A 56,249-nucleotide genomic window follows, 5' to 3' on the forward strand; every position below is an offset into this window, starting at 1 on the left:
TGCAGCCGGATCGTTACAGATCTCGCTTCATCGTTCCGCTTTACCAACGCCTGCAACTCAGTCTCAGCTCCGGCTTTTCGGACGCTGCGATTTATCCATCTATAGTTCAGGAGTTTGTAAATGTCAGATCGTCAGAGCGGTACCGTGAAGTGGTTCAACGATGCCAAGGGCTTCGGCTTCATCACCCCGGAAAGCGGCCCGGACCTGTTCGTGCACTTCCGTGCCATCCAGGGCACCGGCTTCAAGTCGCTGCAGGAAGGCCAGAAGGTGACCTTCGTCGCCGTGCAGGGCCAGAAGGGCATGCAGGCTGACCAGGTGCAGGCGGTCTAATCCGTCTGCAACCGTAAGGTTGCCAAAAACGCCGGTTGCGCAAGCGACCGGCGTTTTTTATTGGGCGCGGTTTGATCAGTGCAATAGAGAGTGCGGGCGGTTCGACCCGCCCAGGTGAGCGCAGCGACGACACGCCAATCGGTAGCATGTGCGTTTTCCGCGTGCAGCCTCTTCCATGATCACTGTCCATCATCTCAACAATTCCCGTTCCCAGCGCGTGCTGTGGCTGCTGGAGGAACTGGCGCTGCCGTACCAGATCGTGCGGCATGAGCGCGATCCCAAGACCATGCTGGCGCCGGCGGCATTGCGTGCCATCCACCCGCTCGGCAAGTCGCCGGTGGTTGTCGACGGCGAGCTGACCGTGGCCGAGTCCGGCGCGATCCTGGAGTTCCTGACCGAACGCTACGACACCGAATGCGCGCTGTCGCCGCCGCCGCGTCCGCTGGAGTCGCCGGAGCGCCTGAAGTTCCGGTACTGGATGCATTACGCCGAAGGCTCGGCAATGCCGCCGCTGCTGATGACATTGATCTTCGGGCGGATTCGCAGTGCGCCGATGCCGTTCTTCGCCAAGCCGATCGCACGTGCGATCGTGGACAAGGCCATGTCCGGCTTCGTCGGTCCGCAGCTCAAGCTGCATCTGGACTGGATGGAGCAGTCGCTGCAGGCAAGCGAATGGTTTGCCGGTGAGCGTTTCACTGCAGCCGACATCCAGATGAGCTTCCCGGTACAGGCCGCCGCTGCACGTGGCGGCGGGCTGGAGAGCTATCCGCGCCTGCGCGCGTTTCTCGCGCGTATCGAAGCGCGCCCGGCGTACCAGGCCGCGCTGAAGAAGGGCGGCCCGTTCGAGCTGATGGGGCGCAAGCCCGCCGAGTGACGTTGCGGTATACGCCCAGGGAAGCTACAGGTCACCGTGCTTCGACGGTGTCCTGCCAGGGTTTGGCGAATCCCCAATCCCGACTCCCCAATCCCGTACCGCCCAATCAAGGCGCCCGACATTGACGCAGGAACTGCAGCGTGTCACGCAGCACGGGCGAGCGCTCAGGCGGTTTGCGCAGCGCTAGCACAATGCCGAGATGGCCCATGCCCGGGTAGACCTTCAACTCAGCCGTGCCGCCCTTGCGTTGCAGGGCGTGCTGCAACGAGGTGCTGTTCTGCAGCTCGACCACGCGATCGGCATCGCCGTGCAGCAGCAGCATCGGCGGTTCGTCGCCGCCGACGTAGCGCACCGGCTGCGATTGCTGTTGCGCGGCCGGTGCCTCGCCGAAGATCTCGATCAGCTCCGGGTCGGTCAGCGGCAGGAAGTCGTAGGGCCCGGCCAGACCCACCACCCCGCACAGTTGCCGGGGTTGCAGGCCTTGCACCTGCAGCCAGCGTGCGTCGGTACCCAGCAGCGCGGCCATATGCGCGCCTGCAGAGTGGCCCATCACCGCCAGGCGCGTCGGGTCGCCACCGTAGTCGTGCGCATGCCGATAGCTCCAGGCGGTGGCGCCGGCAGCGTCGGACATGAAGCCCTGCAGGCCGACCTGCGGATACTTGCGGTAGTCGGCCACCATTGCCACCACGCCCTGGCGCGCGAGCGCGCGTCCGACCCAGCGATAGTTGGCGCGCGTTCCGCGCTTCCAGGTGCCGCCATAGAAGAACACCACCACCGGTGCATCCACCGCGCCGCGCGGCTGGTAGACGTCCAGGGCCAGACCATGCGCCGGATCGAACACCTGGTCGCGGTGCTCGACAATGCCGTCGCGGCTGGAGGCGGCATTGATGCCGCCAAAGAACACGCTGCTGCAGGCGGTCAGTGTCAGCGAGCCGAGCAGCAGCAGGGCGGGGCGAAACCAGCGGGAAGTGCGCGAGGGCATGGGCGATGTCGTTTGAGGGGCGGGGAGGAATAACGCGGCGGCTGTTGCCTGCGTGTGCAGGACGAGCCCGTTTGCCGGCGGCCAGCTGCTCGAAGATACGGTACGTGCGCAACACCGGATGCGTGGTTGCCCATGCGAAGTTCACTGTCGTTGGCCTACGCTGGCACGCATGACGACTCTGCAGTTTGACAACCGCCTGCGCCAGCAGCTGCCCGGTGATTCCGAACAAGGTCCACGCCGCCGCGAGGTACGCGCTGCATGGTCGACGGTGATGCCGACGCCGGTGGCCGCGCCGCGTCTGCTGGCGTATTCGGCCGATGTCGCCCAACGGCTGGGGCTGGATGAGGCCGAGATCAACAGCGCGCACTTTGCCGAGGTATTCGCCGGCAATGCGCTGTACCCGGGCATGCAGCCGTGGGCGGTCAATTATGGCGGGCACCAGTTCGGACATTGGGCCGGCCAGTTGGGTGATGGCCGGGCGATCTCGCTGGGCGAGGCAATCGGGGTCGATGGCGGTCGCTACGAGTTGCAGCTCAAGGGCGCCGGCCCGACACCTTATTCGCGCGGTGCCGATGGCCGGGCGGTACTGCGCTCGTCGATCCGCGAATTCCTGTGCAGCGAAGCGATGCATCATCTGGGCGTGCCGACCACGCGTGCGCTGAGTCTGGTCACCACCGGCGATGCGGTGGTGCGCGACATGTTCTACGACGGCCGGCCGCAGCGCGAGCCGGGCGCGATCGTATGCCGGGTGGCGCCGTCGTTCATCCGCTTCGGCAACTTCGAGCTGCCCGGTGCGCGCGGCGATCTGGCGCTGCTGCGGCAATGGGTGGACTTCACCATCGCGCGCGACTTCCCGCAGCTGGAAGGTGCTGGCGAGGCGCTGTACGCAGCCTGGTTCGCACAGGTCTGCGAGCGCACCGCGGTGATGGTCGCGCACTGGATGCGGGTGGGCTTCGTGCATGGGGTGATGAACACCGACAACATGTCGATCCTGGGCCTGACCATCGACTACGGCCCCTACGGCTGGGTCGACGACTACGACCCGGATTGGACGCCGAACACCACCGATGCGCAGGGCCGTCGCTACCGCTTCGGCACCCAGCCCCAGGTCGCGTATTGGAACCTCGGGCGCCTGGCACAGGCGCTGGCGCCGCTGTTCGCCGACCAGGCGCAGCTGCAGCAGGGACTGGACCGCTTCCGCGATACCTACCTGGCCTGCGACCGCCACGACACCGCCGCCAAGTTGGGTCTGGCTGACTGCCGCGACGAGGATCTGCAACTGATCGATGCGCTGCGCGCGCTGATGCACAACGCGGAAATGGACATGACGCTGACCTTCCGCAGCCTGATCGCATTTGCGCCGGAGCATCCGGATCCTGAACTGTTGCGTGAGGCGTTCTACGACCAGGACAAGCGCCTCGCGCATGCCGCGCAGCTGCAGGAATGGCTGCAGCGCTACGCTGAGCGGCTGCAGCAGGACACGCTGTCGCCGGATGCGCGGCGCGAACGCATGCGCCTGGCCAACCCGCGTTACGTGCTGCGCAATTATCTGGCGCAGCAGGCGATCGACCTGGCCGAGCAGGGCGATCCATCCGGCGTGCAGGAGTTGCTGGAGGTCATGCGTCACCCATACGACGAGCAGCCGGGCCGCGAGGCGTTTGCCGCACGGCGACCGGACTGGGCGCGCGACCGCGCCGGCTGCTCGATGCTGTCCTGCAGTTCCTGACGCGCTCAGATGCAGGTATGTCGTAAACGCGGCGCCGCAAGTCCGCGCAGCCTAGAATAGGGTGGTCCCCACCGGCCTAGACGCCACCACCACCATGACTGACTGCACCCGCTGCGCCGGCACCAATTCTTCCGGACCCAACCAATGGTCCGAGCGAATCCGCGATATCGCCGATTTTCCCAAGCCGGGCATCGTCTTCAAGGACATCACACCGCTGCTGTCCGATGGCCCGGACTTCGCCTCGGCGTTGGACGAGATGGCGCAGCCCTGGCGCACCACACCGCTGGATGCGGTGCTGGGCATCGAGGCGCGCGGTTTCATCCTGGGGTCGGCGCTGGCGCGCGAGCTGCGCACCGGCTTTGTGCCGGTGCGCAAGCCCGGCAAACTGCCCGGGCGTACGCTGGTCCAGGAATATGCGCTGGAATACGGTACCGACCGCATCGAAATGCACGAGGACGCGTTGCCACGTGGCGCGCGCGTGTTGATCGTCGACGACGTGCTTGCCACCGGCGGCACGCTGCGCGCGGCCCTGAGTCTGGCCGCACAGCTGGAGCTGGAAGTGGTCGGCGCGGCGGTGCTGGTCGAGTTGCTGGCGCTGCAGGGCCGTGAGAAGTGGGCCAATGACGTGCCGCTGCTGGCTACCTTGAGCTATTGATCCAGGCGTCTTGCCGATCGAGCAGCTCGCCGATGAGGCTTTCTGAAAACGGGAATGCGCAAGCATGCGCATCCCGTTGGATCGTGCGGCAGGCGCTATCGCCGCCGCCCGAGCGGTTGGTCGGCAGGGTCGCTGCCGCGCGGTGATTACAGCTTGCTGACCCGGAACCGGCGTCCCTTGATCTTGCCCGCATGCAGATGCGCCAGCGCCTTGGCGACCTGCGCGCGGGCGATGGCGACGTAGGAGCGGGTTGGGTAGATCGCGATCTTGCCGATCGCCGCGCCCGACAGTCCGGCTTCGCCGGTCAGCGCGCCGAGGATGTCGCCGGCACGCAGCTTGTCGGTCTTGCCGCCGTCGATGCGCAGCGTGGTCATGGCCGCCTGCGGCAGCTGCGCCGGGCGGGCGGTGGCCAGGGGCGCGCGCGACCACTTCAGCGGCTGGCCCTGTTCGGCTTCCAGCGCCTGCGCGCGGCCGGTCTCGCGCGGGGCCACCAGGCTGAGCGCCAATCCGCGTTTGCCGGCGCGCGCGGTGCGGCCGATGCGGTGGCGGTAGGTTTCGGTATCGGTGGGCAGCTCGTAATTGACCACTGCCGACAGGTCTTCCACGTCCAGCCCGCGTGCAGCCACATCGCTGGCCACCAGCACGTTGCAGCTGCGGTTGACGAAGCGCACCAGCACTTCGTCGCGGTCGCGCTGTTCCATGTCGCCGTGCAGCGCGAGCGCGGAGAAGCCGAACTCCTGCAGCGAGCCGGCCACCTCGTCCACTTCCTTGCGGGTATTGCAGAACACCACGCTGGATTCGGGATTGAAGCGCAGCAGCAGGCCGGCGACGGCCTTCTGCCGGTAGGTCGGGTCGACCTCGAAGAACTGCTGGTCGATTTCCGGCGCGTTGTCGGCGCCTTCGACGGTGATTTCGACCGGGTCCTTGAGGATCTCGCGCGCCAGCGTGCGGATGATGTCCGGGAAGGTGGCCGAGAACAGCAGGCTCTGGCGGTGCTTGTCGCAGCGGCTGGCGATCTCGCGGATGGGTTCTTCGAAGCCCATGTCGAGCATGCGGTCGGCCTCGTCCAGCACCAGCGTGCGCACGCCGCCAAGATGCAGGGCGCGCTTGCGGGCCAGTTCCTGGATGCGGCCGGGCGTGCCGACCACCACTTGCGGGTCGTGCGCTTCCAGCGAGGCCAGCTGCGGGCCGAGCGGCATGCCGCCGGTCAGCACCACCAGCTTCATGTTGGGGATGCCGGTGGCCAGCTTGCGCAACTGCTTGCCGACCTGATCGGCCAGTTCGCGGGTGGGGCACAGCACCAGCGCCTGCGCGCGGGTCAGCGCCGGGTCGAGCTTCTGCAGCAGGCCCAGCCCGAAGGCGGCGGTCTTGCCGCTGCCGGTCGGCGCCTGGGCGATGACGTCCAGCCCCTGCAGGATCGGCGGCAGGCTCTGTGCCTGGATGGGAGTGAGGACGGTGTAGCCAAGGGCGTCGATGCCGGGGGCCAGGGCCGGCGACAGCGGCAGCGCGGAGAATTCGTTCATGGCGCATTTTAGCCGGGATTGGGGAGTAGGGATTCGGGATTCGTCACCGCGACAGCGTGCGCTTGTGCCAATCCCGAATCCCCAATCACCAATCCCGTACAATCACGCCATGCCTTTAATCACTCTGCAAAGCGTCGACTACAGCGTCGGCGGCCCCTTGTTGCTGGAAAAAACCGACCTCACGATCGAGCCGGGCGAGCGTATCGCCCTGATCGGCCGCAACGGCGCCGGCAAATCGACCTTGATGAAACTGATTGCCGGCGAGCTCAAGCCCGACGATGGCGAAGTGCGCGTGCAACAGGGCGTGCGCATCGCGCGGCTGGAGCAGGAAGTGCCGCAGGGCACCGGCGGCAGCGTCTTCGATGTGGTGGCCGACGGCCTGGGCGAGCTGGGTCATTGGCTGGCCGAGTTCCATCAACTCAGCCATGCCGAGGTATTCGATGGCGACGCGTTCGGCAAGGTGCAGGCCAAGATCGACGCGGCCGACGGCTGGGCGCTGGATCAGCGCGTCAGCGAGACGCTGACCAAGCTGGAACTGGACGGCGATGCGGAGTTTGCGCGGTTGTCCGGCGGCATGAAGCGACGCGTGCTGCTGGCGCGCTCGCTGGTGTCCTCGCCGGATGTGCTGCTGCTGGACGAGCCGACCAACCACCTGGACATCGAAGCCATCGACTGGCTGGAGTCGTTCCTGAAGAACTGGAACGGCAGCGTGTTGTTCGTCACCCATGACCGGCGCTTCCTGCGTGCGTTGGCCACCCGCATCGTCGAGATCGATCGCGGGCAGGTCACCAGCTGGCCGGGCGACTGGGCCAATTACGAGCGGCGCCGCGAAGAGCGGCTCAATGCGCAGGCCCAGGAAAACGCGCGTTTCGACAAGATGCTGGCGCAGGAAGAAATCTGGATCCGTCAGGGCATCAAGGCGCGGCGTACCCGCGACGAAGGCCGCGTACGGCGTCTGGAATCGATGCGCAACGAACGCGTACAGCGCCGCGACCTGACCGGCAACGTGCGCATGGAAGTCTCGCAGGGCGAGTCCTCCGGCAAGAAGGTGATCGAGGCCAAGGAAGTCGGTTTCGCATTCGGCGCGCGCACGATGGTCAAGGATTTTTCGACCATCATCCAGCGCGGCGACCGCATCGGGCTGATCGGCCCCAACGGCAGCGGCAAGACCACCTTGCTGAAGTTGCTGCTGGGCGATCTGCAGGCGCAGCAGGGCGAGATCCGCATCGGCACCAATCTGCAGATCGCCTACTTCGATCAGTACCGTTCCACGCTGCGCGAGGACTGGAGCGCGATCGAGAACGTGGCCGAAGGCCGCGACTTCATCGAGATCAACGGCAAGCGCAAGCATGTGCATGCGTATCTGCAGGACTTTTTGTTCACCCCCGAGCGCGCACGTGCGCCGATCACCCGGCTGTCCGGCGGCGAGCGCAATCGGCTGCTGCTGGCCCGCCTGTTCGCGCAGCCGTCCAACCTGCTGGTGATGGACGAACCGACCAACGATCTGGACGTGGAAACGCTGGAGCTGCTGGAAGAGCTGCTGGGCGAGTACACCGGCACCTTGTTGCTGGTCAGCCATGACCGCGACTTCCTCGACAACGTGGTGACCTCCACCCTGGTGATGGAGGGCGAGGGCCTGATCGGCGATTACGTCGGCGGGTACAGCGATTCGCTGCGTCAGCGTCGCACCCCGGCGCCCAATGCGATGGCGGTTGCCAAGGCATCGGCGACGGCGGCGGCAACCACGCCGGTGGCGGCTGCGTTGCCGGCCGATGCTGCGCCCAAGCGCAAGCTCAGCTACAAGGACGCGCGTGAGCTGGAGCAATTGCCGGCCTTGATCGAAACCCTGGAGCAGCAGGTCGCGGCATTGACCGAGGCGATGAACGACCCGGCCTTCTACCAGCGCGACAGTGCGGCGATGGCCGCGCATACGGCCGCATTGGGCGATGCGCAGGCTCGGCTGGATGCGGCGTTCGCGCGCTGGAGCGAACTGGATAGTTGATGGTCGGGCCGGTGCCCGACTGCGTGCCGGCCTTGTGGATGTGTGGAGCGATAACTGGCACCACGCCTCCCACTACAGGGGTGGCAGCCGTGGGGCAGCGCGTTGCGTGAAACACGCGCTGGACACGCACCGGTGATCACCGACCACCACCACGCCGTGTTGATCGTGCTGTGTCCGGCGAGTGCGGGATGCGTCTTGCAGGCAGCGCCTAGTCGCAGGCGCTCGCAGGCGCCACGAATGCCGCAAACGTGAGCCCGCGCGCGGCCCAGGCGGTAGCCGCTTCGTCGAGGATGTCCAGCAAGGTGTCGCGGTCGTTCGGCGCAGTGCGGGCCAGCGCATCGGCGCCGTCGATCAGCAGCGCATAGCCATGAGACGCTGGCAGCCATGCCAGATCGCGCAAGGCATCGGAGAGCGCGTCCCAGTTGCGGCCGAAGCCGGCAGGGAAGTCCAGTTGGGTGGCCAGACGCATCAGCAGCCTGTGCTTGTCGCTGCAGCTGGCCAGGTCCACGCGCAGGATGTGCAGGCCGGCATCGCGGGCAAGCGCTGCCATGGTGTCCAGATCTTCGGTCTCGGCTTGGTAGACGCCCGATTGCTGCGGGTCGGACAGGTCCAGTGCGAAGTCGCCTGCGCTCATGGCGCCTGCTCCGGAGCCGGGCCCTGGAACGATCTGAAACTCTGGTAATGATCGTCGCTGTAGTACCACGCCTGCGGCGGGGTACCGCCGGTGACGATGCGGCGCGCACCGCGATCGGGACTGCCTGGGGTTTCCACGGTGTATTCGTGGTAGTAGCCGCGCGGACGCTCGGGCAGGCGCTGCTCACGATTGCCGAACACGCTGCCGTCCTGCGGATGCGGGAATGGTCCGCCGCGCTGGATCAGCACGATCGTGGCCATGGCCTCGGTCGGCAGAAATCCCGGCAACGCTTGCTGCTGCGGTGAGCGTTCGACCGGTGCTGCTGCGGCGATCGGCGCGCTGAGCTGCGGCGCGAAGTGCGGCTTGGGTGTCTGCATCGCGCGCATGCCCCACAACCCGGCGACGAGCAGCACGATGGCGACGATCAGCAAAGCGGGCTTGCGCATGACGGTTCCGGAAACAGGGTGTTGGGACGGCAGAGCAAGTATGCCGTTGCGCGACTGTGTCGACTTTGAACGCGCCGGGCTGCAGGACGGTTCACGCCCGAGTAACCGGGGCATGGTGCAAGGTATGCAGCGAACACGACGCGGCATGCGATGGGATGAAGTTTCCCTGCCAATACCCTTGGTAAGCGCCGCCGCCGTCCTTACCATCTACCCCGCAACGCCCGGTCTTCGCCGGGCGGCAAGTCCAGGAGACACGCATGGCTTACACCCTCCCGCAGTTGCCCTACGCCTACGACGCGCTGGAACCCAACATCGATGCGCAGACGATGGAAATCCATCACACCAAGCATCACCAGACCTATATCAACAACGTCAACGCGGCGCTGGAAGGGACCGAGTACGCCGACCTGCCGGTGGAAGAGCTGGTGTCCAAGCTGAAGAGCCTGCCGGAAAACCTGCAGGGCCCGGTGCGCAACAACGGTGGTGGCCACGCCAACCATTCGCTGTTCTGGACCGTGCTGTCGCCCAATGGCGGTGGTGAGCCTAAGGGCGAGGTCGCCAAGGCGATCGACAAGGACATCGGTGGTTTCGAGAAGTTCAAGGAAGCCTTCACCAAGGCCGCCGTCAGCCGTTTCGGCTCGGGCTGGGCCTGGCTGAGCGTGACCCCGGACAAGAAGCTGGTGGTGGAAAGCACCGCCAACCAGGACAGCCCGCTGTTCGAAGGCAACACCCCGATCCTGGGTCTGGACGTGTGGGAACACGCGTACTACCTGAAGTACCAGAACCGTCGTCCGGAATACATCGGCGCGTTCTACAACGCGGTGAACTGGGAAGAAGTCGAGCGCCGCTACCACGCTGCGATCGCCTGAAGTCGTGCATCAGCGCTAGGTTCCACGTAGCGCTGCGACAGCGGCACCCAACGCACAAGGCCGGGAGCGATCCCGGCCTTGTGTGTTTTGCTGCGCGCTGTTGTAGGAGCGACCCTGGTCGCGATGGGCTTTGCCGGGAAAGCCCCGTCGCGCTCGGGCGCGCTCCTACGTTGTGCGGGGCTGATGGGCTTTGCATCGCGCTGGAACACACAAGGCCGGGAGCGATCCCGGCCTTGTGCGTTTTGTTGCGCGCTGTCGTAGGAGCGACCCTGGTCGCGAGGGCTTTGCCGGGAAAGCCCCGTCGCGCTCGGGCGCGCTCCTACGTTGTGCGGCGCCGAATGGCTTGGCGTCGCGCTGAAACGCACAAGGCCGGGAGCGATCCCGGCCTTGTGTGTTTTGCTGAGCGCTGTTGTAGGAGCGACCCTGGTCGCGAGGGCTTTGCTGGGAAAGCCCCGTCGCGCTCGGGCGCGCTCCTACGGTGTGCGGGCGTCGGTCAGAACTTGCGCTCGGGCAGCGATCAGAACTTGGCGTCGAACTCGCGGGCGTAGCCGGTGTTGACGATGACCTTCTGCAGCGCGTCGCTGATCTTGATGTTGCCGGCCACGATCTGCTGCGTTTCCGGGCCCATGTTGTCCATGCGCGGCGGGGTGGCGCCCTTGTAGTCGCAGACGCGGCCACCGGCTTCGCGCACCAGCAGCACGCCGGCCGCGATGTCCCACGCTTTGACGCCGGCCTCGAAATACGCATCGGCGCGGCCGCAGGCCACGTAGGCCAGGTCCAGCGCGGCAGAACCGGTACGACGCACATCCTCTGCCTGCACCAGCAACGCATCGACGCACTTCAGCTGCGCACTGGTGCGTGCGCGCTCGCGCGGCGGGAAGCCGGTGTGGACCATCGCGCCTTCCAGGTCCTTGCGTTCGGCGATGCGGATGCGGCGGTCGTTGAGCACCGCGCCGGCGCCGCGGCTGGCGGTGAACAGCTCGTTGCGCAGCGGGTCGAAGATCACCGCGTCGGTGGGCTCGCCGTTTTCCACCAGCGCGATCGACACGCAGTAATGCGGGAAGCCGCGCAGATAGTTGCTGGTGCCGTCCAGCGGGTCGATGACCCAGGTGTAGCGGCCACTCTTGCCACCTTGCACGCCGCCTTCTTCGCCGAACACGGCGTACTCGGGGTAGCCGCGCTTGAGTTCCTTGATGATGACCTTCTCGGCATCGGCATCGACTTCGCTGGCGTAGTCCATGCGGCCTTTCTGCACCACGTTGAGCGCATCGAGCTTGTTGATACCGCGCAACAGCACATTGCCGGCGAGGCGGGCGGCTTTGACCATGACGGTGACGGCGGGTTTCTGCATGGTTAAAGCTCCCGTGAAGGCAGAATCGAAAATGGCGAAGGTAAAAGAGCGGTCCGGCACCAAAGCCGGCCGCGCAGTTTACCATCTACGACCGAATCGCTCCCCAATCTCCGTTCATGTCCGTCAGCCAGCGCATCCGTTTCGTTCTTGTCGGCACCCAGCATCCAGGCAACATCGGCGCCGCCGCGCGCGCGATGAAGACGATGGGCGTGTCGCGCCTGGTGCTGGTGGCGCCGGAGCGTGCGCTCGACGAAGACGCCTATCGGCGTTCGGCCGGTGCCGAGGACGTGCTCGGCGAGGCGCCGATCTTCGCCACCCTGGCCGAGGCGGTGGCCGATTGCACCCTGGTGATCGGCTGCACCGCGCGTGCGCGCCGGGTCGCGCTGGAAGAGCTGCCGCCGGACGAGGGCGCGCGCCGTGCCTGGGCCAAGGCAGGCGAACCGGCCGAGGTGGCGATCGTGTTCGGTCGCGAGCGCACCGGCCTGACCAACGACGAACTGCAGCTCTGCCATGCGGCGCTGCATATCCCCTCCGATCCGGCGTTCAGCTCGCTCAACCTGGCGGCGGCGGTACAGGTCGTGGCGTACGAGGTGCGGCTGGCGCAGCTGGCGGCTGGCGAAGCGGAGGTTGCGCCCGCCGCGGCGGCCGGCGCGCTGCGCGAGGGCCCGGCCAGCCATGCCCAGCTGGAAGGCATGTTCGGCCAGTTGGGCCAGACCCTGGACGAGATCGACTTCCACAAGGGGCGGGCGCCGGAGTCGGCGATGCGCAAGCTGCGGCGGCTGCTGTTGCGCGCGGACATGAGCGAGCAGGAAGTGCGTTTGCTGCGCGGCATTCTGTCCGATGCGCAGCGCATGGCCATGCTGGCAAAGCGCAACGGAAACTGACGTCTGTCACATCTCGAAAGATTCGGCTAGGCTGTCGGCGGCTCTAGGGGAGTGTCCGTTTTGCGCGGTCTACGATGGTGTCTGATTGCCTGCGGGCTGTTGGCCGGGGCAGGCTTTGCCGCGACGGCGACAGCGGCGCCTTCCCCGGTATTGGTGCTTGGACGGATCAGCGACGATCCCGCCACCCATTACGCGCAACTCAAGCCCCTGCTGGATTACGTGGTGCCGCGCATGCGCGAGGTCGGGATCCGCCGTGGCGAAATCCTGATGGCGCCGGATGCGCGGCAGATGTCCAGTTACCTGCGGCGTGGCCGCGTCGACTGGGTCAGCGAAACCACCGGTGCGGCAATGCTGCTGGAACAGCGCGGCAGTGCGCACCCGCTGGTGATGACCGAGCGCGCCGGCCTGCGCGAGTTCCACACGGTGTTCTTCGTCCGCCGCGACAGCCCGATCCAGTCGCTCAAGCAGTTGCGCGGGCACACCCTGGCGTTGCAGAACGCCTCCTCCACCAGCGGCTACCTGCTGCCGATGCTGGAGCTGGTGCGCAACGGCATCGCCTGCGATGTGCTGCTGTCGCCGGACGACAGCCAGGTACCGGGCTCGGTGGGTTACCTGATGGTCGGGTCGAAACTGAATATCTCCGCCTTCGTACATCAGCACCTGATCGATGCGGGCGCCTTCAGCAACGCCGACTGGGATGACGAACGCCACCTGCCGCAGGTGTTCAAGCGTGATTTTCGTATCGTCCATCGCAGTGCGCCGGTGCCGCGCGCGGTGGAGATGGTGCGCACCGGCATGGATCCGGCGGTGGAACGGCGGCTGCGCGTGGTGCTGCTGCAGGCGGCCTCCGACCCCAAGGCCGGGCCGGCCCTGAAGCGCTTCTTCGGCACCACCGCCTTCCACCCGCTGGATGCTGCCAGCCGCCGGCGCCTGGATGCGCTAAGCGCCGGCTTGCACCGTGTCAGGGATCAAGTGGAATGACTCAGGTGCGCTTCGGGTTGCAGGCACGCTTCCTGTTGGTGATGGCGCTGACGCTGCTGCTGGTCGGTGCGATCCTGGCGTCGCTGCTGCAGCGCCAGAGCGCGATGCAACGCGAGGTGCGCGGGCTCAGCGCGCAGATCCTGCACGAGCTGTTCGATCGCAGCCTGCGCACGCGTGGCGAGACCCTGGCCACCGAACTGGCGAACGGCCTGGCCAATCCGCTGTACTACTCCGACCTGGGCACGGTGGGTGCGCTGGTGCGCAACGCCTCGCGGCAGCAGGTGGTGAGCTACGTGCTGGTGTTCGATCGACGCGGCCGGCTGGTGCACGATGGCTCGCCCGATCTGCAGCATTACGGCCAGCCCATGACCGACCCGCTCGCGGCCAGGGCGGTGACCGCGCGCGCCATGCTGTTGCAGTCCTCGCCGGAAGTGCTGGACGTGACGATGCCGATCAAGATCGGCGACCAGCGCATCGGCGGGGTGCGGGTGGGCATGTCGCGCGAGCGGGTGCGCAGGGTCGAATCCGGCGCCAACCTGACCCTGGTGCAGAACCTCAACGCGATCGGCAAGCGCGATCTGGGCTGGCTGCTGGTGCTGCTGGCCGCGCTGGTGGCGCTGGGGGTGCTGTTGGCCATCTACGTGCAGCGCACCCTGGTGGCGCCGGTGCGGCTGCTGGCGGCGGCCGCGCGCCAGATCGAGCGTGGCGACTATGCGGTGCAGCTGCCGCCGCATCCGCGCAACGACGAGATCGGCGAGTTGATTTCCGCCTTCGGCCGCATGAGCGAGAGCATCGCCCGGCACGATCGCGAGGTGCGCCACATGGCCTACACCGACGCGCTGACCGGGCTGACCAACCGGCTGGGGTTCCGCGAGGGCCTGGACCATCTGCTCAACACCGCCCGCAGCACCGACAGCAAGCTGGCGCTGCTGTTCGCCGATATCGACGACTTCAAGCGCGTCAACGACACGCTGGGCCACGAAGCCGGCGACGAAGCGCTGCTGCAGTTCGCCAGCCGCATCAGCCGCGCGGTCGGTGCGTTGGGCGGCGACGACGCGATTCTGGCGCGCTTTGGCGGCGACGAGTTCGTGATCCTGCTGCAGAACGGCGATGTCAGCCTGCTTGCCGCCCAGCTGGCGGACCGGCTGGTGCACGAATTGAGCCGCCCCTTGAACGTGCAGGGCCGGGAGGTGTTCCTGGGCACCTCGATCGGCATCACGCTGTTCCCGGACGATGCCAGCAATGCCACCGCGTTGCTGAAGAACGGCGACATCGCGATGTACCAGGCCAAGGTCGCCGGCAAGAACTGCCATCGCTTCTACAGCCGTGCCGCCGATCATGCGGTGGAGCGGCGCGTGCACATGGAGCACGAGCTGCGCGGGGCCTGGGAGCGCGACGAGCTGCGGCTGGTCTATCAGCCGATCTACCGCACCAGCGACCGGGTGCTGGTGGGGGTGGAAGTGCTGTTGCGCTGGCAGCACCCGGCGCTGGGCACGATTGCGCCGTCCACCTTTATCGACATCGCCGAGCAGAGCGGCCTGATCGAGGTGATCGGCCCCAAGGTGCTGCGCGCGGCCTGCCTGGAAGCGGCGCAATGGCCGGTGGTGGGCGAGGGCTTGTTCATCTCGGTCAACGTTTCCCCGCGTCAGCTGCGCAGTGGCGACCTGATCGACACCGTGGCCGAGTGCCTGGCCGAGTCCGGCCTGCCGGCCGCGCGCTTGCACCTGGAGCTGACCGAAACGGCGGTGATCGGGGATGAAATGATGGCCGCCAGCCTGCTCGATCAATTGCACCGCACCGGCGTGAAGGTGTGGCTGGACGACTTCGGCACCGGTTTCTCCGGCTTGAGCCATCTGCGCCAGGTGCCGGTGGACGGGGTCAAGATCGACAAGAGTTTCATCGCCGACCTGCAGCGCGACCCGGACGATCTGGCGCTGACCACAGCCATCATCGGCATGGCGCATTCGCTGGGCATCACGGTGGTGGCCGAGGGGATCGAGCAGGAAGCGCAGTTCAACCTGCTGCGCGAGCGTGGCTGCGACCTGGGCCAGGGCTATTGGTTCAGCCGCCCGCTGAGCCCGGCCGACATGGTCAAGCTGATCGCCGCGGGCTGATCAGCGTAGGAGCGCACGCGGGCGCGACGGGTGTTACCGGTCATGCTTCGTCGCGCCCGGGTGCGCTCCTACGATCCGGTGTGTTCGAGCTGGTGGTTACAGCGGCCGTTTGCCGGTGTCGCCGGGGATTTCGCGCACCAGGCGCGGCACCAGGTAGCCGGACAGGCGCGTGGCCAGTTCGGTGTGCAGGGCGCGCGCGCGCGCATCGTCCACTTCGAAATGCGCCACGCCGGCCACCCGGTCGAGCTGGTGCAGGTAATACGGCAGCACGCCGGCGGCGAAGCTGCGTTCGCTCAGGGCCGCCAGCGCATCCACGCTGTCGTTGACGCCGCGCAGCAGCACGGCCTGGTTGAGCAACTGCGCGCCGGCCTCGCGCAGGGCGCGCATGGCATCGTCCACGGCGGTATCGAATTCGTTGGCATGGTTGGCATGCACCACGAAGGCCACCGGCCACGGCAGGCCGCGCAGCCAAGCCAGCAGCGGCGCGTCGACACGCGCGGGCAGCACGATCGGCAGCCGGCTGTGGATGCGCAGGCGCTTGACGTGGCCGATGGCAGCCAGCGCATCAGTGAGTTCGGCCAGCTTGCCGGTGGCCAGCGACAGTGGGTCGCCGCCGGACAGCAGCACTTCGTCGATGCCGGGGTCGGCCGCGATCGCGGCGACCGCGTCGCGCCATCCGTCGCGCGCGGCGGTTTCCTCGGCATACGGGAAGTGGCGGCGGAAGCAGTAGCGGCAGTGCACCGCGCAGCTGCCGGTGGCGATCAGCAGCGCGCGGCCGCGGTACTTCTGGATCACCCCGTCGGCGGTCTTGGCGGCGCCATCGCCGACCGCATCCAGGCCGAAGCCGGGCACCGGCCGCATTTCATCGTCCAGCGGCAGCACCTGGCGCAGCAGCGGGTCGTGCAGGTCGCCACGACGCATGCGCGCCACGAATGCCTGCGGCACCCGCAGCGGGAACTGCGCGGCGGCCGCGTCGCTGATCCCGGCCGCCTGCGCCTCCAGGCCCAGCAGCGCCAGCAGCGCGCGCGGGTCGCGCACGGCGTCGCGCCACTGCTGCTGCCAGCGCGGCGGTTGCAGGGTGGGCGGCGGAGATGGCTGCAAGGCGAGGGGGGCTGCGGGTATCATGTGCGGTCACAAAACCAATGCCCGCCGGTTGCGGCGGGCGCCCCATTCTAATCCGACCTGCCACGGCCTGTGGCAGGTCGTGGTCTTATCGAGGAGCTGCACCATGGCCACTGTTGGCATGAACGACGTCAAGAACGGCATGAAGATCCTGGTCAACAACGAGCCGGCGGTCATCACCGAGACCGAATACGTCAAGCCGGGCAAGGGCCAGGCCTTCACCCGCATGAAGTACCGCTTCATCAAGTCCGGCCGCGTGGTCGAAATGACCATGAAGGCGACCGACGACGTGGAAGTGGCCGACGTGGTCGATACCGACATGCGCTACCTGTACAGCGATGGCGAGTACTGGCACTTCATGGACCCGGAAACCTTCGAGCAGGTGCAGACCGACAAAGCCGGCATGGGCGGCGCCGACAAGTGGCTCAAGGGCGAGGAAGACTGCATCGTGACGCTGTGGAACGGCACGCCGATCTGGGTGCAGCCGCCGAACTTCGTCGAGCTGAAGATCACCGAGACCGATCCGGGCGTGCGCGGCGATACCTCCGGCGGCGGCGGCAAGCCGGCGACGCTGGAAACCGGCGCGGTGGTGCGCGTGCCGCTGTTCGTCAACCAGGACGAAATCATCAAGGTCGACACCCGCTCGGGCGAATACTCGGCGCGCGTCAAGTAAGACGATGCGTCCGGGACACTGGCCTGATCGAGCGGGACGCGGTGCCAGTGTCGTGTTGGGGCTGTGGGGCGCGCTGCTCGCGTGCCCGGCGTTTGCGCAATCGGCTGCCGCAACCTGCGATGCCGATGACGTGGCCGCCGTTGCGGCCATTGCAACCTCCGGCGTCGTGGGCGGCGCTGCCGCCGCGGTGCCGGCCGACCGTCTGGTGGCCGACCGTCTGGTGGCCCAGAGCTGCAAGCCGTGGCCGAACGATGCGGCGATCCGGCTGGCGGCAATCGCATTTGCCGGCGATGCGGAAACCGTGCCTGGCGAGCGCGACCTCGAGTTGCGCGTGGCCATGCTCGATGCCGCCAGCGGCAAAGTGCTGGCGTTCTACGCGCAGGCAATGGGCGAGGACGCCGCCTTCGAACTGGCTGCCGACAGCCTGCGCCTGGACACCGCGCGCTACGACCTGGCCAAGGGCGTGCGTGCGATCGGCGTGGTGGTGCGCAGTGCCGCGCGCGGGCCCAGCTGCCCGGATTTTTACAGCAATCAGGCATTGACACTGCTGGTGCGCGAGGGGCGCAGCCTGCGCCCGGTGCTGCAACGCGATCTCTATGCGTGGCAACGTGTGAAAGGCGAGCCGTGCAGTCTCGGCAAGGACGATGTGATCACCGAGGTCGCCAATCTGAGCGTGAGCATGGCGCCGCAGGTACACGCCGGCTACGCGGACATCGTGCTGACAGCCAACGTGGCTACCGTGGAGAGCGCCGCTGGCAGCGACACCGATACCGAACGCACCCATCGCGTGCGCCAGGTGCTGCGCTACAACGGCCAGCGCTATGTGCCTGTGGCCGGTGGCGATCCCAGCTGGCCGTTCGACAATTAACCTTTTATGGATCCGCTCATGACCAATGCCCCTCCCCAAGTCTGCGACCTGTTGATCGAAGCCGGTTACGTCGTGCCGATCGAGCCGCATGCGGTGGTGCTCGACGATCACGCGGTGGCGGTGCACAACGGCGTCATCGTGGCGATCCTGCCGACCGCCGAGGCGCGCCTGCGGTTTGCGCCGACGCAGACCGTCTCGCGCCCGGAGGCGGCCTTGATCCCGGGCCTGGTCAATGCGCATACGCACAACCCGATGACGCTGCTGCGTGGCGTTGCCGACGATCTGCCGCTGATGGTATGGCTGCAGCAGCACATCTGGCCGGTGGAAGCGGCGGTGATCGGGCCGGAATTCGTCGCCGACGGCACCACGCTGGCGATCGCCGAAATGCTGCGTGGCGGTACCACCTGCGTCAACGAGAACTACTTCTTCGCCGATGTGCAGGCGGCCGTGTACAAGCAGCACGGGTTCCGTGCGCTGGTCGGCGCGGTGATCATCGATTTCCCCACCGCCTGGGCATCGTCGGACGACGAATACTTCGCACGGGCCGGCGAACTGCACGACCAGTGGCGCGACGATCCGCTGATTAGCACCGCCTTCGCGCCGCATGCGCCGTACACGGTCAACGACGCCAACTTCGAACGCGTGCGCATGCTGGCCGACCAGCTGGATCTGCCGGTGCATCTGCACACGCACGAAACCGCGCAGGAAGTGGCCGATTCGGTTGCCCAGTACGGGCAGCGCCCGCTGGCGCGGCTGGACCGCCTAGGGCTGGTCAACGACCGCCTGATCGCCGTGCACATGACCCAGCTCACCGAGGCGGAAATCCACCTGTGCGCCGAGCGCGGCGTCAGCGTGGTGCATTGCCCGGAGTCCAATCTCAAGCTCGCTTCGGGCTTTTGCCCGGCCTGCGCGCTGCAACGTGCAGGCGTCAACCTGGCGATCGGCACCGACGGCTGCGCCAGCAACAACGACCTGGACATGTTCAGCGAGAACCGCACGGCGGCGATCCTGGCCAAGGCAGTGGCCAACGATGCCACCGCACTGGACGCGGCCACCACGCTGCGCGCGGCCACGCTGGGCGGCGCGCGCGCGTTGGGCTTCGGCGACAGGATCGGCTCGATCGAAATCGGCAAGCAGGCCGATCTGGTCTGCGTGGATCTGTCCGCACTGGAGACCCAACCGCTGCATCATGTGCTGTCGCAACTGATCTACGCTGCCGGCCGTCATCAGGTCACCGATGTGTGGATCGCCGGCAAGCCCAAACTGGTGCAGCGCGAGCTCATCGACATGGACACCGCTGCCCTGGTTGCCAATGCGCGGCAGTGGCGCGAGCGCATCCGCACCGTCCGCGCCTGAGCGCGCGTCACCCCATCACGGAGCTCCGCATGAATCCGAATCCCCAATCCAATTCCAGCAACTTCCATCAGAGCGAGCTGGACAAGTTCGCGGCGCTGGCCAACCGCTGGTGGGATGCCGACGGCCCGCAGAAGCCGCTGCATGCGCTCAATCCGGTGCGTCTGGACTACGTGTCCGCACGGCTGGGCCTGGCCGGCGCGCGTGTGCTCGATGTCGGCTGCGGCGGCGGTCTGCTCAGCGAGTCGATGGCGCGTCTGGGCGCGCAGGTCACGGCGATCGATCTGGCGCCGGAGCTGGTCAAGGTGGCGCGCCTGCACAGTCTGGAATCGGGCGTGCAGGTGGATTACCGCGTGCAGTCGGTGGAAGACCTGGCCGCCGAACAGCCGGGCAGTTTCGATGCGGTGACCTGCATGGAAATGCTCGAACACGTGCCGGACCCGACCGCGATCATCCGCGCCTGCGCCAGCCTGCTCAAGCCGGGCGGCAAGCTGTTTTTGTCCACGCTCAACCGCACCCCGGCCGCGTTCGCGCTGGCGGTGGTCGGCGCCGAATACATCGCGCGGCTGCTGCCCAGGGGCACGCATCACTACAAGGATTTCATCAAGCCGGCAGAGCTTGCGGCGTGGTTGCGCAGTGCCGAACTGCAGCTGGAAGACGTCAGCGGCATGGTGTACGAGCCGTGGCGCAATCGTGCGCGCCTGTCGTCGCGGACCGAGGTCAATTACCTGGCTTATGCGGTGAAGCCGTGACGGGCGGGGATTGGGCAGTGGAGATTCGGGATTCGCAACAGCACGTGCGTGTTTGATGTCGGCCGAATCGCAATTTACCGATGACCGCGGGCCAGCGCAGAGTAGCGGGGCGGCGATGAAGTTTCCGCGTGCGGTGTTGTTCGATCTGGATGGCACCTTGCTCGATAGCGCGCCGGACATGCTGGCGACCGTCAACGCGATGCTGGATGCGCGCGGGCGTGCGCCAATCGCCTTGGCGCAGTTGCGTCCGGTGGTGTCCAAGGGCGCGCGCGCGATGCTGGCGGTGGCGTTTGCCGACCTCGATGCGCTCGAGCGCGATGCCTTGGTGCCGGAATTCCTGCGTCGCTACGAAGCCTTGATCGGCACGCACTCGCAGCTGTTCGACGGTGTCGAAGAACTGCTGCTGCGGCTGGAGCGCGCCGGTTGCATCTGGGGCGTGGTCACCAACAAGCCCGAATATCTGGCCCGGCTGATCCTGCCGCAACTGGGATGGGAGCAGCGCTGCGCGGTGCTGATCGGCGGCGATACGCTGGCCGAGCGCAAGCCGCATCCGTTGCCCCTGCTGACTGCGGCCGAGCGCATCGGGGTTGCGCCGGCGCACTGCGTCTACGTCGGCGACGACGAGCGCGACATCCTGGCCGCGCGCGCGGCGGCGATGCCGTCGGTGGCGGTGTTGTGGGGCTATCGCCTGCATGACGATGAGCCGTCGCGCTGGCAGGCCGACGTCCTCGTCGCGCAGCCGCAGACGCTGTGGGATGCCGTGGCGTGGCCGCAGACCTGATCTTCTTTCGTTTTCTTCCGGACCCGCCATGAGCCAATCCAGCGCTCTCGACAGTTTTCTCGACAAGTGGCGCACGCGCTGGCCGGAATGGTCGGTTGCCGAGCCCTTCATTCCCGAGCCGCAGCGACGCCTCACGGCGGCCTGGTTTGCGCTGCTGCAGGAATGGGAAGACATCATGAACATCGCCGGCGACCCGTTGCCGGCCGACGCCAAGCTGGCATGGTGGCAGCAGGAGCTGCGCGACTGGTCGCAGCAGCGTTCGCGCCATCCGCTGGGGCGCGTGCTGGAGCCGGTGCCTGCGCCATGGGCGCAGTTGGCCGACACCTTGCCGGCCATGCAGGACGCCCGTGCGCAGCCGCAAGCGTTGCAGCAGGCGTTGGCGAGATTGCGTGCCTTCGCCGAGGCCGTGGTCGGCGTGGAAGCCACGCTGTTTGCGCGCACCCAGCCTGGCGATGCCACCGCAGTGGCGCTGCAATGGCTGGATGCACGCCAGCGTGTGGCCGGCGACAGCGCCGCACCCGGCGACATGACGCTGGCCGCATGGCGCACGCAATTGCTGCGCGCCTGGCCGCGCAAACCGGCGTTGGCGCGCCCGCACCGGGTATGGTCGCGGCTGGCACGCCTGCGCCTGCAGCGCGAGCTTGCCGGCAAGGCCGCCTATCCACCGCCCGTGCAGCAGTTGTGGCATAGCTGGCGTGCTGCCAGCGGCGCGGACTAGGCGCGCGGATCTGGTTCCGTCAGTGCACGACCAACGACGTGGCGAAGGTGCCGCAATCGTAGGAAACGACAACGCCTGTCGGCGTACCGCATCACACGGCTTGCCGACAGGCGGGGGGGGGCAACGTTAACGCCTTGCGAAGTGGTGCTTCAGGGCAACCTGACGTAGCGAGCCATCAATCCGCGCTGCCGGCACCGCTATTGCCGTATTCGTAGAACCGGTTGGCCGAATTGGCGCAGTTGCTGCTGCAGTACGGGCGGCTGACGGTGGAGGCATTCCAGGGTGCGGTCTTGCGGATGTGGCTGCCCAGGCTGGAATTGCGCACCGTGACCTGGCCATTGGGTGAGGTGCCGTTGACATAGGCTGACAGGCTGCTGATGCCTTCGTCCCAGGCGCGCCCCAGGTAGGTCTGGTTGTCGGGTGATCCGGAGCCGGCGACGAAGCGGCTATTGATCGCCAGGAACCCATAGGCACTGCCCGGACGTGTGCTTGGCGCAAAGATGTAGCCGCCACGGCTGCTGCCCAGGCGCGCACCGGCCGAGCGGATGGTGGCGTTGTCGAACACGCCCACACCCGAGCCGAAGATGAAGTCGACATCGCCTTCGATCGTGCTGTTCTTGAAATAGGCGCGGATCACATTGGCGGCATTGGTCGCACTGATCAGCAAGGTGTCCTGATTGCCGGTCACCAGCACGTCTTCGAAGCTGGCCTGGTCGCCACGCACCGCCAGCGCGACTGCCGACTGGTTGTTGTCCTGGTAAGTGCCTTCGACATAGTTGTTGTCCACGCGCAGGTGACGCGCCTGGAAGCCGGCGGCGCGCACGGTCACTGTCGCGCTGTTGGAGGTGCCCACCGTGGTTGCCGCTGCATTGCTGGCACAGGGGTGACTTGCGGTGCCGGCCGGCTTGGGCGTGGGGTTGGCGTTGTTGAAGCGGATGACGGTGTCTGCGGTGTTGGTGCCCAGGCCGAACACGGTCAGCGGTGGCGCGTTGGTCGGCACGCAGACCAGTTCGGTATAGGTGCCGGCCTTGATGCTGATGTAGCGACGGGTGCTGCCGCCGGCAGCGACAGCGGCATCGATCGCCGACTGCACGGTGCGATAGCGCGTGGAGCCATCGGCGGCCACGGCGAAGTCTGCACTGAGCAGCGCCACCCCCGCAGTGGGATTCCAGTTGTCGGTGACCAGGGCGGTGATCGGGCCGGCCTTGGCCAGGGCCTTGGAGATGCTGTACGTGCTCGCCTCGCTACTGGTGAGTTGTGGGCGGCTGGCCGTGCCGGTCAAGGCGGTGGCATCGGCGCTGACAAGGCTCAGCAGGACGGCGGCGATACAGGTCGTGCGCAAGGGCGATGCAGACATGAGTGGCGCTCTCTCGGAAGGGACGCAGGCGATTGATGGATACGCTTCAGCCGCCGCACGTCGCGTGCATGTGCCGCAACCATGGCGCAGCATGCGATCGGCGGATGCCGGTCACCGCGTCCGGGTGTTCCTGGATGGCGGAGCAATCGGCGGGGCGATCTTACTGACGTGGTCGCTACAGCGGTCTGGCGTTCAGATGCAATGTTCAAGAGCTTTAGTGGCATCACGCTCTGCAACGTGACTGCGTCGCAAACAGGCGCCATTGGCTTGCGTGATTTATGCAGGTGCACCATTTCACCGGAGGCGATCGCGTTGCCGCCATGTGCAGGCAGGAGTGCGCATCGTCACATGCCGTGGGCGGGGAGACTTCCAGACTGAGTCACCCGCGTAGACACGCGCATGTGAGACATCGAGATGGCAGACCCCAAAGAGCTGCAGGAAAAATTCTGGAAAGCCCTGAAATCCGATCGCACCGTGATGCTGGGCCTGGATGGCGTGGAAGACGGGCATGCCCGCCCGATGACCGCGCAGATCGAAGGCGATAGCGGTGGTCCGATCTGGTTCTTCACCTCCAAGGACAATGCGTTGATTGCCATGCTGGGACAAGGCCGCCGCGTCATCGGCGCCTTCAGCAGCAAGGGGCATGACCTGTTCGCCAGCATCAGCGGCTCGTTGCGCGAAGACACTGACCCGGCTGTGGTCGAGCGCCTGTGGAACCCGCATGTGGCTGCCTGGTACGAAGGCGGCAAGGACGATCCCAAGCTGGCGCTGCTGCGTCTGGACACCGATCACGCGCAGATCTGGCTCAACGGTTCCAGCCTGTTGGCCGGTATCAAGGTGTTGTTCGGCGTTGACCCGAAAAAGGATTACCAGGACAAGGTGGCGGACGTTCCGATGAGCTGAGGCCTGCTGCACGCCTGCACGATCTTCGCGATGGTGCACGGTTCTAATTTCGGTCCTGTCGCTTGCGCAAGCGCCGATCCAGTCGTGAGGCTGGATCGGCGTTGTCAGCCTGGATTGCAGACAAGAACGTTCATGGCACTGCGCGTTCACGCGCTGCCTGCCAAAGGAGAAACAAGATGCAACAGATCGAAATCGGCCAGATGGTGTTTCTGCGCGACGGCGAAGTCGGCGTCGGTGTCGTCCGCGAGGTGCGCAAGGATGGCGCCGAGCTGGTCATCAATATCGAAAACGGGGGCGACTTCGTGCTGCCTGCGTCGGTGGTGCGTGATGTGCATTCCGGCAAGGTGATGCTGGATGTCGCGCAACTGCCCGAAGAGGTACGTAATGCCTTGCGCCATCCGCACGACAACGAGTTGCCAACCAGCACCTATGCGGCCAGCGATCCGCACGATGGCGCGCTTACCTAAGTAGGTCGCCTAGCCGCACCCAGCTTCAGCGTCTGGTGGCGCGCCATCAGGAAGCAGAAACGTCCGCGGCGCGGCATCGGACGGGCCCGCTGACGGCAGCGCCGGTTGCTCGGCCTCGTCCTTGAGCTGCACGCCGGACAGCTTGCGCCGAAACGATTCGCGCAGCAGGTACGCAAGCTTATGCGTGGCTTCGGCGTAACTCAGTCCTTCGGCGCGGATATTGGAGATGCAATTGCGCGCCGCGTCAGTCAGGCCAACACGTGGGGTATAGGTCAGATACAGGCCCAGGCTGTCGGGCGAGCTCAGCCCCGGCCGCTCGCCGATCAACACGATCACCAGACGCGCCTTGAGCAGTTCGCCGACCTCGTCGCCGATGGCGACGCGGCCTTGCGCGATCAACGCCGCCGGCGCCAACGACCAGCCTTCGTGTGCGGCCAGCGCGTCGATATGCTCCAGCATCTGCGCTGCGTGTCGATGCACCGCCAATGCAGAGAGTCCGTCGGCGACCACCACCGCGATATCGCGCCCGCCGCCGTGGACCGCAGTCAGGCCACGCAGGTGCGCGGCCGCATCCTCGCCCAGGCGCCGGCCCAGATCCGGACGTTGCAGATAGGTGTGCCGGTCCACCGCCGCGCTGTGCAGCAGAATGCTGTCCCGCCCGCGCTGTTGCAGCGCTGCCTGCAGCGGCTGTGGGTCGAATGCCAGATGCACCGCATCGCGCGCCTGCGCATGCGCAAGCTGGAAATCCAGGTGCGCCGCGGTGGGCAGGCTGGTGCCGACGCGCCCCAGCGCAATGCGCGCCGGTGTGAGTTGACGCAGCTGCGCCCAGGCATCGCGCGGAGGAGTGGTGGGGCTGCTCATTGCACGCTGCCGGCGTTCAATTGCTCCAGCGCACGCCGGAACGGTGCGGGAAGCTCGCTACCGAGTTCGAAGCGGCCATCGCGCAGGCGCAGGATGCCTTGCTGTTCCAGCCAGTGTTCGAACTCGGGCGCAGCGCGCAGCCCGAGCGCCTGGCGCGCATACAGCGCATCGTGGAACGAGGTGGTCTGGTAGTTGAGCATCACATCGTCGGAGCCGGGAATGCCCATGATGAAGTTGATGCCGGCGGTGCCGAGCAGGGTTAGCAGCACGTCCATGTCGTCCTGGTCGGCTTCGGCATGATTGGTGTAGCAGATGTCGCAGCCCATCGGCACGCCCAGCAGCTTGCCGCAGAAGTGATCCTCCAGCCCGGCACGGATGATCTGCTTGCCGTCGTAGAGATATTCCGGGCCGATAAAGCCCACCACGGTGTTGACCAGCAGCGGCTTGAACTGCCGCGCCACGGCATAGGCACGTACCTCGCAGGTCTGCTGATCGACGCCATGATGCGCATTGGCCGACAACGCGCTGCCCTGGCCGGTCTCGAAATACATCACGTTGTCGCCGACGCTGCCGCGCCGCAGCGACACCCCGGCGTCATGGCCTTCCTGCAGCAGCGCCAAATTGATGCCGAAGCTGGCATTGGCCGCTTCGGTGCCGGCGATCGACTGGAACACCAGGTCCACCGGTACACCGCGGTTGATCGCGTCGATGGTGGTGGTGATGTGTGCCAGCACGCAGGACTGCGTGGGGATCTGGTAGCCGGTGATCACCGCATCGAGCATGCGCAGCAACGCGGTGGTGGCGGCCAGGCTGTCGCTGGCAGGATTGATGCCGATCACCGCATCGCCATTGCCGTATAGCAGGCCATCGAGCACGCTGGCGGCGATGCCGGTGGCATCGTCGGTAGGGTGGTTGGGCTGCAGGCGCGTGGACAGGCGGCCACGCAAGCCTAGCGTATTGCGAAAGCGCGTGACCACGCGCGTCTTCTGCGCGACCAGGATCAGGTCCTGCACGCGCATCAACTTCGAGACTGCCGCCACCATCTCCGGTGTCAGTCCGGGCGCCAGTGCGGCCAGTGCCGCTTCGTCGGCCTGCGCACTCAACAGCCAATCACGAAAGCCGCCGACGGTAAGATGCGCCACCGCAGCAAATGCGGCCGCATCGTGCTGGTCGACGATCAGGCGGGTGACCTCGTCCGATTCGTACGGCACCACCGCTTCATCGAGGAAGTGACGCAGCGGCAGGTCCGCCAGCGCCATCTGCGCGGCCACCCGCTGCAGCCCGGAGTCGGCGGCGAGCCCGGCCAGTTGGTCGCCCGAGCGCGGCGGCGTGGCCTTGGCCAGCAAGGTCTTGAGATCGGCAAACTGGAAGCGCTCGCCGCCAGCGGTAAACGCGAACCCGCTCATCTGGCACTGGCCGCAGGCGTGGCCTGGCTGCGCAAGCTCAGCACGCAACACAGCGCACCGAACAGCAGCAGGCCCACGAAGATCAGCGCCACGATCGGGTTGAACCAGACCATCGCCACCAGACACACCAGCGCCAGCAGCAGCGCGATTGCCGGTACCACCGGATAGCCCGGCGCGCGAAAGCTGCGCTCCAGCCCGGGTTCGGCGCGGCGCAGCTTGAACAGGCTGAGCATGCTCATCACATACATCACGATCGCGCCGAACACCGACATGGTGATCATCGCCGCGGTCAGCGACATGCCCTGGATCTTGACCACGCTGTCGCTGCAGATCGCTGCGATGCCGATCGCGCCGCCGGCAAGAATCGCGCGATGCGGCGTGCGAAAGCGCGACAGCCTGGCCAGCCCGTGCGGCAGGAACCCGGCACGCGCCAACGCGAAGAACTGCCGCGAATAGCCCAGGATGATGCCGTGGAAGCTGGCCACCAGGCCGAACAGGCCGATCCACACCAGCATATGCAGCCAGGTCGAGCTGTTGCCGACCACGGCCTTCATCGCCTGTGGCAACGGGTCGTTGATGTTGGAGAGCTGACGCCAGTCGCCGACCCCGCCCGCAAACACCATCACGCCCAGCGCTAGCACCACCAGGGTGAGGATACCGGCGATGTAGGCGCGCGGAATCGTGCGCTTGGGATCCTTGGCCTCTTCGGCCGCCATCGCCGCGCCCTCGATCGCCAGAAAGAACCAGATCGCAAACGGAATCGCGGCAAAGATGCCGGAAATGGCAGCCGGGCCGAACACATCGTTACCGGCCCAGCCATTGGCGGCAAAGCGCGCAACGCTGAAGCCCGGCGCCACCACGCCCATGAACACCAGCAGCTCGATCACCGCCAGCAAGGTCACGATCAGCTCGAAGGTGGCGGCGATCGCCACGCCGACGATGTTCAAGCCCATGAAGATCGCATACGCGCCGATCGCGGCGATGCGCGGGTCCAGGGTCGGGAACTGCACGTTGAGATAGGCGCCGATTGCCATCGCGATGGCCGGCGGCGCGAACACGAATTCGATCAGCGTGGCCAGGCCCGCCAGCATGCCGCCGTAGGTCCCGAATGCGCGCAGGCTATAGGCGAACGGCCCGCCCGCATTGGGGATGGCGGTGGTCAGCTCAGTAAAGCTGAAGATGAAGCAGGTGTACATCACCGCGACCAGCAGCGTGGTCACCAGAAAACCCAGCGTGCCGGCGGTGCCCCAGCCGTAGCTCCAGCCGAAATATTCGCCGGAGATCACCAGACCCACGGCGATCCCCCACAGTTGCCAGGTGCCCAGGGTGGGTTTGAGTTGCTCGTTGCGCATGTTGCACATCTCCTGCGGTCGGGGGAGGGGAGATGACGCAGGTCCGGCGGCTAGGCACCGGACCGACGGCCAGTGACCGATCGTCCATCGTTGCCCGGTGACGATCGACGGTCGTCCCGGTTATACCCCAAAGCCCTGCGGCGAACACAAGCGCAACGGGTGGGTCGCAGACACCATGCCGCCGCGCCGGCCCTGCCGGCACACCGCGCGCGCTAGCTATTTGCTGCGCTCAAGCACCAGCAGCGGATCGATGCGTACATCGAACCAGTTCATCCCCCAATGCAGATGCGGCCCGGTCGCGCGCCCGGTGGCACCGACTGCCGCAATCACCTGGCCTTGCTCCACGCGGTCGCCCACCTTCACGTCGATGCGCGACAGGTGCAGAAAATTCGAGCTCACCCCGAAGCCATGGTCCAGCAACACGGTGCCGCCGGTCAGATACAGGTCCGGCGCGGCAAAGGTCACCACGCCGGCAGCCGGTGCCTTGACCGGCGTGCCGGTGGGCACGGCGATGTCCATGCCCGAGTGGCCGGCACCGGGCTGGCCGTTGTAGACGCGCGCATTGCCGAAGCGCCCGCTGATGCGGCCCTGCACGGGCCAGATGAAGGCCTGGGCGAAATCGGTGCGGGCATCGTCGCGGTCGCGCGCGGCGGTGACCTGCGCCTGCTCGCGCTTGATCCGCTCGGCGATCGCCGCAGGCGGATTGACCGTCTTGGGCGGCACGCCGTTGACGCGCTCCACCGGCCAGTCGCGCGGCGTCACCGCAATGCTGGCGGTCTGTTTGCTGCCATCGGGGCGGGTGATCTGCACCTGCAACGGGCCTGTGGCGTCGCGGCCGATGCCGAACACCACGCTGCCATAGCCGCTGACCCGCAAGCTGCGGCCGGCGTACTGCACCTGGCTGCCCGCCGGCACCTTGCCGATCACCAGCGCGCCCTGCGAAGCGCTTTGCGGAAATACCACCTCCGCGGCGTCGGCGGACTGCGCAGCGACGCTGCCGGCAGCGAGCGAGAGCGGCGCCAGCGCAAGCCAGGCGCCAACCATGGCTGCGCGCATCAGCGGTCGAAGGTCAGGCGCTGACCGGCGGCAGCGCCAATCAATTGTTCGCCATCCCACACCTGCTGGCCGTTGACCCAGGTCGCGGCGATACGCGAACGGAACGTGGTGCCTTCGAACGGCGACCAGCCGCACTTGGACAGCACCTGCTCGCGCTTCACGGTGAACGGGGTGTTGTCGATCATCACCAGGTCGGCGAAATAGCCTTCGCGCAGGAAGCCACGCTCTTCCACATCGAACAGCTGCGCCGGCGCATGCGCGAACTTCTGCACGATGCGGGTGATCGGCAGCTTGCCCTCGTGCACCAGCTCCAGCGCGGCGACCAGCGCGTACTGCACCAGCGGCAGGCCGGAGGGCGCCTGTGCGTAGGGCTTCTGCTTTTCTTCCCAGGTATGCGGGGCGTGGTCGGTGGCGAGCACGTCGATGACGTCCTCGGCCAGCGCCTGGATCAACGCCAGGCGGTCGTCGGCGTCCTTGATCGCGGGGTTGCACTTGATCAGGTTGCCCAGCCGCGCGTAATCGCTGCGGTCGAAGCGCAGGAAGTGGATGCAGGTCTCGGCGGTGATGCGCTTGCGCAGCTTGCCGTCGGCATCGACCAGCGGGCCGGCTTCGAACAGCGCCAGCTCGTCGGCGGTGGAGATATGCAGCACGTGCAGGCGGGTGTTGTGCTTGCGCGCCAGCGACACCGCCAGCAGCGAGGACTTCAGGCAAGCCTCGCGTGAGCGGATGTCCGGATGCATCTCCGGGGTCAACGCGTCGCCGTACTTTTCCTTGTACTGGGCCAGCGTCGCATCGATGGTGGGAGTGTCTTCGCAGTGGGTGATGATCGGCGTCGGCGCGTCGCGGAAGATCGCGTCCAGCGTCTCGGGGTTGTCGACCAGCATGTTGCCGGTGGAGGCGCCCATGAATACCTTGATGCCCGGGGCGGTCTTCGGGTCCAGCGTCCGGATCGCGGCCAGATTGTCGTTGCTGGCGCCCATGTAGAAGCCGTAGTTAGCCCAGGCGCGCCCGGCCGCCGCGTCGTACTTGGCCTGCAGTGCGGCCGCGTCCAGGGTCGGCGGATTGGTGTTGGGCATGTCCATGAAGCTGGTCAGGCCACCGGCCACTGCGGCGCCGGATTCGGTCGCGATATCGCCCTTGTGGGTCAGGCCGGGCTCGCGGAAGTGCACCTGGTCGTCGATCATGCCCGGCAGCACCCAGCGTCCGGCCGCGTCCACCACGGTGTCGCCTGCGGCTGGGGCGATCTTGCTGGCGATCTTGGCGATGCGGCCGGCTTCGATCAGCAGATCGGCGTCGAATTCCTTGCCTTCATTGACCAGGCGGGCGTTGACGATGAGGGTTCGGCTCATGGATGAGGTCCTTTGCAACTGCAGGAAGGGGAAGCGGGCGAGGACGCGGGCGCGTCGGGGACGGGATCGAACCCGCCCGGATGAAAGGGATGGCAGCGGCCAAGCCGGCGTGCGGCCAGCCAGCAACCGCGCAGCGGGCCGAAGCGGCCGATCGCGGTCATCGCATATTCCGAGCAACTGGGCGCGAAACGGCAGCGCGGCCCCAGCAGGGGGCTGATGAACCGCTTGTAGAAGCGCAGCAGCGCGATGAGCAGGCGTGAGATCACTTGCCAATGATATGCCACTTGGATTAATACGTGGTTGCCGGGGGTCCGTGGGGTAAGCTATAAAGGCCCGCTTTCCCGGGCCCCGGGGGAACCAAGGATGAGCGTTTCGTGGCTGCTAAAAAACCTGCAAAAAAGGCCGTAGAGGCCGCCAAGAAGTCCGCCAAACCCGTTGCGAAGAAGGCAGCGGCGCCTGCCGCTGCAAAACCGGCCGCCAAGCAGGTCAAGCCAGCTGCCAAGCAAGCGGTTGCCAAGAAGGCAGCTGCGAGCAAGACCGCGGCCAAGCCGGCGCCGGTCGCCAAGACCGCAGCGTCCAAACCCGCGGCCGCCAAACCTGTAAAATCTTCTGTCGCCAAGCGTGCTGCCAAGCCGGCGGCGAACAAGGCAGCTCCGGCTGCCGCCAAACCGGCCGCCAAGCCGGTGGCGCCCAAGTCCGTACCGAAGCCGGCTACCAAGTCGACTCCGGCCAAGTCAGTCCCGGTCAAGGCTGAAAAGCCCGCGCCCGCACCGGCCCCCAAGGCCGCCCCTGCGAAGCCGGCAAAGCCTGCGACCCCGTCACTCAAGAATCCCGTGCCCGTTTCGAAATCTTCAGCAAAAACGCCAACCAAAACCGAAGCCCCCGCCAAGCCCGCCGCGACCCGTCCGGTCGGCAAGGTGGCCGTGGCCGTGACCTCCAAGCCGTCCAGCCCGACCCCCAAGACCAAGTACAAGGTGGTCGAGTACAAGACCGATGAGGCCACCGGTCGTCCGATCCTGCCGCAGGGCTACAAGCCTGCAGCCGATGAGGAGTACATGAGCAAGCTGCAGCAGGAGTACTTCCGTCAGCGTCTGCAGAGCTGGCGCAACGACCTGATCGAAGAGTCCAAGCAGACCATCGAAAACCTGCGCGAAGAAGTGCGCGACATCGGCGACGAAGCCGAGCGTGCAACGCGCGAGACCGAGAACTCGCTGGAGCTGCGCACCCGCGACCGTCACCGCAAGCTGATCGGCAAGATCGACAGCACGCTGAAGCGTCTGGAAGACGGCGACTACGGTTACTGCGTGGACACCGGCGAAGAGATCGGCCTGGACCGGCTGGAAGCGCGCCTGACCGCCGAACGCACCATCGACGCCCAGGAGCGTTGGGAGCACCTGCAGAAGCAGCAGGGCGACTGATCGTTCGACAAGGTCCAGGCCTTGTCCGTCGACTGAAAGACCCCGCCATGCGCGGGGTTTTTTATGCGCATCGTGCAAGCGCAACGGACGTTGCAGTGGTCGACACGCCTGGCGCGTGTCATGCGGCCAGGCAGGCATCGATCAGGTGATATCGATCAGACCTGCGGGCACCGTCGCAGACTTCACTGCCGCAGACCTCACTGCAGGTCGCGCAGATCCAGCTTGCGCAGCTTGGGCGCCTTCCACGCGGTGGTGGCGACCACGACCAGGGTCACGCAGCCGCCGATCACCACGGCCGGCACCAGGCCGACCAGGCGTGCCATCACGCCGTCGTAGAACGCACCCAGCTCGTTGGACGAGCCGATGAAGATGCCGTTGATCGACGACACCCGGCCGCGCATCGCATCGGGCGTGGCCAACTGCAGGATGGTCTGGCGCACCACCACCGACACCCCGTCGCACATGCCGTAGACCAGCAGGATCGCCGCCGACAGCCAGAAATGCCGCGACAGGCCGAACGCGATGGTGCACAGCCCGAAGCCGGCCACCGACAGCATCAGGATGCGCCCGGCATTGCGCTGCAGCGGGTGCCGCGCCAGCCACACGCCGACCACGATCGAGCCCAGTGCCGGGGCGCCGCGCAGGATGCCCAGCCCTTCCGGGCCGTAGTGCAGGATGTCGTGGATGAAGGCCGGCAGCATCGACACCGCGCCGCCCAGCAGCACCGAGAACATGTCCAGCGCCATCGCGCCCAGCATGATCTGGTTGGACAGTACGAACTGCGCGCCTTCGGCGATGCTGCGGAAGATCGGCGCACGCGGGCCTGCATTGACCGGCTCGCTGACACGCAGCAGCGCCAGCGCCAGGATCGCTACCAGCGCCACGCCGGCGGCCACGCCATAGGCCAGGCCCTTGCCGCCCCAGCCGACCAGCACGCCGCCCAGCGCCGGGCCGATCACCATGCCGGCCTGGAAGGTGACGCTACCGATGCTGGCGCCGCGCGCGAACGCCTCGCGCGGCAGCGCACGCGCGAACAGCGCGTTGTAGACCGGCGACAGGAACGAGCGCGCCGCACCGGTCAGCGCAATGGCCGCATAGATCGGCCACACGCCCTGCACCGGCAGCCAGCCATGGGTGATGGCCAACAGCAGCAACGCGGTGGCGACCAGGCCCAGCACCGCGACCATGCCGAGGCGTCGGCGCGGCAGATGATCGACCAGATAGCCGGCAAACGGCGCGATGCAGAAGAACGGCAGGATCTCCGCCAGGCCGATCAGCCCGAGCGAGAGCGGATTGCGGGTGATCTCGTAGATATGCCAGCCGACCGTGACCGCGACGATCTGGTACGACAGCATCGCCGCCACGCGATACAGCAGCACCAGGCCGAAGCCGGGGTGGGCGAGCAGCGTACGCAGCGAAGCGGCAGGCGAGGGCGTCGGCGTGCTCACTGCTGGGCGCGGGCGGTGTCGCGGATGAAAGCCAGCATTGCCGCCACGCCGTTGCTGCGGGTCGGCGACAGGTGCTTGGCCAGCCCGATGCCGGCGATGTAGTCCGGCTCGGTGGCCAGGATCTCCTGCGCGCTACGCCCGGAGTAAACGCGCAAGGCCAGATAGATCAGCCCGGAGACGATCGCCGAGTCGCTGACGGCGTGGAAGTCCAGCCGCTCGGCATTGCCCTCCGGCACGATCCACACCATCGACTGGCAGCCATGCAGGCGGTGTTCTTCGGTCTTCCACTGTTCGGGGAAGCTGGGCAGCTTGCGGCCCAGGTCGATCAGGTACTGGTAACGCTCGGACCAGTCGCCGAAGAAGGAAAATTCCTCGGCAATGGCGGCCTGTGCGTCGGCGGCGGTGGGTTCAAGCGGGAAGGGGGTGGTGGTCATCAAAAAATCCAGATTCGGTCGGTGGTAGCGCTGCCCGGCGACACCGCAATGGCGCCCCTCACGCGCCGGGGCGAGAAGGCGCGGTTTGCGCGCCATGGGCGCGCGTGCCTTGGAGCGCCCGCGCCGCCAGCGCGGGCGGGGCGCGGAGCAGGGGTTGGATGAGGGTACGGGCGAAGCCTCGCTGGAATTCGATGCGGGTGGCTTCGCCCATCTCAAAAAAAGCGATGCATGTGGATTCGCTCGCACCCTCATCCGCCCCTGCGGGGCACCTTCCCCCAAAGGGAGAAGGGAGGAGGGTCATGCGCGCTTCCAGCGCACGCCTTGCGGAGTGTCTTCCAGCACGATGCCTTCGTCGGCCAGCTGCGTGCGGATGGCGTCGGCGCGGGCGAAGTCCCTGGCTTTCTTGGCGGCATTGCGTTCTTCGACCAGCGCCGTGATGCGCGCATCGTCGCCGGCGTCGGTGCCGCGCGAGAACCAGGCGGCCGGGTCCTGCTGCAGCAAGCCCAGCGCCAGGCCTGCGCCGAGCAGCCGCGACTTCAGCCCGGACAGCGCGGCAACACCTGCCGATGCGTCGCTGCCCTGTGCGAGTTGGTTGCGCAGCGCGCGGGCCTCGGAGGCGACGCTGGCGATGACCGACAATGCAAGCGGGGTGTTGAGGTCGTCGTCGAGCGCGGCTTCCACCTCGTCGGGAATCGTGGCCGGCTGCGCGGGGGCGATCCCGGCAGCGTGTTCGGCCGCGGCCAGGTCGCGCAAGGTGCCGTACAGCCGGTCCAGCGTGTTCTTGGCCTGGTCGATCAGGCCATCGGACCAGTCCAGCGGCTGCCGGTAATGCGCGCTCAGCAGCGCGTAGCGCAACGCCTCGGGCGGGTGGCGGGCGATCAGGTCGTGCACGGTCTCGATGTTGCCCAGCGACTTGCTCATCTTGGCGCCGCTGAAATTGAGCATGCCGTTGTGCAGCCAGAACCGCGCAAAGGTCGCCCCGCCATGCGCGCATTCGCTCTGCGCGATCTCGTTCTCGTGATGCGGGAACTGCAGGTCCACGCCGCCGGCATGGATGTCGATGGTCGGGCCCAGGTGCGCGGCAGCCATCGCCGAGCATTCGATATGCCAGCCCGGGCGGCCGCGGCCCCAGGGCGAGTCCCAGCCGGGCAGCTCGTCGCTGGAGGGCTTCCACAGCACGAAGTCGCCGGGGTCGCGCTTGTACGGCGCCACGTCCACGCGCGCGCCGGCCAGCATCTCGTCCGGATCGCGGCGCGAGAGCTTGCCGTAGTGCGCAAAGCTGGCCACCGCGAACAGCACATGGCCTTCGGCGGCATAGGCATGTCCGTTGGCAATCAGCTGCTCGATCATCGCCACGATCTGCGGGATATGCGCGGTCGCTTCCGGTTCGATGTCCGGCGGCTGCACGCCGAGCGCGGCCATGTCCTGGCGGTAGATCGCGGCGAAGCGGTCGGTGATGGTCGAGATCGGCACGCCCTGCGCTTGCGCGGCGGCGTTGATCTTGTCGTCCACGTCGGTGATGTTGCGCGCGTAGCGCAACGCGCCATAGCGCCGGCGCAGCAGGGCGGCCAGCACATCGAACACGACCGGGCCGCGGGCGTTGCCGATATGCGCGTAGTTGTAGACGGTGGGGCCGCACACATACAGGGTGGGGCTGGACGGATCGAGCGGTGCGAACGGCTCGACCCGCCGCGTCAGGTTGTTGTGCAGGCGCAGGCTCATCGGCATCTGAAAAAGGATAACCGGGCGATTCTAGCCGGTCGCGGCGATGTGGCGAACCAACCGCACGCGCGCAGCAGCGCCGGTGACCGGATGGGCTGCGTTCAGCCCAAGGGATCGCAAGCTCCATACACTTACGTATTGCCTGGCTGCGCCCTCCTGGTACTGATGCGACCTTCCCCGTTCTTCCTGCTGCTCTGTGTGTTCGCCTGGCAGGCATCGTCAGCGCACGCGGCGGAAACCGATCCCAAGAACCGGGTGGTGGTGATCGAGAACGTGAAGCTGGATTACGCGCAGGTGCTCAATGTCGAGCCGGTCTATCAGACCCTGCGTGCCACCCGCATGGAGGAACAGTGCGAGGCCGAGCAGGTCGCGCCGGTGGCAGCGGCACCGGTCGAGGACGAAGGCCGTATCAACCGGATGGTGGATTCGGTCAAGGAGATGTTCTCCCGTCGCCCCGAGCCGGCGTCCGTGCCGATGGCGGTGCCGCCGACCAGCACACGGCGCAACTGCCGGGTGGTGGAAGTGCCGCGCGAGTTCCGGCGGCCGATCGCCTTCGATGTGGATTACGTCTACAAGGGCACCAAGTACCGTTCGCGGCTGCCGGAAGACCCGGGCAACCGACTGCGCGTCCGCGTGTCGGTCACCCCCTACATCCCCGACGCCATCGTCGCGCCGCCGCGCTGAGCCGCGCGGCGGTTGCGCCGTGCCCGCATGCATGCGAGGATTCGCGCCCTATGTACGCAAACGCCTTTCAGCACGACACCAGCGCCGCCCGGATGGCCTCCGGCATGACCTCGCGTGCCCGCCGACCGGAATCCCACATTTTCGCTGGGTAACCGGAGCGTTTTGCTGTTCCGCCGTTGAAAACCCAGCCCGCAGGCTGGGTTTTTTCGTTTTGACGTCACAAAAGTTTCAACCGCAAGAAACGCGCATGTCGCGCACCCCGCCGCTCCTGGCGGACCACGCAGCAGAAGCACGCAGCACAAGGATCGATCGATGTCACTGAAGCACTTCTTGAACACCCAGGACTGGAGCCGCGCCGAACTGGACGCGCTGTTGACCCAGGCCGCGTTGTTCAAACGCAACAAGCTGGGAAGCGAGCTGAAGGGCAAGTCGGTCGCGCTGGTGTTCTTCAACCCGTCCATGCGCACCCGCACCAGCTTCGAGCTGGGCGCGTTCCAGCTGGGCGGGCATGCGGTGGTGCTGCAGCCGGGCAAGGACGCCTGGCCGATCGAGTTCAATCTGGGCACGGTGATGGATGGCGACACCGAGGAGCACATCGCCGAAGTGGCGCGGGTGCTGGGCCGTTACGTCGACCTGATCGGCGTGCGCGCGTTCCCGAAGTTCGTCGACTGGTCCAAGGACCGCGAGGACCAGGTGCTCAGGAGCTTTGCCAAGTATTCGCCGGTGCCGGTGATCAACATGGAGACCATCACCCACCCGTGCCAGGAGCTGGCGCACGCGATGGCGTTGCAGGAACACTTCGGCACCCAGGATCTGCGCGGCAAGAAGTACGTGCTGACCTGGACCTATCACCCCAAGCCGTTGAACACCGCGGTGGCCAATTCCGCGCTGACGATCGCCACCCGCATGGGCATGGACGTGACCCTGCTGTGCCCGACGCCTGACTACATCCTGGACCCGCGCTACATGGACTGGGCAGCGCAGAACGTGGCCGAAAGCGGCGGCTCGTTGCAGGTCAGCCACGACATCGACAGTGCCTACGCCGGTGCCGACGTGGTGTATGCCAAGAGCTGGGGCGCGTTGCCGTTCTTCGGCAACTGGGAGCCGGAAAAGCCGATCCGCGACCAGTACCAGCACTTCATCGTCGACGAACGCAAGATGGCGCTGACCAACAACGGCGTGTTCTCGCACTGCCTGCCGCTGCGTCGCAACGTCAAGGCCACCGACGCGGTGATGGATTCGCCCAACTGCATCGCCATCGATGAAGCCGAGAATCGCCTGCATGTGCAGAAGGCGATCATGGCTGCCCTGGTGGGCCAGGGCAGCCGGGATTCGTGATTGGGGATGTGGGATTCGCAACGGCGAACCCGGCTCCCGACCCAACCTAGTCAACTTCTAAAGAGACCCCCATGTCGCAGCAGACCGCTTCCACCAATCCCGAATCCTCACTCTCCAATCCCGGCACAAAGAAGGACATCGTCCTGGCGTTCTCCGGTGGCCTGGATACCAGCTTCTGCATTCCGTATCTGCAGGCGCAGGGCTACGCGGTGCACACCGTGTTTGCCGATACCGGCGGGGTGGATGCCGAGGAGCGTGATTTCATCGAAAAGCGCGCGGCCGAACTCGGTGCCGCCAGCCATGTCACCGTCGATGGCGGTCCTGCCATCTGGCAGGGCTTCGTCAAGCCGTTCGTGTGGGCGGGCGAGGGCTATCAGGGCCAGTATCCGTTGCTGGTGTCCGACCGTTACCTGATCGTCGATGCCGCGCTCAAGCGCGCCGAGGAACTGGGCACGCGCAGCATCGCGCACGGTTGCACCGGCATGGGCAACGACCAGGTACGTTTCGACTTGGCAGTGAAGGCACTGGGCGATTACCAGATCGTGGCGCCGATCCGCGAGATCCAGAAAGAACACACCCAGACCCGCGCCTACGAGCAGAAGTATCTGGAAGAGCGCGGCTTTGGCGTGCGCGCCAAGCAGCAGGCCTACACCATCAACGAGAACCTGCTCGGGCTGACCATGTCCGGCGGCGAGATCGACCGTTGGGAAGCGCCGGGCGAGGGTGCGCGTGGCTGGTGCGCGCCGCGCAGCGAGTGGCCGGCCGAGCCGCTGACCGTCACCCTGAAGTTCGTCGAAGGCGAGGCTGTTGAACTCAATGGCAAGGCGCTGCCTGGCGAGCAGATCCTGGCCCAGCTCAACAAATTGTTCGCGCCCTACGGCGTGGGCCGTGGCGTCTACACCGGCGACACCGTGATCGGGTTGAAGGGCCGCATCGTGTTCGAGGCGCCGGGCCTGATCTCGCTGCTGACCGGGCACCGCGCGCTGGAAGATGCGGTGCTGACCAAGCAGCAGAACCGCTTCAAGCCGGATGTGGCGCGCAAGTGGGTGGAGCTGGTGTACGAAGGCTTCTATCACGATCCGCTCAAGACCGACATCGAGGCGTTCCTGAAGTCGTCGCAGGCCAAGGTCAATGGCGAGGTCACGCTGGAAACCCGCGGCGGCCGCGTCGATGCGGTGGCGGTGCGTTCGCCGCACCTGCTCAACACCAAGGGCGCGACCTATGCGCAGTCGGCCGACTGGGGCGTGGAGGAAGCGGAAGGCTTCATCAAGCTGTTCGGGATGAGCTCGACGCTGTATGCCCAGGTGAATCGCTGAAGTTTCAGGGCACGTATGCAAAGCCCCTCTCCCCCGGGGCGAGAGGCACGGCGTACGCGCCACTGGCGCGCGTGCCTTGGAGCGCCCGCGCCGCAAGCGCGGGCCGGGGCGCGCAGCGGGGTTTGGGTGGGGGTAGGAGCGAAGCCTCGTGCAGTTAAACAGTGCGAGAGCTTCGCCCGCATTCACCCGCTGAGATTTTTGGCTTCACCAGGCTTCGCCCGTACCCTCATCCGTCCCTTCGGGGCACCTTCTTCCGAAGGGAGAAGGGGGAGCTTGGATGTGTTGTTTGCGCAACCTCGCACCACGGTGCAGTTGTGACTTTTGTTAGCCGCCACTTCGGACCATTGATCAAACCGACATGACCGATCTACTTGCCTCCACCCTCGAACACCTGGAACAGCTGGTGTCCTTCGACACCCGCAATCCGCCGCGGGCGATCGCTGCCGAGGGCGGCATCTTCGATTATCTGCGCGCGCAGCTGCCCGGTTTCCAGGTCGAGGTGATCGACCACGGTGCCGGTGCGGTCAGCCTGTATGCGGTGCGCGGCACGCCGAAGTATCTGTTCAACGTGCATCTGGACACGGTGCCGGATTCGCCGCACTGGAGCGCCGATCCGCACGTGATGCGGCGTACCGACGATCGCGTGATCGGCCTGGGCGTCTGCGACATCAAGGGTGCGGCGGCGGCGCTGGTGGCGGCGGCCAATGCCGGGCAGGGCGATGCGGCCTTCCTGTTTTCCTCCGACGAGGAAGCCAACGACCCGCGCTGCATCGCCGCGTTCCTGGCGCGCGGTGTGCCGTATGAGGCGGTGCTGGTTGCCGAGCCGACCATGAGCGAGGCGGTGCTGGCGCATCGCGGCATCAGCTCGGTGCTGATGCGGTTTGCTGGGCGTGCCGGGCATGCCTCGGGCAAGCAGGATCCTTCCGCAAGTGCATTGCATCAGGCGATGCGGTGGGGCGGCAGGGCGCTGGACCATGTCGAGTCGCTGGCGCATGCGCGTTTCGGCGGCCTGACCGGCCTGCGCTTCAACATCGGTCGGGTCGAGGGCGGCATCAAGGCCAACATGATCGCGCCGGCGGCCGAGCTGCGTTTCGGCTTTCGTCCGCTGCCGTCGATGGACGTGGACGGTTTGCTGGCGACGTTTGCCGGATTTGCCGATCCACACGCGGCGCATTTCGAAGAAACCTTCCGCGGCCCCAGCCTGCCGTCCGGCGATATCGCGCGGGCCGAGGAACGCCGCCTTGCCGCACGCGATGTGGCCGATGCGCTGAACCTGCCGATCGGCAATGCAGTGGATTTCTGGACCGAGGCCTCGCTGTTTTCGGCCGGCGGTTACACCGCCCTGGTCTATGGCCCCGGCGATATCGCCCAGGCGCACACCGCCGACGAGTTCGTAACGCTTGCGCAGCTGCAGCGTTACGCCGAGTCGGTACATCGCATCATCAACGGCTCAAACTGAAGCCGCGTTCCGCGCCCAGGCGCGGCCATCCCTCTCTTCGATCACGGCAATGTCCCTCTCCGCACAGCCCCACAAACAGACCCGCCAGACCATCGTGCGCCTGCTTTCGAGCATGGCCAGCGCCAAGGAAATCAGCCAGTATCTCAAGCGTTTCTCGCAGCTGGATGCCAAACGCTTTGCGGTGGTCAAGGTGGGCGGCGCGGTGCTGCGCGACGACCTGGACGCGCTGACCTCGTCGCTGTCGTTCCTGCAGGAAGTGGGGCTGACCCCGATCGTGCTGCATGGCGCCGGCCCGCAGCTGGATGCCGAACTGTCGGCGGCCGGTATCGAGAAGCGCACCGTCAACGGCTTGCGGGTGACCTCGCCGGAAGCGCTGGCGATCGTGCGCAAGGTGTTCCAGGCCTCCAACCTCAAGCTGGTCGAGGCGCTGCAGCAGAACGGCGCGCGTGCGACCTCGATCACCGGCGGCGTATTCGAAGCGCAGTATCTGGACCGCGACACCTACGGCCTGGTCGGTGAGGTCAAGGCGGTCAACCTGGCGCCGATCGAAGCCAGCCTGCAGGCCGGCTCGATTCCGGTGATCACCAGCCTGGGCGAGACGCCGAGCGGGCAGATCCTCAACGTCAACGCGGATTTTGCCGCCAACGAACTGGTGCAAGAGCTGCAGCCGTACAAGATCATCTTCCTCACCGGCACCGGCGGTCTGCTGGATGCCGATGGCAAGGTGATCGACTCGATCAACCTGTCCACCGAGTTCGACCATCTGATGCAGCAGCCCTGGATCAACGGCGGCATGCGGGTGAAGATCGAACAGATCAAGGATCTGCTCGATCGCCTGCCGCTGGAGTCGTCGGTGTCGATCACCCGGCCGGCCGATCTGGCCAAGGAACTGTTCACCCACAAGGGCTCGGGCACGCTGGTGCGGCGCGGCGAGCGCGTGCTGCGCGCGACCTCCTGGGACGAACTGGACCTGCCGCGGCTCAGGACGCTGATCGAATCCAGCTTCGGCCGCACGCTGGTGCCCGATTACTTCAGCAACACCAGGTTGCTGCGCGCCTATGTCAGCGAGAACTACCGCGCCGCGGTGATCCTCACCGACGAAGGCATGCTGGGTGCAAGCGCGCTGATCTACCTGGACAAGTTCGCCGTGCTCGACGACGCCCAGGGCGAAGGCCTGGGTCGTGCAGTGTGGAACGTGATGCGCGAGGAAACCCCGCAACTGTTCTGGCGCTCGCGTCACAACAACCAGGTCAACATCTTCTACTACGCCGAGTCCGACGGCTGCATCAAGCAGGAGAAGTGGAAGGTGTTCTGGTACGGGCTGGAGAACTTCGAGCAGATCCAGCACTGCGTGGCGCATTGCGCGACGCGCCAGCCGACGCTGCTGGGCTGAATACGATGGCGCCCGTCGCATTGCCAGCGCTTTGGCGCGAGCTGCCCACGCTACGCGGGCAACACGCAACACTGGAACCATTGCGGGCTGCGCATGTCGATGGTCTGCGCGCTGCGTTGGGCGATGGGGCCTTGTCGCGGCTGTGGTACACCGGCGTGCCGGCACCGGCGCAGGTGGACGACTACGTGGGCGCGGCCCTGGATGCGCAAGCCGACGGGCGGGTGCTGCCTTACGTGGTATGCGATGCGGCCGGCGATGTCGTCGGCTGCACACGCTATTACGGGCTGGATGCGACAGTGCCCAAGCTGTCGATCGGCTACACCTGGTACGCGCCGCGCGTGCAGCGCAGCGGCGTCAATACCGACACCAAGCGGATGCTGCTGCAGCACGCCTTCGAGACGCTGGGCTGCCTGAGCGTGGTGTTCGAGACCAGTTGGTTCAATCACACCTCGCGCGCGGCGATTGCGCGGCTCGGTGCAAAGCAGGACGGCGTGCTGCGCAATTACACCCGTCACCCTGACGGCACGCCGCGCGACACCGTGGTGTTCTCCATCATCGATACGGAATGGGCCGGGGTCAAACGCCACCTGCAGTTCCGCCTGGAAGCAAACGCATGACTGTTCAAACAACGACCATCGGCATCGTCGGGGCCCGCGGGCATACCGGATCGGAATTGATCAAGCTGGTGGCGGCACACCCGCATCTGCAGCTGCTGTTCGTGTCCTCGCGCGAGCTGGCCGGGCAACCGGTGGCCGAGCACAACGCGGCGTATCGCGGTGAGCTGCGCTACGAGAGCCTGGATGCCGATGCGGTGGCCGCCAAGGCCGCCGACGTGGTGATCCTGGCATTGCCCAACGGCAAGGCCGAGCCCTTCGTCGCGGCGGTCGACTCGGCCAGGCCGCAGACGCTGCTGATCGATCTGTCGGCCGATTACCGCTTCGATCCGGCCTGGTATTACGGGTTGCCGGAGCTGACGCGCGGCAGCTACGCCGGGCAGAAGCGCATCAGCAATCCGGGTTGCTATGCCACCGCGATGCAGCTGACGATCGCGCCCTTGCTCGACCAACTGGCCGGCCCCCCGCAGTGTTTCGGCGTGTCCGGGTATTCCGGCGCGGGCACCACGCCGTCGGACAAGAACAACCCCGAGTTGCTGGCCGATAACCTGATGCCGTATGCGCTGACCAACCATATGCACGAGCGCGAAGTCTCTGCGCAGCTCGGGGTGCCGGTGGAGTTCATGCCGCATGTGGCACCGCACTTCCGTGGCATCACCATGACCGTCAACCTGTGGCTGCAGCAAGCGCTGACGCGCGAGCAGGTCCAGGCGCGCTACACGCAGCGTTACGCCGACGAGCCGTTGATCGAGATCGTCGATGAAGCGCCGTGGGTCAGCCGCATTGCCGGCAGGCATGGCGTGCAGATCGGTGGCGTGACGCTGGCGCCGGGCAACAAGCGGGTGGTGGTGGTGGCAACGCTGGACAACCTGCTCAAGGGCGCGGCGACGCAGGCGATGCAGAATCTCAACCTGGCATTGGGCTGGGACGAATTGACTGCGATTGGCTGATGATGCGAGTTCCTCGCAAGAGCCCGCACTTCCTTGTGCGGGGATTCAAAGATGCGAGTCCCTCGCAGGAGCCCGCACATCCTTGTGCGGGGATTAAAAGGTGCGAGTCCCTCGCGACAGCCCGCACCTCCGTGTGCGGGGATTTAAGCTGACAATTTATTTCGAGACGCTTTCCGATGACCAATCTGTTGTGGCAAAAACCCGGCGTGGCGGTGGACGCCAAGATCCAGAGCTTCCTGGCCGGCGACGACGTCATCCTGGACCGCGAGTTCTTCCTGTACGACATCGCTGCCAGCAAGGCGCATGCGCAGGGACTGCAGCACATTGGCATCCTGTCGCTGCAGGAGCTGGGCGGACTGAGCGAGCAGCTCGACCTGCTGGCGGCCGATTTCCGCAGTGGCGCGTTCGTGCTGGACGAGCGCTACGAGGATTGCCACTCGGCGATCGAGGCACGCCTGACCGAGCGGCTGGGCGATGCCGGCCGCAAGATCCACACCGGGCGCAGCCGTAACGACCAGATCCTGGTCGCCACCCGCCTGTGGTTGAAGGACAAGCTGCAACGCGTGGCCGAGCTTGGCGCGGAGATCGCCAAGGTGGCGCTGGACCGCGCGCAGGCAGAAGCCGCGTTGCCGGTGCCGGGCTATACGCATATCCAGCGTGCGGTGGTGTCCTCGGCCGGCATGTGGTGGGCGGGCTGGGCCGAGGCCTTTATCGACGACGCGGTGCGTGCGGCCGATACCTTGCGCCTGGTGGACAGCAATCCGCTCGGCACCGCCGCCGGTTATGGCGTCAACCTGCCGCTGGACCGTACGCATACCACTGCCGAGCTGGGCTTTGCACGGCTGCAGGTGTCGCCGATCTATGCGCAGCTCTCGCGTGGCAAGTACGAACTGGCTGCGCTCGAGGCGCTTGGCAGCGCAACGCTGGACCTGCGCCGGATCGCCTGGGATCTGTCGTTGTTCACCAGCGGCGAGTTCGCCTTCGTCGCGTTGCCGGCGCAATACACCACCGGCAGTTCGATCATGCCGAACAAGCGTAACCCCGACGTGATCGAACTGATGCGCGCCACCCACGCCAGCGTGGCCGCGGCGCGGACCGAGATCGAACAGCTGCTGTCGCTGCCATCGGGCTATCACCGCGACCTGCAGAGCAGCAAGGGCGCCATCGTGCACGGCTTCGGGCGTGGCCTGGCGGCACTGGAACTGCTGCCGGCCCTGCTGGCCAATCTGGAATGGCGCCCGGACAAGCTGCGTGCGGCGATCGATTCGGGCATGTACGCCACCGACGTGGCGGTGGAAGCGGCGGTTGCCGGCGTGCCGTTCCGCGAGGCCTACAAGGCGGCCGCGGAATCGGCCGACACCGCAGGGCAGGGGCGCACGCCGGAAGGCAGCCTGGCCGCCCGCGTCTCGCCAGGTGCCGCCGCAGACCTGCAGCTGGACGTCCTGCGTGCCCGCTGGCAGGCGCTGCTCTGATGGCCGTGACCAGCACCCACACCGCCGAGCATTACCCCTGGGGCGAAGCCAGTGACGGCTGGCACCTGTTGCGCGACCCCAACCTGAGCGTGCTCGAAGAGCACATGCCGCCCGGCGCGGCCGAGCTGCGTCACCGGCACAGCCGCGCGCGGCATTTCTTCTATGTGCTGGCCGGCGAGGTGATGCTGCAGCTGGATGGTGAGCAGCACGTGCTCGGGGTCGGGCAGGGCCTGCATGTGCCGCCCGGTTCCACCCATCAGATGCACAACCTGTCCGAGATGGAAGCGCGCTTTCTGGTGATTTCCACGCCGTTCGGCCGTAGCGAGGCAACACCCGACAAGGAGGCAGGCTGATGGCGACACGCTATCTGGTGCTGGCGATGCGCAAGCCGGATTTTCCGGCCGATGTGGTGCAGCCGCACCGTGCATTTCTCGACACGCTGCGGGCGGCCGGGCAGCTGGAACTGACCGGCGGCTTCAGCGATGGCAGCGGTGGCGCGTACGTATTGATCAACGTCGCCAGCCTGGAGGACGCGCAGCAGCTCGTCGCGCGCGACCCACTGGTGCTGCGCGATGCCTCCACGCTGACCGTCCATGAGTGGAACACGCACTGAGCAGGTTGTCGCCATGAGCACGCCCATCGCCACTGCTGCGTCATTTACCGAGCAGGCGCTGCCGCCGTGGCGACGCGCAGTGCTCAAGGTCGGCAGCAGCCTGCTCGCCGCCGATGGCGGTGGCCTGTCGCCGCGCTTTGCGCTGGGGCTGGCGCAGTTCGTCTCGGCCAACCTGATGGCCGGGCGCGAGCTGGTGATCGTGTCGTCGGGTGCGGTGGCCGCCGGCCGTGCGATCCTGCCGAAGGCTGCCGAGGCCGGTGCGCCGATCGCCGCGCGCCAGGCGCTGGCTGCGCTGGGGCAGGCGCAGTTGATCGCGCTCTGGCAGCGCTTTTTCGAGCGCCCGGTGGCGCAGGTGTTGCTCACCCACGACGACCTGCGTAACCGCCGCCGCTATCTCAACGCACGCGCCACACTGGGCGAGTTGTTGCGGCTGGGCGCGTTGCCGGTGATCAACGAAAACGACACCGTGTCGGTGGACGAGCTCAAGCTGGGCGACAACGACAACCTGGCCGCGATCGTCGCCGCCCTGGTCGATGCTGATGCCTTGTTCATCGCCACCGATATCGACGGGTTGTACAGCGCCGACCCGCGCAGCAATCCGCTGGCGCGGCCGCTCGACGAGGTGACCGAACTCACCGCCGAGGTGCTGGCGATGGCCGGCGGCAGCGGCAGCAGCGTGGGCACCGGCGGCATGCGCACCAAGCTGGAAGCCGCCGCAAAGGCCGGCGCGGCCGGCATCGAAACCTATCTGTTCAACGGCCGCAATGGCGATGTGGTGCGTGCCCTGGCGCAGGATCGCCTGCACGGCACGCGTATCCACGCCGCACGCACGCGCATCGCCGCCCGCAAGTACTGGCTGCGGCACGCGCCGGTGGAAGCGGGCGCGATCCTGATCGATGCCGGCGCCGCCGCCGCACTGACCGACAAGGGCGCCTCGCTGCTGCCGGGCGGCGTGGCCGGTGCGCAGGGCGACTTCCGGCGTGGCGACATGGTGGAGATCCACCTGCGCGACGACGCCGGCGAGCGCTGCCTGGCACGCGGCGTCAGCCAGTATTCGGCGGTGGATATCCGCCGCATCGCCCGCCGCCACTCGCGCGAGATCGAGCCCGTGCTCGGTTACAGCTACGGTGAGAATGTGGTGCATCGCGATGATTTGGTGCTTTTGTAGCGGGGATTGGGGAGTCGGGATTGGGAATTTGCAAACGCATGTGCACCGCGTTTCCCTACCGTTGCTTCCGTGTCCCGACGACTGATTTCCTGTGGTGATAAAACGGTATTGCCGCTTTTGCCAATCCCCAATCCCGACTCCCCAATCCCGGCCCTCCAATGACCATCAAAACCCTAGCCCTGCAATGCCGTGATGCCGCGCAAGTGCTGTCGCAACTGTCCGCGTCTGCCAAGCAGGCCTTGCTGGAGGCGATGGCGGCCGCGCTGGAACAGGATGCGGCGGTGATCCTGGCGGCGAATGCACGCGATCTGGAGGCGGCGCGTGCGAAGGGCGTGGGGACGGCGATGCTGGATCGTCTGGCGCTGGACGACAGGCGCCTGGCCGGCATCGCCGCCGCGCTGCGCGAGGTGGCGCAACTGCCCGATCCGGTCGGCCAGGTCACGCGCGAGGATGTTCGCCCCAATGGCATCGTCGTGCAGAAGGTGCGCGTGCCGCTGGGGGTGATCGCGATGATCTACGAAGCGCGCCCGAATGTGACCGCCGATGCGGCAGCACTGTGCATCAAGGCCGGCAATGGCGTGATCCTGCGTGGCGGCTCGGAAGCAATCCACTCCAACACCGCGATTGCGCGCGCCCTGCAGCGCGCCCTGCGCGAGGCTGACGTGCCGGAAGCGGCGCTGACCCTGGTCGAGGATCTGCGCCGCGAGACCATGCTGGAGCTGCTGCAACTCAGCGACATCGTCGATCTGGCGATTCCGCGTGGCGGCGAAGGGCTGATCCGCTTCGTGGCCGAGCATGCGCGCGTGCCGGTGATCAAGCATTACAAGGGCGTGTGCCATCTGTTCGTGGATGCATCGGCGGACGTGGACCTGGCGGTGCGTCTATTGGTCGATGGCAAGGCCAGCCGGCCCTCGGCCTGCAATGCGCTGGAGACCTTGCTGGTGCATGCCGACATCGCGGCGCGCTTTCTGCCGCTGGCCGCGCAGGCCCTGCGCGAGCGCAAGGTGGAGCTGCGTGGCGATGCGGCAACGCGCGCACTGTTGCCCGACGTCGCAGCTGCCAGCGACGACGACTACGCCGCCGAATTCCTCGACCTGATCCTGGCGATCCGGGTGGTGCCGGATCTGGACACCGCGCTGGCGCATATCCGCCAGTACGGCTCGGACCACACCGAGGTGATCGCCACCCAGGATGCCGCCAATGCCGAGCGGTTCGTGCAATCGCTGCGCTCGGCGGTGGTGATGGTCAACGCCTCCTCGCGTTTCTCCGATGGCGGCGAGCTTGGCCTGGGCGCGGAGATCGGCATCTCCACCACGCGCCTGCATTCCTACGGCCCAATGGGCCTGGAGGCGCTCACCGTGGAGCGCTTCGTAGTGCGGGGCCAGGGCCAGGTACGGCACTGATCGGCGATACGCAGGCCAGCCACCCGGCCACCACGACCTACCCGGCAACCACGACCTTTGACACTCCCCCGGCAGGCCGCGCTCTGCCTACAGTCGACGACTGCCCCCGCACGTTCCGGAGTCGTCGATGCGCCGTTTTGCCGCCTGCCTGCTCGCCACCGCCATTGCCGCCGCCACCGGCAGCGCGCTGGCGCAAACTTCGCCGATGACGCCGGACATCACCGGCAAGCCGTTCGTGGCAGGTGATGCCGCCAACGACTACATCAAGCGCGAGGTGATGATTCCGATGCGCGACGGGGTCAAGCTGCATACGGTGATCGTGCTGCCCAAGGGCGCGCGCAATGCGCCGATGGTGCTGACGCGCACGCCGTACAACGCCAGCGGCCGCACCGAGCGCATGGCCTCGCCGCATATGAAGGACCTGCTCGCACAGGGCGACGACGTGTTCGTCGAAGGCGGCTATATCCGCGTGATCCAGGACGTGCGCGGCAAGTACGGCTCCGAAGGCGATTACGTGATGACCCGGCCGCTGCGTGGTGCGCTCAATCCCAGCGAGGTCGACCATGCCACCGATGCCTGGGACACCATCGACTGGCTGGTGAAAAACGTCAAGGAATCCAACGGCAAGGTTGGCATGATCGGCTCGTCCTACGAAGGCTTCACCGTGGTGATGGCGTTGACCAACCCGCACCCGGCGCTCAAGGTCGCGGTACCGGAAAGCCCGATGATCGACGGCTGGATGGGCGACGACTGGTTCAACTACGGCGCGTTCCGCCAGGTCAACTTCGACTATTTCACCGGCCAGCTCACCCAGCGCGGCAAGGGCAGCGGCATCGCGCGCCAGGGCCATGACGACTACAGCAACCTGCTGCGCGCCGGCTCGGCCGGCGATTTCGCCAAGGCTGCCGGCCTGGAGCAGCTGCCGTGGTGGCACAAGCTCACCGAACACGCCGCCTACGATACGTTCTGGCAGGAGCAGGCGCTGGACAAGGTGATGGCGCGCACCCCGCTCAAGGTGCCGACCATGTGGTTGCAGGGGCTGTGGGACCAGGAGGACATGTGGGGTGCCATCCATAGCTACGCGGCGATGGAGCCACGCGACCGCAGCAATACGCTCAACTACCTGGTGATGGGGCCGTGGCGGCACAGCCAGGTCAACTACGACGGCAGCGCGTTGGGCGCATTGAATTTCGACGGTGATACCGCGCGCCAGTTCCGCCACGACGTGCTGCGCCCGTTCTTCGATCAATACCTGGTCGATGGCGCGCCCAAGGCGAGCACGCCACCGGTGTTCATCTACAACACCGGAGAGAATCATTGGGACCGTCTGCAGGCTTGGCCGCGCAGCTGCGCCAAGGGCTGTGCGTCGAGCAGCAAACCGCTGTACCTGCAGGCCGGCGGCAAGCTGTCGTTCCAGCAGCCGGCGGCGGGGCAGCCCGGTTTCGAGGAGTACGTGGCCGACCCGGCCAAGCCGGTACCATTCGTGCCGCGCCCGGTGGACTTCGGTGATCGCAGCATGTGGACCACCTGGCTGGTGCAGGACCAGCGCTTCGTGGACGGCCGCCCGGACGTGCTGACCTTCGTCACCGAGCCGCTGACCGAACCCCTGCAGATCGCCGGTGCACCGGAAGTGCATCTGCAGGCCTCCACCAGCGGCAGCGACAGCGACTGGGTGGTGAAACTGATCGACGTGTATCCGGACGAGATGGCGTCCAGTCCCAAGATGGGCGGCTACGAGCTGCCGGTGTCGCTGGCGATCTTCCGCGGCCGCTATCGCGAGAGTTTCAGCACGCCCAAGCCGCTGGCATCCAATCAGCCGCTGGCGTTCCAGTTCGGCCTGCCGACCGCCAACCACACCTTCCAGCCGGGCCACCGGGTGATGGTGCAGGTGCAGTCCAGCCTGTTTCCGCTGTACGACCGCAATCCGCAGACCTACGTGGACAACATCTTCTTCGCCAAGCCCGGCGATTATCGAAAGGCCACCCAGCGCGTCTATGTGAGCCCCCAGCAGCCCAGCTACATCAGTCTGCCGGTACGTTGACCGCGCGGGCGCCGCGTGGCGGCGGCGCCCAGACGTCTTCCAGCAACTGCGGACGGCAGGCCACCCAGGCGGCCGCCAGCTGCACCAGGATGCAGATCACCAGGAAGACGAACGGCGAGGTCCAGCCGCCGTGGTGCGCGTGCAGCCAGCCGAACAGGAACGGCCCCAGGCAGCTCACCGCATAGCCCATGCCCTGCGAGAACCCGGACAGGGCCGCCGAACCGGCTGCGGTGCGGCTGCGCTGATTGACCAGCACCAATGCCAGCGGGAACGTGCTCGGCCCCAGGCCGAGCAGGGTCACCCACAGGATCGGCGCGGCCAGCGGCGCCCACCACAGCCCGGCAAACGCGACCAGATGGCAGGCCGCGCACAGCAGCACGATCGGAAACGGGTTGCGCATGCGCACCGCCAGCGCCGGCATGGTCAAGGCGCCGACCATGCCCAGTGCCGCGAACAGCGCCACCATGGTGCCGCCGAATGCGGGCGAGGCGCCGGCTTCGCGCAGCAGCGTCGGCAACCAGGTGAACATCGAATAGGTGACCAGCGAGGTCATGCCGAAGGTCACCGCCATGCTCCAGCCCAGGGCGGTGCGTGCCACGCGGCCCTCGGCCTCGGGCGTGGGTGTGACCGGTGCCGGCCCGGTCGCGTGAATGCGGCGGTGGCTGGTGTGCACCATGGCCCAGGCCGCCAATGCCAGCAGTGCCGGCAACACCCACACCACCATCGAGCTGCGCCAGCCCAGCGCATCGGCCACCGGTACTGCCAGCAGTGCCGGCAGCAGGGTGCCGACCTGCAATACGGTGATGTAGAGCGTGCTGACGCCGCCGACGCGATCGCCGAAATAGCGCTTCACCAGCGGCGGCAACACCACGTTGCCCATGCCCATGCCGGCCAGTGCCACCAGCGAACCGATCAGCAGTCCGGCAGTGCCCGGCAGCAGCGGGCGCAACACCAGGCCGACAGTGGCCAATGCCATCGACAGCAGCGCGGTGCGTAGCAGGCCGAAGCGGCGCAGCAAGGCCGGCGTGGCCACACCGGTCAGTGCGAATGCAGCCGTCGGCAACATGCCGAGTGCACCCATGGTGGGCGCGCCGAATGCGTACTCGTCGGCAATGCGTTCCAGCAGCGGCGTCAACGACGTCACCGCGGTACGCAAGTTGAAGGCGGACAACAAAATGGCAGCCAGCACCAAGCCGCGACCACGCAACCGGGCGGACGGGGAGGCAGCGGCAATGACAACAGACATGACAGACCATCCGCACTGCGCGCATGCATGCGCCAGCGCCTGAAAACACAAAACCGGCACGAGGCCGGTTTTGTGTTTTGAAACTGGTCGGGGAGACAGGATTCGAACCTGCGACCTCTACGTCCCGAACGTAGCGCTCTACCAGACTGAGCTACACCCCGAAGGAGCCGCGTATGTTACATAGGGAATGCGGAATCGGCAAGCATCTAGCGAAAATAATTTTACTGACGCGGTTGGCCACGCTCCGGCTCGCGTGCTTCGAACCACATGCCGTTGAGCACGGCCGCCAGTGCGGCCAGACCGGTGCCGAGGATCCAGGCGAAGTACCACATTGTCGTTCTCCTTGAGTCGTTGAAGCAGGTGAGAGGTTGAGGCCTGCTGCGAGCGCGATGCAGCTGTGCATCGCAACGCGCAGCGGGCATGCTCAGTAGGCGTTTGGATTGGCCGAGAGTTCGTCGGCGGTGACCTTGCCCTTGAGCACGCGATAGACCCAGCTTGTGTAGGCCAGCACGATCGGCATGAACAGCGTGGTCGCCAGCAGCATGATCCACAGCGTCAGGCGGCTGCTGGAGGCATCCCACAGCGTCAGGCTTGCGCTCGGTGCGGTGGACGAGGGCAACAGGAACGGGAACAACGCAAAGCCGACGGTAAAGACGATGCCGACGATGGCGCAACCCGAGGCGATGAACGCCAGGCCGCCGCGACGCACACGCAACAGCAGCGCATTCATCGCCAGTCCGACCAGGCCGATCAGCGGTGCCATCAATGTGGCCGGCATGCTGCTGTAGTTGTGCAGCCAGCCGCCGGCTGCGGTGAGTGCGGCGGTCTTGCCGAGCGGATTGGTCGGCGCATCGGTGGCCAGGAGCGAAGTCACTGCATAGCCCGGCAGACCCAGCGCCACCCATGCACCGGCGGCGGCAAACAGCGCCACCGCGCAGAGCGCGGCGATGCTGCCGAAACGCGCCGCACGCTCGGCCACCGGTCCGTCGGTCTTGAGTACCAGCATCGCCGCGCCGTGCGCCATCAACATCGCCACGCTGAGCAGGCCGGCGAGCAGCGCGAACGGCGTCAGCAGCCCGAACAGGTTGCCGGTATAGAACGTGCGCATGCTGGCGTCGAAGTGGAACGGCACACCGAGCAGCACATTGCCGACCGCCACGCCCATGATCAGCGCCGGAATGCAGCCGCCGACGAACAACGCCCAGTCCCAGTTGCTGCGCCAGCGCTGGTCGGCCAGCTTGCCGCGGAACTTGAACCCGACCGGGCGCAGGATCAGTGCGAACAGGATCAGGAACATCGCCAGATAGAACCCGGAAAAACTCACCGCATACAACGGCGGGAATGCGGCGAAGATCGCGCCGCCGCCCAGGATCAGCCAGACCTGGCTGCCTTCCCAGACCGGGCCGATGGTGTTGATCACCAGCCGGCGTTCGGCATCGTTGCGGGCCACCAGCGGCAGCAGGGTGCTGACGCCCAGATCGAAGCCGCCCATCACCGCGTAGCCGGACAGCAATACGCCGAGCAACAGCCACCAGATCACGCGCAATGTGGTGTAGTCGAGCAAGATGAAATCCATGGTTGTCTCTCCTGGCTTACGGTGCGCCGCCGGCCAGCGCGCCGGTGCTCAATGGGGCGTCGGGTGAGGACGCGTGGGGCGAGCTGCCGTGCGGCGACGGGATGCGTTGGCTCGGTGGAAATAGCGCATCCGGGCCCTTGCGGATGGTCTTCAGCGACAGCTTGATCGCGATCACCAACAGCGTGGTGTACAGCGCGGTGAAGCCGACCAGGGTCAACACGATTTCGTACAGATCCAGTCCCGAGGCGGCATAGAAGGTCGGCAGCACGCCTTCCACCGCCCACGGCTGGCGGCCGTACTCGGCCACGAACCAGCCGCACTCGATCGCGATCCACGGCAGCGGCAGGCTCCACAGCGCCAGGGTCAGGAACCAGCGTTTTTCCTCGAAGTTGTGCTTGCAGGCGAACCAGAACGCGATGGCGAAGAAGGCGATCAGGTAGATGCCGATGGCGGCCATGATGCGGAAGGTCCAGAACAGCGGCAGCACCCGCGGCACGGTGTCCATCGCAGCCTGGGCGATCTGCTGCGGCGTGGCATTGCCGATATCGTCGCGATAACGCTTGAGCAGCAGGCCATGGCCCAGATCCTGCCAATGCGCCTCGAAGACCTTGCGTGCTTCGGCATCGTCCTTGTTGGCGCGGATGCGTTGCAGCGCGCCGTAGGCGATCTGGCCGCCGCGGATGCGATGCTCGGCACGGCCGACCAGTTCCAGGATGCCGGGGATCGGCTGGTCCAGCGAACGTGTGGCGATCAAGCCCATCAGGTACGGGATCTTGACCGCGTAGTCGTTGCGATGGGTCTGCTGGTTGGGAATGCCGAATGCGGTGAAGTCGGCCGGCGCGGCTTCGGTCTCCCACATCGCCTCGATCGCCGCCAGCTTCATCTTCTGGTGTTCGTTGGCGGCATAGCCGCTTTCGTCGCCGAGTACCACCACCGACAGCGAGGACAACAGGCCGAACGCGGCAGCCACCGCGAACGAACGCCGCGCCATCTCCACATGGGTGCCGCGCAGCAGATAGAACGCGCTGATCGCCATTACGAACACCGCGCCGAGTACGTAGCCGGCGCTGACGGTGTGCACGAACTTGGCCTGTGCCACCGGGTTGAACAGCACCGCCATGAAATCGACCACTTCCATGCGCATGGTGTCCGGGTTGAACACCGCGCCGGTCGGGTTCTGCATCCAGCCGTTGGCGATCAGGATCCACAGTGCCGAGAAGTTGCTGCCCAGCGCCACTAGCCAGGTGGTGGCCAGATGCTGCACCTTGCTCAGCCGGTTCCAGCCGAGAAAGAACAGGCCCAGGAAGGTCGCCTCCAGAAAGAACGCCATCAGGCCTTCGATCGCCAGCGGCGCACCGAAGATGTCGCCGACGTAATGGCTGTAGTACGACCAGTTCATGCCGAACTCGAATTCCATCACGATGCCGGTGCCCACGCCCATGGCGAAGTTGATGCCGAACAGCACGCCCCAGAACATGGTCATGCGCCGCCAGATGTCCTTGCCGGTCATCACATAGACGCTTTCCATGATGCCGAGCAGGAACGACAGGCCCATGGTCAGCGGCGGAAAGATGAAGTGGTACATCGCGGTGACTGCGAACTGCAGCCGCGACAGTTCAACAACTGTCGAGTCGATCATGGCGGGTGGGCCTGGTTGGGTGTCGATGAAGGAATGCAGCCGATCATCTGCGCTTGCCGCGACACGCGCGTTGATCCAGATCAATGCCGAGGCGGGCGGGTGCGGCACAATGCGCAGCCCGTAGCGGGAAGTGGCGACTTACAATCGCTTGCAACACGCTGTCTTCCTTGAGAGCGATGTGAGCCAGCCCAGCGTGCGAGCCAGCGAAACGCCAGCCCAGCGCCGTCAACGCGGCCAATGGCTGGATGCACTGGCGGCCCCGGCCACGCGTGCGCGGCGCCTGGCCGGCGTGGCGGTGGCGGTGGCGGGCGTGCTGCTGCTGGCGCAGGCGGCGGCGATCGCGTGGTTGCTGCAGGCGGTGCTGGTGCAGCATCTGGCGCTGGCGCAATTGCGCGACGTGGGGGCGGGGCTGGTCTGTGCACTGGTAGGACGCGCGCTGCTCAATGCCTGGGCGCAGTCGCTGACCGGCGAGGTGGCCGATGTGGCCAGGCGCGAACTGCGTGCCCGCATCGCGCGCCGCCTGGTGCAGCATGGGCCGGTGTGGCTGCGCCGGCAGCGCAGCGGCGAACTGGGCGAATTGAGCCTGGCGCATACCGATGCGCTGGAGGGCTACTTCGTCGGCTACCAGCTCGCACGCACCGAGATGCTGCTGGTGCCGCCGCTGATCCTGGTCGCGGTGTTTTCGGTCGATTGGGTGGTGGGCCTGGTGCTGCTGCTGACCGCACCGCTGATTCCGTTCTTCATGATGCTGGTGGGCTGGGGCGCCGAAGCCGCCGGGCGCGACCAGCTGAGCGAGCTGGCGCGGATGGGCGGGCACTTTGCCGATCGCCTCAAGGGCCTGGGCCTGTTGCGCGTGTATGGCCGCGGCGAGGCCGAGTTGAGCGGCATTGCCGCGGCGGCCGAAGGCGTGCGCGAGCGTTCGCTCAAGGTGCTGCGCATCGCCTTCCTGTCGTCCACGGTGCTGGAATTCTTCGCCTCGGTGAGCGTGGCGATCGTGGCGCTGTACTTCGGCCTGACCTATCTGGGCATGCTGGATCTGCACGGCTTGCCGACGCTGGGCGCGGGCATGTTCTGCCTGCTGCTGGCGCCGGAATTCTTTGCGCCGTTGCGGCGGCTGGCGGCGCATTACCACGACCGTGCCAATGCGCTGGCGGCGGTGGCCGAAGCCGAGCGCCTGCTGGAAGGTTTCGCGCCGTCATCGGCAGCGCTACCGGTGACGGTGCCTGCCTTGCGCGCACTGGAACCGGCGCAGGCACACGCCCCGCTGCTGCAGGCGCGCGATCTCGCGCTACGGCCGCCGGGCGCACCGCACACGGTGGTCGCGCATTTTTCGCTGACCTTGCAGCCCGGGCAGCGTGTGGCGGTGATCGGTGCCAGCGGCAGCGGCAAGAGCACCTTGCTGGAGGGCCTGGCCGGCTGGCTGGCGCCGGAGGCCGGCAGCGTGGTGCTGCGGCCGGGGACCCGCATCGGCTATGCCACGCAGCGGCCGTATCTGTTTCACGGCAGCATCGCCGACAACCTGCGCCTGGCCGATCCGCAGGCCGGCGCTGCGCGCCTACACGCGGTGGCCGACGCCGCGCAGGTGCTGCGCTTTGCCGCGCAGCTGCCTGCGGGCCTGGACACGCAGATCGGCGAGCGCGGCTTCGGGTTGTCCGGTGGCGAAGCGCGGCGCGTGGCCCTGGCGCGGTTGTTGCTGCGCGAGCCGGACCTGTTGCTGCTGGACGAACCCACTGCCTTCCTCGATCCGGACACCGAAGCGGAGTTGCTGCGCACCCTGGGTGTGTTCGCACGCGGCCGCGCGGTGGTGCTGGCCACGCACAGCGCCGCGGTGATGCGCTGGGCCGACACGGTGATCGACCTGCGCGGCGGCACCGTCACAGCGGAGCTGCCATGAACGACACACAGCCCGACCGTCTGCGCGATGTG

At 66.6% G+C, this 56,249-nt stretch carries 53 protein-coding genes and 1 tRNA gene (1 of these 54 cut by a window edge); 33 read left to right on the forward strand and 21 right to left on the reverse strand.

What is annotated here, in order from left to right; genetic code table 11:
• Positions 1–120: 120 nt before the first annotated feature.
• Both AC1KVE_RS04030 and AC1KVE_RS04035 read left to right on the forward strand, forming a co-directional pair.
• Positions 121–330, forward strand: a complete 210-nt coding sequence (locus AC1KVE_RS04030; RefSeq protein ID WP_006451993.1) for a cold-shock protein — start codon at positions 121–123, stop codon at positions 328–330.
• A gap of 175 nt (positions 331–505) precedes the next feature.
• Positions 506–1,204, forward strand: coding sequence for a glutathione S-transferase (locus tag AC1KVE_RS04035; RefSeq protein WP_024939303.1), 699 nt, complete (start codon positions 506–508; stop codon positions 1,202–1,204).
• A gap of 106 nt (positions 1,205–1,310) precedes the next feature.
• On the opposite strand, the gene AC1KVE_RS04040 is transcribed toward AC1KVE_RS04035, so the two are convergent.
• Positions 1,311–2,186, reverse strand: a complete 876-nt coding sequence (locus AC1KVE_RS04040; RefSeq protein ID WP_160954558.1) for an alpha/beta hydrolase — start codon at positions 2,184–2,186, stop codon at positions 1,311–1,313.
• 169 nt (positions 2,187–2,355) lie between these two features.
• On the opposite strand from AC1KVE_RS04040, the gene AC1KVE_RS04045 reads away from it, so the two are divergent.
• Positions 2,356–3,912 (forward strand): protein adenylyltransferase SelO, encoded by a 1,557-nt coding sequence (locus AC1KVE_RS04045; protein WP_167764141.1) that lies wholly within the window; start codon positions 2,356–2,358, stop codon positions 3,910–3,912.
• 94 nt (positions 3,913–4,006) lie between these two features.
• Entirely contained in the window at positions 4,007–4,567 is a 561-nt protein-coding gene (locus tag AC1KVE_RS04050; protein ID WP_024939306.1) for an adenine phosphoribosyltransferase, read from the forward strand.
• A gap of 146 nt (positions 4,568–4,713) precedes the next feature.
• Here AC1KVE_RS04050 and dbpA read toward each other — a convergent pair whose 3' ends face one another.
• Entirely contained in the window at positions 4,714–6,090 is a 1,377-nt protein-coding gene (dbpA, locus tag AC1KVE_RS04055; protein WP_053045141.1) for an ATP-dependent RNA helicase DbpA, read from the reverse strand.
• Between the two features lie 109 nt (positions 6,091–6,199).
• Between dbpA and AC1KVE_RS04060 the strand changes: the two genes are divergently transcribed.
• Complete coding sequence (locus AC1KVE_RS04060; RefSeq protein WP_166768602.1) at positions 6,200–8,092, forward strand: ATP-binding cassette domain-containing protein; 1,893 nt, start codon at positions 6,200–6,202, stop codon at positions 8,090–8,092.
• Between the two features lie 208 nt (positions 8,093–8,300).
• Here the strand turns inward: AC1KVE_RS04060 and AC1KVE_RS04065 are convergent, their stop codons facing one another.
• Together AC1KVE_RS04065 and AC1KVE_RS04070 are read right to left on the reverse strand one after the other, a co-directional pair.
• A complete protein-coding gene (locus tag AC1KVE_RS04065) occupies positions 8,301–8,726 on the reverse strand; it encodes a barstar family protein (RefSeq protein ID WP_102581562.1) in 426 nt (141 codons plus the stop codon).
• Positions 8,723–9,172: a guanyl-specific ribonuclease gene (locus AC1KVE_RS04070; protein WP_016904848.1), complete on the reverse strand. Its 450-nt coding sequence runs from the start codon at positions 9,170–9,172 to the stop codon at positions 8,723–8,725. Before AC1KVE_RS04070 ends, AC1KVE_RS04065 begins: the two co-directional genes overlap by 4 nt.
• 257 nt (positions 9,173–9,429) lie before the next feature.
• On the opposite strand from AC1KVE_RS04070, the gene AC1KVE_RS04075 reads away from it, so the two are divergent.
• The gene (locus AC1KVE_RS04075) at positions 9,430–10,041 is read left to right on the forward strand and encodes a superoxide dismutase (RefSeq protein ID WP_016904847.1); all 612 of its coding nucleotides are present in this window, start codon (positions 9,430–9,432) and stop codon (positions 10,039–10,041) included.
• A gap of 517 nt (positions 10,042–10,558) precedes the next feature.
• Here the strand turns inward: AC1KVE_RS04075 and AC1KVE_RS04080 are convergent.
• Positions 10,559–11,392 (reverse strand): inositol monophosphatase family protein, encoded by an 834-nt coding sequence (locus AC1KVE_RS04080; protein WP_039521909.1) that lies wholly within the window; start codon positions 11,390–11,392, stop codon positions 10,559–10,561.
• A 116-nt stretch (positions 11,393–11,508) separates the two neighbouring features.
• Here AC1KVE_RS04080 and AC1KVE_RS04085 point away from each other — a divergent pair, with 116 nt between their 5' ends.
• From AC1KVE_RS04085 to AC1KVE_RS04095, 3 genes are read left to right on the forward strand one after another with little or no spacing between them, the layout of a single operon-like run.
• Positions 11,509–12,276 (forward strand): RNA methyltransferase, encoded by a 768-nt coding sequence (locus AC1KVE_RS04085; RefSeq protein ID WP_054593068.1) that lies wholly within the window; start codon positions 11,509–11,511, stop codon positions 12,274–12,276.
• Positions 12,277–12,327: 51 nt separating this feature from the next.
• Positions 12,328–13,257, forward strand: a complete 930-nt coding sequence (locus AC1KVE_RS04090; protein WP_181120288.1) for a phosphate/phosphite/phosphonate ABC transporter substrate-binding protein — start codon at positions 12,328–12,330, stop codon at positions 13,255–13,257.
• A complete protein-coding gene (locus AC1KVE_RS04095) occupies positions 13,254–15,371 on the forward strand; it encodes a putative bifunctional diguanylate cyclase/phosphodiesterase (RefSeq protein ID WP_481091877.1) in 2,118 nt (705 codons plus the stop codon). The genes AC1KVE_RS04090 and AC1KVE_RS04095 overlap by 4 nt, the downstream gene beginning before the upstream one ends.
• Before the next feature lie 96 nt (positions 15,372–15,467).
• On the opposite strand, the gene epmB is transcribed toward AC1KVE_RS04095, so the two are convergent.
• Positions 15,468–16,496 (reverse strand): EF-P beta-lysylation protein EpmB, encoded by a 1,029-nt coding sequence (gene epmB / locus AC1KVE_RS04100; RefSeq protein WP_481091876.1) that lies wholly within the window; start codon positions 16,494–16,496, stop codon positions 15,468–15,470.
• A 103-nt stretch (positions 16,497–16,599) separates the two neighbouring features.
• On the opposite strand from epmB, the gene efp reads away from it, so the two are divergent.
• The 6 genes from efp (at position 16,600) to AC1KVE_RS04130 (ending at position 21,638) form a co-directional block, all read left to right on the forward strand.
• Positions 16,600–17,166 (forward strand): elongation factor P, encoded by a 567-nt coding sequence (efp, locus tag AC1KVE_RS04105; protein WP_007962665.1) that lies wholly within the window; start codon positions 16,600–16,602, stop codon positions 17,164–17,166.
• A gap of 52 nt (positions 17,167–17,218) precedes the next feature.
• Positions 17,219–18,034: a PA3715 family protein gene (locus AC1KVE_RS04110; RefSeq protein ID WP_481091875.1), complete on the forward strand. Its 816-nt coding sequence runs from the start codon at positions 17,219–17,221 to the stop codon at positions 18,032–18,034.
• Between the two features lie 18 nt (positions 18,035–18,052).
• Positions 18,053–19,390, forward strand: a complete 1,338-nt coding sequence (locus AC1KVE_RS04115) for a TRZ/ATZ family hydrolase (protein WP_180969270.1) — start codon at positions 18,053–18,055, stop codon at positions 19,388–19,390.
• Between the two features lie 29 nt (positions 19,391–19,419).
• Positions 19,420–20,139, forward strand: a complete 720-nt coding sequence (gene ubiG / locus AC1KVE_RS04120) for a bifunctional 2-polyprenyl-6-hydroxyphenol methylase/3-demethylubiquinol 3-O-methyltransferase UbiG (protein WP_024940414.1) — start codon at positions 19,420–19,422, stop codon at positions 20,137–20,139.
• A gap of 115 nt (positions 20,140–20,254) precedes the next feature.
• Positions 20,255–20,920 carry a phosphoglycolate phosphatase gene (locus AC1KVE_RS04125; RefSeq protein WP_481091874.1) on the forward strand — a complete coding sequence of 222 codons (666 nt, stop codon included), beginning with the start codon at positions 20,255–20,257 and terminating at the stop codon, positions 20,918–20,920.
• 28 nt (positions 20,921–20,948) lie between these two features.
• The gene (locus AC1KVE_RS04130; protein WP_046343032.1) at positions 20,949–21,638 is read left to right on the forward strand and encodes an isoprenoid biosynthesis enzyme family protein; all 690 of its coding nucleotides are present in this window, start codon (positions 20,949–20,951) and stop codon (positions 21,636–21,638) included.
• Positions 21,639–21,813: 175 nt separating this feature from the next.
• Here the strand turns inward: AC1KVE_RS04130 and AC1KVE_RS04135 are convergent, their stop codons facing one another.
• Entirely contained in the window at positions 21,814–22,953 is a 1,140-nt protein-coding gene (locus tag AC1KVE_RS04135) for a putative acyl-CoA thioester hydrolase (RefSeq protein ID WP_481092053.1), read from the reverse strand.
• Between the two features lie 456 nt (positions 22,954–23,409).
• On the opposite strand from AC1KVE_RS04135, the gene AC1KVE_RS04140 reads away from it, so the two are divergent.
• Together AC1KVE_RS04140 and AC1KVE_RS04145 are read left to right on the forward strand one after the other, a co-directional pair.
• Entirely contained in the window at positions 23,410–23,898 is a 489-nt protein-coding gene (locus tag AC1KVE_RS04140; protein WP_481091873.1) for a pyridoxamine 5'-phosphate oxidase family protein, read from the forward strand.
• A 176-nt stretch (positions 23,899–24,074) separates the two neighbouring features.
• The gene (locus AC1KVE_RS04145) at positions 24,075–24,365 is read left to right on the forward strand and encodes a hypothetical protein (RefSeq protein ID WP_481091872.1); all 291 of its coding nucleotides are present in this window, start codon (positions 24,075–24,077) and stop codon (positions 24,363–24,365) included.
• Positions 24,366–24,374: 9 nt separating this feature from the next.
• On the opposite strand, the gene eutC is transcribed toward AC1KVE_RS04145, so the two are convergent.
• The 6 genes from eutC to yidD form a co-directional block, all read right to left on the reverse strand.
• Entirely contained in the window at positions 24,375–25,226 is an 852-nt protein-coding gene (eutC, locus tag AC1KVE_RS04150; protein ID WP_481091871.1) for an ethanolamine ammonia-lyase subunit EutC, read from the reverse strand.
• Entirely contained in the window at positions 25,223–26,632 is a 1,410-nt protein-coding gene (locus AC1KVE_RS04155; RefSeq protein ID WP_039521883.1) for an ethanolamine ammonia-lyase subunit EutB, read from the reverse strand. The genes eutC and AC1KVE_RS04155 overlap by 4 nt, the downstream gene beginning before the upstream one ends.
• Complete coding sequence (gene eat, locus AC1KVE_RS04160) at positions 26,629–27,993, reverse strand: ethanolamine permease (protein WP_184613778.1); 1,365 nt, start codon at positions 27,991–27,993, stop codon at positions 26,629–26,631. The genes AC1KVE_RS04155 and eat overlap by 4 nt, the downstream gene beginning before the upstream one ends.
• 207 nt (positions 27,994–28,200) lie before the next feature.
• On the reverse strand, positions 28,201–29,040 hold the full coding sequence (locus AC1KVE_RS04165; protein WP_024940404.1) for a M23 family metallopeptidase: 840 nt from the start codon (positions 29,038–29,040) through the stop codon (positions 28,201–28,203).
• Positions 29,040–30,389 carry a dihydroorotase gene (locus tag AC1KVE_RS04170; RefSeq protein ID WP_481091870.1) on the reverse strand — a complete coding sequence of 450 codons (1,350 nt, stop codon included), beginning with the start codon at positions 30,387–30,389 and terminating at the stop codon, positions 29,040–29,042. The genes AC1KVE_RS04165 and AC1KVE_RS04170 overlap by 1 nt, the downstream gene beginning before the upstream one ends.
• The gene (gene yidD / locus AC1KVE_RS04175) at positions 30,386–30,673 is read right to left on the reverse strand and encodes a membrane protein insertion efficiency factor YidD (RefSeq protein WP_046343020.1); all 288 of its coding nucleotides are present in this window, start codon (positions 30,671–30,673) and stop codon (positions 30,386–30,388) included. Before yidD ends, AC1KVE_RS04170 begins: the two co-directional genes overlap by 4 nt.
• A 90-nt stretch (positions 30,674–30,763) precedes the next feature.
• On the opposite strand from yidD, the gene dksA reads away from it, so the two are divergent.
• Positions 30,764–31,807, forward strand: coding sequence for an RNA polymerase-binding protein DksA (dksA, locus tag AC1KVE_RS04180; protein WP_481091869.1), 1,044 nt, complete (start codon positions 30,764–30,766; stop codon positions 31,805–31,807).
• A 197-nt stretch (positions 31,808–32,004) separates the two neighbouring features.
• On the opposite strand, the gene AC1KVE_RS04185 is transcribed toward dksA, so the two are convergent.
• The 3 genes from AC1KVE_RS04185 to cysS all read right to left on the reverse strand — a co-directional run bounded on the left by AC1KVE_RS04185 (position 32,005) and on the right by cysS (position 35,411).
• Entirely contained in the window at positions 32,005–33,255 is a 1,251-nt protein-coding gene (locus AC1KVE_RS04185; protein ID WP_481091868.1) for an MFS transporter, read from the reverse strand.
• The gene (locus tag AC1KVE_RS04190; protein WP_481091867.1) at positions 33,252–33,689 is read right to left on the reverse strand and encodes a SufE family protein; all 438 of its coding nucleotides are present in this window, start codon (positions 33,687–33,689) and stop codon (positions 33,252–33,254) included. Before AC1KVE_RS04190 ends, AC1KVE_RS04185 begins: the two co-directional genes overlap by 4 nt.
• Before the next feature lie 297 nt (positions 33,690–33,986).
• On the reverse strand, positions 33,987–35,411 hold the full coding sequence (gene cysS / locus AC1KVE_RS04195) for a cysteine--tRNA ligase (RefSeq protein ID WP_481091866.1): 1,425 nt from the start codon (positions 35,409–35,411) through the stop codon (positions 33,987–33,989).
• Between the two features lie 186 nt (positions 35,412–35,597).
• On the opposite strand from cysS, the gene AC1KVE_RS04200 reads away from it, so the two are divergent.
• The 13 genes from AC1KVE_RS04200 (at position 35,598) to AC1KVE_RS04260 (ending at position 49,862) form a co-directional block, all read left to right on the forward strand.
• On the forward strand, positions 35,598–36,095 hold the full coding sequence (locus AC1KVE_RS04200; RefSeq protein WP_024940007.1) for a glycine zipper 2TM domain-containing protein: 498 nt from the start codon (positions 35,598–35,600) through the stop codon (positions 36,093–36,095).
• 312 nt (positions 36,096–36,407) lie between these two features.
• Positions 36,408–37,433, forward strand: a complete 1,026-nt coding sequence (locus AC1KVE_RS04205) for an N-acetylornithine carbamoyltransferase (protein ID WP_481091865.1) — start codon at positions 36,408–36,410, stop codon at positions 37,431–37,433.
• Between the two features lie 71 nt (positions 37,434–37,504).
• On the forward strand, positions 37,505–38,749 hold the full coding sequence (locus AC1KVE_RS04210) for an argininosuccinate synthase (RefSeq protein ID WP_481091864.1): 1,245 nt from the start codon (positions 37,505–37,507) through the stop codon (positions 38,747–38,749).
• A gap of 358 nt (positions 38,750–39,107) precedes the next feature.
• The gene (locus AC1KVE_RS04215) at positions 39,108–40,208 is read left to right on the forward strand and encodes an acetylornithine deacetylase (protein ID WP_154832130.1); all 1,101 of its coding nucleotides are present in this window, start codon (positions 39,108–39,110) and stop codon (positions 40,206–40,208) included.
• 49 nt (positions 40,209–40,257) lie between these two features.
• Entirely contained in the window at positions 40,258–41,601 is a 1,344-nt protein-coding gene (locus tag AC1KVE_RS04220; RefSeq protein ID WP_024940003.1) for an acetylglutamate kinase, read from the forward strand.
• A gap of 5 nt (positions 41,602–41,606) precedes the next feature.
• On the forward strand, positions 41,607–42,218 hold the full coding sequence (locus tag AC1KVE_RS04225; RefSeq protein WP_481091863.1) for a GNAT family N-acetyltransferase: 612 nt from the start codon (positions 41,607–41,609) through the stop codon (positions 42,216–42,218).
• Positions 42,215–43,165: an N-acetyl-gamma-glutamyl-phosphate reductase gene (gene argC, locus AC1KVE_RS04230; RefSeq protein ID WP_481091862.1), complete on the forward strand. Its 951-nt coding sequence runs from the start codon at positions 42,215–42,217 to the stop codon at positions 43,163–43,165. The genes AC1KVE_RS04225 and argC overlap by 4 nt, the downstream gene beginning before the upstream one ends.
• Positions 43,166–43,341: 176 nt before the next feature.
• Complete coding sequence (locus tag AC1KVE_RS04235) at positions 43,342–44,637, forward strand: argininosuccinate lyase (RefSeq protein WP_481091861.1); 1,296 nt, start codon at positions 43,342–43,344, stop codon at positions 44,635–44,637.
• On the forward strand, positions 44,637–44,990 hold the full coding sequence (locus tag AC1KVE_RS04240) for a cupin domain-containing protein (RefSeq protein ID WP_481091860.1): 354 nt from the start codon (positions 44,637–44,639) through the stop codon (positions 44,988–44,990). The genes AC1KVE_RS04235 and AC1KVE_RS04240 overlap by 1 nt, the downstream gene beginning before the upstream one ends.
• A complete protein-coding gene (locus tag AC1KVE_RS04245) occupies positions 44,990–45,250 on the forward strand; it encodes a YciI family protein (protein WP_481091859.1) in 261 nt (86 codons plus the stop codon). The genes AC1KVE_RS04240 and AC1KVE_RS04245 overlap by 1 nt, the downstream gene beginning before the upstream one ends.
• Positions 45,251–45,263: 13 nt before the next feature.
• Positions 45,264–46,418, forward strand: a complete 1,155-nt coding sequence (gene proB / locus AC1KVE_RS04250) for a glutamate 5-kinase (protein WP_024939997.1) — start codon at positions 45,264–45,266, stop codon at positions 46,416–46,418.
• A 158-nt stretch (positions 46,419–46,576) separates the two neighbouring features.
• Entirely contained in the window at positions 46,577–47,821 is a 1,245-nt protein-coding gene (locus tag AC1KVE_RS04255) for a glutamate-5-semialdehyde dehydrogenase (RefSeq protein ID WP_481091858.1), read from the forward strand.
• Between the two features lie 127 nt (positions 47,822–47,948).
• The gene (locus AC1KVE_RS04260) at positions 47,949–49,862 is read left to right on the forward strand and encodes a CocE/NonD family hydrolase (protein WP_481091857.1); all 1,914 of its coding nucleotides are present in this window, start codon (positions 47,949–47,951) and stop codon (positions 49,860–49,862) included.
• Here the strand turns inward: AC1KVE_RS04260 and AC1KVE_RS04265 are convergent.
• The 5 genes from AC1KVE_RS04265 to AC1KVE_RS04285 form a co-directional block, all read right to left on the reverse strand.
• Positions 49,843–51,069, reverse strand: coding sequence for a CynX/NimT family MFS transporter (locus AC1KVE_RS04265; protein WP_024939994.1), 1,227 nt, complete (start codon positions 51,067–51,069; stop codon positions 49,843–49,845). The two genes, AC1KVE_RS04260 and AC1KVE_RS04265, sit on opposite strands and share 20 nt — an antisense overlap.
• A gap of 123 nt (positions 51,070–51,192) precedes the next feature.
• Positions 51,193–51,269 (reverse strand) — tRNA-Pro (locus tag AC1KVE_RS04270).
• Between the two features lie 60 nt (positions 51,270–51,329).
• The gene (gene cydX / locus AC1KVE_RS04275; RefSeq protein WP_481091856.1) at positions 51,330–51,440 is read right to left on the reverse strand and encodes a cytochrome bd-I oxidase subunit CydX; all 111 of its coding nucleotides are present in this window, start codon (positions 51,438–51,440) and stop codon (positions 51,330–51,332) included.
• Between the two features lie 92 nt (positions 51,441–51,532).
• Positions 51,533–52,684 carry a cytochrome d ubiquinol oxidase subunit II gene (gene cydB, locus AC1KVE_RS04280; RefSeq protein WP_039526994.1) on the reverse strand — a complete coding sequence of 384 codons (1,152 nt, stop codon included), beginning with the start codon at positions 52,682–52,684 and terminating at the stop codon, positions 51,533–51,535.
• A gap of 16 nt (positions 52,685–52,700) precedes the next feature.
• Entirely contained in the window at positions 52,701–54,323 is a 1,623-nt protein-coding gene (locus tag AC1KVE_RS04285) for a cytochrome ubiquinol oxidase subunit I (protein WP_435013801.1), read from the reverse strand.
• Positions 54,324–54,471: 148 nt separating this feature from the next.
• On the opposite strand from AC1KVE_RS04285, the gene cydD reads away from it, so the two are divergent.
• Both cydD and cydC read left to right on the forward strand, forming a co-directional pair.
• Complete coding sequence (cydD, locus tag AC1KVE_RS04290) at positions 54,472–56,217, forward strand: thiol reductant ABC exporter subunit CydD (RefSeq protein ID WP_481091855.1); 1,746 nt, start codon at positions 54,472–54,474, stop codon at positions 56,215–56,217.
• Positions 56,214–56,249: the start of a thiol reductant ABC exporter subunit CydC gene (cydC, locus tag AC1KVE_RS04295; RefSeq protein WP_126966090.1), read on the forward strand. 1,641 nt of this gene lie beyond the right edge of the window; only the first 36 of its 1,677 coding nucleotides appear in the window; its start codon is at positions 56,214–56,216; the stop codon falls past the right edge of the window. The genes cydD and cydC overlap by 4 nt, the downstream gene beginning before the upstream one ends.

It is taken from the genome of Xanthomonas sp. NCPPB 2864 (genome assembly GCF_056675615.1).

Excerpts from the sequence above, each read along its gene's own strand:
- AC1KVE_RS04030 (WP_006451993.1), top strand. The coding sequence starts at position 121 with ATGTCAGATCGTCAGAGCGGTACCGTGAAGTGGTTCAACGATGCCAAG.
- AC1KVE_RS04095 (WP_481091877.1), top strand. The coding sequence starts at position 13,254 with ATGACTCAGGTGCGCTTCGGGTTGCAGGCACGCTTCCTGTTGGTGATG.
- AC1KVE_RS04085 (WP_054593068.1), top strand. The coding sequence starts at position 11,509 with ATGTCCGTCAGCCAGCGCATCCGTTTCGTTCTTGTCGGCACCCAGCAT.
- cysS (WP_481091866.1), bottom strand. The coding sequence starts at position 35,411 with ATGAGCCTGCGCCTGCACAACAACCTGACGCGGCGGGTCGAGCCGTTC.
- AC1KVE_RS04220 (WP_024940003.1), top strand. The coding sequence starts at position 40,258 with ATGTCCCTCTCCGCACAGCCCCACAAACAGACCCGCCAGACCATCGTG.
- AC1KVE_RS04215 (WP_154832130.1), top strand. The coding sequence starts at position 39,108 with ATGACCGATCTACTTGCCTCCACCCTCGAACACCTGGAACAGCTGGTG.
- AC1KVE_RS04140 (WP_481091873.1), top strand. The coding sequence starts at position 23,410 with ATGGCAGACCCCAAAGAGCTGCAGGAAAAATTCTGGAAAGCCCTGAAA.
- AC1KVE_RS04235 (WP_481091861.1), top strand. The coding sequence starts at position 43,342 with ATGACCAATCTGTTGTGGCAAAAACCCGGCGTGGCGGTGGACGCCAAG.
- ubiG (WP_024940414.1), top strand. The coding sequence starts at position 19,420 with ATGAATCCGAATCCCCAATCCAATTCCAGCAACTTCCATCAGAGCGAG.
- AC1KVE_RS04165 (WP_024940404.1), bottom strand. The coding sequence starts at position 29,040 with ATGCGCGCAGCCATGGTTGGCGCCTGGCTTGCGCTGGCGCCGCTCTCG.
- AC1KVE_RS04240 (WP_481091860.1), top strand. The coding sequence starts at position 44,637 with ATGGCCGTGACCAGCACCCACACCGCCGAGCATTACCCCTGGGGCGAA.
- AC1KVE_RS04080 (WP_039521909.1), bottom strand. The coding sequence starts at position 11,392 with ATGCAGAAACCCGCCGTCACCGTCATGGTCAAAGCCGCCCGCCTCGCC.
- cydB (WP_039526994.1), bottom strand. The coding sequence starts at position 52,684 with ATGGATTTCATCTTGCTCGACTACACCACATTGCGCGTGATCTGGTGG.
- AC1KVE_RS04210 (WP_481091864.1), top strand. The coding sequence starts at position 37,505 with ATGTCGCAGCAGACCGCTTCCACCAATCCCGAATCCTCACTCTCCAAT.
- AC1KVE_RS04040 (WP_160954558.1), bottom strand. The coding sequence starts at position 2,186 with ATGCCCTCGCGCACTTCCCGCTGGTTTCGCCCCGCCCTGCTGCTGCTC.
- eat (WP_184613778.1), bottom strand. The coding sequence starts at position 27,993 with ATGTGCAACATGCGCAACGAGCAACTCAAACCCACCCTGGGCACCTGG.
- AC1KVE_RS04130 (WP_046343032.1), top strand. The coding sequence starts at position 20,949 with ATGAGCCAATCCAGCGCTCTCGACAGTTTTCTCGACAAGTGGCGCACG.
- epmB (WP_481091876.1), bottom strand. The coding sequence starts at position 16,496 with ATGATACCCGCAGCCCCCCTCGCCTTGCAGCCATCTCCGCCGCCCACC.
- AC1KVE_RS04260 (WP_481091857.1), top strand. The coding sequence starts at position 47,949 with ATGCGCCGTTTTGCCGCCTGCCTGCTCGCCACCGCCATTGCCGCCGCC.
- AC1KVE_RS04205 (WP_481091865.1), top strand. The coding sequence starts at position 36,408 with ATGTCACTGAAGCACTTCTTGAACACCCAGGACTGGAGCCGCGCCGAA.
- dbpA (WP_053045141.1), bottom strand. The coding sequence starts at position 6,090 with ATGAACGAATTCTCCGCGCTGCCGCTGTCGCCGGCCCTGGCCCCCGGC.
- AC1KVE_RS04060 (WP_166768602.1), top strand. The coding sequence starts at position 6,200 with ATGCCTTTAATCACTCTGCAAAGCGTCGACTACAGCGTCGGCGGCCCC.
- AC1KVE_RS04145 (WP_481091872.1), top strand. The coding sequence starts at position 24,075 with ATGCAACAGATCGAAATCGGCCAGATGGTGTTTCTGCGCGACGGCGAA.
- AC1KVE_RS04065 (WP_102581562.1), bottom strand. The coding sequence starts at position 8,726 with ATGAGCGCAGGCGACTTCGCACTGGACCTGTCCGACCCGCAGCAATCG.
- AC1KVE_RS04190 (WP_481091867.1), bottom strand. The coding sequence starts at position 33,689 with ATGACCACCACCCCCTTCCCGCTTGAACCCACCGCCGCCGACGCACAG.
- AC1KVE_RS04115 (WP_180969270.1), top strand. The coding sequence starts at position 18,053 with ATGACCAATGCCCCTCCCCAAGTCTGCGACCTGTTGATCGAAGCCGGT.
- AC1KVE_RS04285 (WP_435013801.1), bottom strand. The coding sequence starts at position 54,323 with ATGATCGACTCGACAGTTGTTGAACTGTCGCGGCTGCAGTTCGCAGTC.
- AC1KVE_RS04050 (WP_024939306.1), top strand. The coding sequence starts at position 4,007 with ATGACTGACTGCACCCGCTGCGCCGGCACCAATTCTTCCGGACCCAAC.
- AC1KVE_RS04245 (WP_481091859.1), top strand. The coding sequence starts at position 44,990 with ATGGCGACACGCTATCTGGTGCTGGCGATGCGCAAGCCGGATTTTCCG.
- efp (WP_007962665.1), top strand. The coding sequence starts at position 16,600 with ATGGCCACTGTTGGCATGAACGACGTCAAGAACGGCATGAAGATCCTG.
- argC (WP_481091862.1), top strand. The coding sequence starts at position 42,215 with ATGACTGTTCAAACAACGACCATCGGCATCGTCGGGGCCCGCGGGCAT.
- proB (WP_024939997.1), top strand. The coding sequence starts at position 45,264 with ATGAGCACGCCCATCGCCACTGCTGCGTCATTTACCGAGCAGGCGCTG.
- AC1KVE_RS04075 (WP_016904847.1), top strand. The coding sequence starts at position 9,430 with ATGGCTTACACCCTCCCGCAGTTGCCCTACGCCTACGACGCGCTGGAA.
- AC1KVE_RS04035 (WP_024939303.1), top strand. The coding sequence starts at position 506 with ATGATCACTGTCCATCATCTCAACAATTCCCGTTCCCAGCGCGTGCTG.
- AC1KVE_RS04045 (WP_167764141.1), top strand. The coding sequence starts at position 2,356 with ATGACGACTCTGCAGTTTGACAACCGCCTGCGCCAGCAGCTGCCCGGT.
- AC1KVE_RS04255 (WP_481091858.1), top strand. The coding sequence starts at position 46,577 with ATGACCATCAAAACCCTAGCCCTGCAATGCCGTGATGCCGCGCAAGTG.
- eutC (WP_481091871.1), bottom strand. The coding sequence starts at position 25,226 with ATGAGCAGCCCCACCACTCCTCCGCGCGATGCCTGGGCGCAGCTGCGT.
- AC1KVE_RS04070 (WP_016904848.1), bottom strand. The coding sequence starts at position 9,172 with ATGCGCAAGCCCGCTTTGCTGATCGTCGCCATCGTGCTGCTCGTCGCC.
- cydX (WP_481091856.1), bottom strand. The coding sequence starts at position 51,440 with ATGTGGTACTTCGCCTGGATCCTCGGCACCGGTCTGGCCGCACTGGCG.
- AC1KVE_RS04170 (WP_481091870.1), bottom strand. The coding sequence starts at position 30,389 with ATGAGCCGAACCCTCATCGTCAACGCCCGCCTGGTCAATGAAGGCAAG.
- AC1KVE_RS04155 (WP_039521883.1), bottom strand. The coding sequence starts at position 26,632 with ATGAGCGGGTTCGCGTTTACCGCTGGCGGCGAGCGCTTCCAGTTTGCC.
- AC1KVE_RS04225 (WP_481091863.1), top strand. The coding sequence starts at position 41,607 with ATGGCGCCCGTCGCATTGCCAGCGCTTTGGCGCGAGCTGCCCACGCTA.
- AC1KVE_RS04125 (WP_481091874.1), top strand. The coding sequence starts at position 20,255 with ATGAAGTTTCCGCGTGCGGTGTTGTTCGATCTGGATGGCACCTTGCTC.